Source organism: Achromobacter sp. ACRQX, from assembly GCF_022346505.1.
In the GTDB taxonomy this organism is placed as follows: domain Bacteria; phylum Pseudomonadota; class Gammaproteobacteria; order Burkholderiales; family Burkholderiaceae_B; genus Achromobacter; species Achromobacter animicus.
Genome location: NZ_JAKRML010000031.1, coordinates 1 through 57,469, shown reverse-complemented (window position 1 = coordinate 57,469; position 57,469 = coordinate 1). Strand labels below are relative to the sequence as shown.

The 57,469-nt window shown below is 63.0% G+C and carries 50 protein-coding genes and 3 tRNA genes (1 of these 53 cut by a window edge); 31 read left to right on the top strand and 22 right to left on the bottom strand.

Annotated elements, in window-relative coordinates; all coding sequences use genetic code 11:
- The 9 genes from MHZ91_RS23000 to dnaA all read right to left on the bottom strand — a co-directional run.
- Window positions 1-836 carry the start of a WG repeat-containing protein gene (locus MHZ91_RS23000; RefSeq protein ID WP_239215864.1) on the bottom strand. Its footprint begins 1,123 nt before the window's first position, so the window shows 836 of its 1,959 coding nt (coding positions 1-836); the start codon lies at window positions 834-836; its stop codon lies beyond the left edge, outside the window.
- Between the two features lie 198 nt (window positions 837-1,034).
- Window positions 1,035-1,505 (bottom strand): hypothetical protein, encoded by a 471-nt coding sequence (locus tag MHZ91_RS22995; protein WP_239215863.1) that lies wholly within the window; start codon window positions 1,503-1,505, stop codon window positions 1,035-1,037.
- Window positions 1,506-1,628: 123 nt separating this feature from the next.
- The gene (locus tag MHZ91_RS22990) at window positions 1,629-2,048 is read right to left on the bottom strand and encodes a putative quinol monooxygenase (RefSeq protein WP_239215861.1); all 420 of its coding nucleotides are present in this window, start codon (window positions 2,046-2,048) and stop codon (window positions 1,629-1,631) included.
- Between the two features lie 30 nt (window positions 2,049-2,078).
- Window positions 2,079-2,666 carry a VOC family protein gene (locus tag MHZ91_RS22985; protein WP_239215859.1) on the bottom strand — a complete coding sequence of 196 codons (588 nt, stop codon included), beginning with the start codon at window positions 2,664-2,666 and terminating at the stop codon, window positions 2,079-2,081.
- Between the two features lie 14 nt (window positions 2,667-2,680).
- A complete protein-coding gene (locus tag MHZ91_RS22980) occupies window positions 2,681-3,136 on the bottom strand; it encodes a nuclear transport factor 2 family protein (RefSeq protein ID WP_239215857.1) in 456 nt (151 codons plus the stop codon).
- Between the two features lie 33 nt (window positions 3,137-3,169).
- The gene (locus MHZ91_RS22975; RefSeq protein WP_175124837.1) at window positions 3,170-3,919 is read right to left on the bottom strand and encodes an SDR family NAD(P)-dependent oxidoreductase; all 750 of its coding nucleotides are present in this window, start codon (window positions 3,917-3,919) and stop codon (window positions 3,170-3,172) included.
- 396 nt (window positions 3,920-4,315) lie between these two features.
- Window positions 4,316-6,763, bottom strand: a complete 2,448-nt coding sequence (gene gyrB / locus MHZ91_RS22970; protein WP_218342471.1) for a DNA topoisomerase (ATP-hydrolyzing) subunit B — start codon at window positions 6,761-6,763, stop codon at window positions 4,316-4,318.
- A gap of 95 nt (window positions 6,764-6,858) precedes the next feature.
- Window positions 6,859-7,968, bottom strand: coding sequence for a DNA polymerase III subunit beta (gene dnaN, locus MHZ91_RS22965; RefSeq protein ID WP_175124835.1), 1,110 nt, complete (start codon window positions 7,966-7,968; stop codon window positions 6,859-6,861).
- A 2-nt stretch (window positions 7,969-7,970) separates the two neighbouring features.
- On the bottom strand, window positions 7,971-9,431 hold the full coding sequence (gene dnaA / locus MHZ91_RS22960) for a chromosomal replication initiator protein DnaA (protein WP_175136956.1): 1,461 nt from the start codon (window positions 9,429-9,431) through the stop codon (window positions 7,971-7,973).
- Between the two features lie 437 nt (window positions 9,432-9,868).
- Between dnaA and rpmH the strand changes: the two genes are divergently transcribed.
- The 5 genes from rpmH to MHZ91_RS22935 all read left to right on the top strand — a co-directional run bounded on the left by rpmH (window position 9,869) and on the right by MHZ91_RS22935 (window position 14,205).
- Window positions 9,869-10,003, top strand: coding sequence for a 50S ribosomal protein L34 (gene rpmH, locus MHZ91_RS22955; protein WP_006228069.1), 135 nt, complete (start codon window positions 9,869-9,871; stop codon window positions 10,001-10,003).
- Window positions 10,004-10,110: 107 nt separating this feature from the next.
- Window positions 10,111-10,482: a ribonuclease P protein component gene (locus tag MHZ91_RS22950; protein WP_239215855.1), complete on the top strand. Its 372-nt coding sequence runs from the start codon at window positions 10,111-10,113 to the stop codon at window positions 10,480-10,482.
- On the top strand, window positions 10,479-10,751 hold the full coding sequence (gene yidD, locus MHZ91_RS22945; protein ID WP_175124832.1) for a membrane protein insertion efficiency factor YidD: 273 nt from the start codon (window positions 10,479-10,481) through the stop codon (window positions 10,749-10,751). Before MHZ91_RS22950 ends, yidD begins: the two co-directional genes overlap by 4 nt.
- A 48-nt stretch (window positions 10,752-10,799) precedes the next feature.
- Window positions 10,800-12,476 (top strand): membrane protein insertase YidC, encoded by a 1,677-nt coding sequence (gene yidC / locus MHZ91_RS22940; protein WP_239215853.1) that lies wholly within the window; start codon window positions 10,800-10,802, stop codon window positions 12,474-12,476.
- 283 nt (window positions 12,477-12,759) lie between these two features.
- Window positions 12,760-14,205, top strand: coding sequence for a catalase (locus tag MHZ91_RS22935; RefSeq protein ID WP_175124830.1), 1,446 nt, complete (start codon window positions 12,760-12,762; stop codon window positions 14,203-14,205).
- Window positions 14,206-14,343: 138 nt separating this feature from the next.
- On the opposite strand, the gene MHZ91_RS22930 is transcribed toward MHZ91_RS22935, so the two are convergent.
- The 10 genes from MHZ91_RS22930 to MHZ91_RS22885 all read right to left on the bottom strand — a co-directional run bounded on the left by MHZ91_RS22930 (window position 14,344) and on the right by MHZ91_RS22885 (window position 25,077).
- Entirely contained in the window at window positions 14,344-15,222 is an 879-nt protein-coding gene (locus MHZ91_RS22930; RefSeq protein WP_239215851.1) for an ABC transporter permease, read from the bottom strand.
- Between the two features lie 11 nt (window positions 15,223-15,233).
- Window positions 15,234-16,064 carry an ABC transporter ATP-binding protein gene (locus MHZ91_RS22925; RefSeq protein ID WP_239215849.1) on the bottom strand — a complete coding sequence of 277 codons (831 nt, stop codon included), beginning with the start codon at window positions 16,062-16,064 and terminating at the stop codon, window positions 15,234-15,236.
- Window position 16,065: 1 nt separating this feature from the next.
- The gene (locus tag MHZ91_RS22920) at window positions 16,066-17,109 is read right to left on the bottom strand and encodes an ABC transporter substrate-binding protein (protein WP_239215847.1); all 1,044 of its coding nucleotides are present in this window, start codon (window positions 17,107-17,109) and stop codon (window positions 16,066-16,068) included.
- 43 nt (window positions 17,110-17,152) lie between these two features.
- A complete protein-coding gene (locus tag MHZ91_RS22915) occupies window positions 17,153-18,055 on the bottom strand; it encodes a TauD/TfdA family dioxygenase (RefSeq protein ID WP_175136953.1) in 903 nt (300 codons plus the stop codon).
- Between the two features lie 178 nt (window positions 18,056-18,233).
- Window positions 18,234-19,433, bottom strand: a complete 1,200-nt coding sequence (locus MHZ91_RS22910) for a M20 aminoacylase family protein (protein ID WP_218342476.1) — start codon at window positions 19,431-19,433, stop codon at window positions 18,234-18,236.
- A gap of 111 nt (window positions 19,434-19,544) precedes the next feature.
- Window positions 19,545-20,561: an ABC transporter ATP-binding protein gene (locus MHZ91_RS22905; protein WP_175136951.1), complete on the bottom strand. Its 1,017-nt coding sequence runs from the start codon at window positions 20,559-20,561 to the stop codon at window positions 19,545-19,547.
- Window positions 20,558-21,568: an ABC transporter ATP-binding protein gene (locus MHZ91_RS22900; protein WP_239215845.1), complete on the bottom strand. Its 1,011-nt coding sequence runs from the start codon at window positions 21,566-21,568 to the stop codon at window positions 20,558-20,560. The genes MHZ91_RS22905 and MHZ91_RS22900 overlap by 4 nt, the downstream gene beginning before the upstream one ends.
- Before the next feature lie 11 nt (window positions 21,569-21,579).
- Window positions 21,580-22,500 (bottom strand): ABC transporter permease, encoded by a 921-nt coding sequence (locus MHZ91_RS22895; protein ID WP_218342479.1) that lies wholly within the window; start codon window positions 22,498-22,500, stop codon window positions 21,580-21,582.
- Window positions 22,497-23,471: an ABC transporter permease gene (locus MHZ91_RS22890; RefSeq protein ID WP_076518271.1), complete on the bottom strand. Its 975-nt coding sequence runs from the start codon at window positions 23,469-23,471 to the stop codon at window positions 22,497-22,499. Before MHZ91_RS22890 ends, MHZ91_RS22895 begins: the two co-directional genes overlap by 4 nt.
- Window positions 23,472-23,490: 19 nt before the next feature.
- Window positions 23,491-25,077: an ABC transporter substrate-binding protein gene (locus tag MHZ91_RS22885; protein WP_218342480.1), complete on the bottom strand. Its 1,587-nt coding sequence runs from the start codon at window positions 25,075-25,077 to the stop codon at window positions 23,491-23,493.
- A 116-nt stretch (window positions 25,078-25,193) separates the two neighbouring features.
- Here MHZ91_RS22885 and mnmE point away from each other — a divergent pair, with 116 nt between their 5' ends.
- Together mnmE and MHZ91_RS22875 are read left to right on the top strand one after the other, a co-directional pair.
- Window positions 25,194-26,546 carry a tRNA uridine-5-carboxymethylaminomethyl(34) synthesis GTPase MnmE gene (gene mnmE / locus MHZ91_RS22880; protein ID WP_239215843.1) on the top strand — a complete coding sequence of 451 codons (1,353 nt, stop codon included), beginning with the start codon at window positions 25,194-25,196 and terminating at the stop codon, window positions 26,544-26,546.
- 16 nt (window positions 26,547-26,562) lie between these two features.
- Window positions 26,563-27,036, top strand: a complete 474-nt coding sequence (locus tag MHZ91_RS22875; protein WP_239215841.1) for a GNAT family N-acetyltransferase — start codon at window positions 26,563-26,565, stop codon at window positions 27,034-27,036.
- A 55-nt stretch (window positions 27,037-27,091) separates the two neighbouring features.
- Here MHZ91_RS22875 and MHZ91_RS22870 read toward each other — a convergent pair whose 3' ends face one another.
- Window positions 27,092-28,471 (bottom strand): ClcB-like voltage-gated chloride channel protein, encoded by a 1,380-nt coding sequence (locus MHZ91_RS22870; protein WP_239215839.1) that lies wholly within the window; start codon window positions 28,469-28,471, stop codon window positions 27,092-27,094.
- A 488-nt stretch (window positions 28,472-28,959) separates the two neighbouring features.
- Between MHZ91_RS22870 and MHZ91_RS22865 the strand changes: the two genes are divergently transcribed.
- From MHZ91_RS22865 to MHZ91_RS22845, 5 genes are all read left to right on the top strand, one after another.
- A complete protein-coding gene (locus MHZ91_RS22865; protein WP_175124813.1) occupies window positions 28,960-29,637 on the top strand; it encodes a response regulator in 678 nt (225 codons plus the stop codon).
- Window positions 29,627-31,111, top strand: a complete 1,485-nt coding sequence (locus MHZ91_RS22860; protein WP_370647861.1) for a sensor histidine kinase — start codon at window positions 29,627-29,629, stop codon at window positions 31,109-31,111. The genes MHZ91_RS22865 and MHZ91_RS22860 overlap by 11 nt, the downstream gene beginning before the upstream one ends.
- Before the next feature lie 152 nt (window positions 31,112-31,263).
- Window positions 31,264-32,229: a tripartite tricarboxylate transporter substrate binding protein gene (locus tag MHZ91_RS22855; protein WP_239215877.1), complete on the top strand. Its 966-nt coding sequence runs from the start codon at window positions 31,264-31,266 to the stop codon at window positions 32,227-32,229.
- A gap of 114 nt (window positions 32,230-32,343) precedes the next feature.
- The gene (locus MHZ91_RS22850; RefSeq protein WP_175124811.1) at window positions 32,344-32,781 is read left to right on the top strand and encodes a tripartite tricarboxylate transporter TctB family protein; all 438 of its coding nucleotides are present in this window, start codon (window positions 32,344-32,346) and stop codon (window positions 32,779-32,781) included.
- Window positions 32,778-34,304, top strand: coding sequence for a tripartite tricarboxylate transporter permease (locus MHZ91_RS22845; protein ID WP_239215837.1), 1,527 nt, complete (start codon window positions 32,778-32,780; stop codon window positions 34,302-34,304). The genes MHZ91_RS22850 and MHZ91_RS22845 overlap by 4 nt, the downstream gene beginning before the upstream one ends.
- Window positions 34,305-34,457: 153 nt before the next feature.
- Here the strand turns inward: MHZ91_RS22845 and MHZ91_RS22840 are convergent, their stop codons facing one another.
- A complete protein-coding gene (locus MHZ91_RS22840) occupies window positions 34,458-35,624 on the bottom strand; it encodes a pyridoxal phosphate-dependent aminotransferase (RefSeq protein ID WP_175124809.1) in 1,167 nt (388 codons plus the stop codon).
- Window positions 35,625-35,735: 111 nt separating this feature from the next.
- Between MHZ91_RS22840 and MHZ91_RS22835 the strand changes: the two genes are divergently transcribed.
- The 8 genes from MHZ91_RS22835 (at window position 35,736) to MHZ91_RS22800 (ending at window position 46,744) form a co-directional block, all read left to right on the top strand.
- Window positions 35,736-36,761, top strand: coding sequence for an AbrB family transcriptional regulator (locus MHZ91_RS22835; protein WP_239215876.1), 1,026 nt, complete (start codon window positions 35,736-35,738; stop codon window positions 36,759-36,761).
- A gap of 233 nt (window positions 36,762-36,994) precedes the next feature.
- Window positions 36,995-37,201, top strand: coding sequence for a cold-shock protein (locus MHZ91_RS22830; protein WP_056566091.1), 207 nt, complete (start codon window positions 36,995-36,997; stop codon window positions 37,199-37,201).
- A gap of 3,349 nt (window positions 37,202-40,550) precedes the next feature.
- Complete coding sequence (mnmG, locus tag MHZ91_RS22825) at window positions 40,551-42,470, top strand: tRNA uridine-5-carboxymethylaminomethyl(34) synthesis enzyme MnmG (protein ID WP_175124864.1); 1,920 nt, start codon at window positions 40,551-40,553, stop codon at window positions 42,468-42,470.
- Window positions 42,467-43,156 (top strand): 16S rRNA (guanine(527)-N(7))-methyltransferase RsmG, encoded by a 690-nt coding sequence (gene rsmG, locus MHZ91_RS22820; RefSeq protein ID WP_175124808.1) that lies wholly within the window; start codon window positions 42,467-42,469, stop codon window positions 43,154-43,156. The genes mnmG and rsmG overlap by 4 nt, the downstream gene beginning before the upstream one ends.
- Window positions 43,153-43,953 carry a ParA family protein gene (locus MHZ91_RS22815; protein ID WP_105241282.1) on the top strand — a complete coding sequence of 267 codons (801 nt, stop codon included), beginning with the start codon at window positions 43,153-43,155 and terminating at the stop codon, window positions 43,951-43,953. Before rsmG ends, MHZ91_RS22815 begins: the two co-directional genes overlap by 4 nt.
- Before the next feature lie 9 nt (window positions 43,954-43,962).
- Window positions 43,963-44,784, top strand: coding sequence for an N-acetyltransferase (locus MHZ91_RS22810; protein ID WP_239215835.1), 822 nt, complete (start codon window positions 43,963-43,965; stop codon window positions 44,782-44,784).
- Window positions 44,785-44,829: 45 nt separating this feature from the next.
- On the top strand, window positions 44,830-45,747 hold the full coding sequence (locus MHZ91_RS22805) for a ParB/RepB/Spo0J family partition protein (RefSeq protein WP_062839279.1): 918 nt from the start codon (window positions 44,830-44,832) through the stop codon (window positions 45,745-45,747).
- The gene (locus MHZ91_RS22800; protein ID WP_175124806.1) at window positions 45,740-46,744 is read left to right on the top strand and encodes an asparaginase; all 1,005 of its coding nucleotides are present in this window, start codon (window positions 45,740-45,742) and stop codon (window positions 46,742-46,744) included. Before MHZ91_RS22805 ends, MHZ91_RS22800 begins: the two co-directional genes overlap by 8 nt.
- 17 nt (window positions 46,745-46,761) lie before the next feature.
- On the opposite strand, the gene MHZ91_RS22795 is transcribed toward MHZ91_RS22800, so the two are convergent.
- Entirely contained in the window at window positions 46,762-47,637 is an 876-nt protein-coding gene (locus MHZ91_RS22795) for a LysR substrate-binding domain-containing protein (protein ID WP_175124805.1), read from the bottom strand.
- A gap of 139 nt (window positions 47,638-47,776) precedes the next feature.
- On the opposite strand from MHZ91_RS22795, the gene MHZ91_RS22790 reads away from it, so the two are divergent.
- The 11 genes from MHZ91_RS22790 to MHZ91_RS22740 form a co-directional block, all read left to right on the top strand.
- Entirely contained in the window at window positions 47,777-48,364 is a 588-nt protein-coding gene (locus MHZ91_RS22790; RefSeq protein WP_239215833.1) for a cysteine dioxygenase family protein, read from the top strand.
- Window positions 48,365-48,366: 2 nt separating this feature from the next.
- Window positions 48,367-49,560 carry a cystathionine beta-lyase gene (gene metC / locus MHZ91_RS22785; protein WP_239215831.1) on the top strand — a complete coding sequence of 398 codons (1,194 nt, stop codon included), beginning with the start codon at window positions 48,367-48,369 and terminating at the stop codon, window positions 49,558-49,560.
- Window positions 49,560-51,164 carry a rhodanese-like domain-containing protein gene (locus tag MHZ91_RS22780; RefSeq protein WP_239215874.1) on the top strand — a complete coding sequence of 535 codons (1,605 nt, stop codon included), beginning with the start codon at window positions 49,560-49,562 and terminating at the stop codon, window positions 51,162-51,164. Before metC ends, MHZ91_RS22780 begins: the two co-directional genes overlap by 1 nt.
- Before the next feature lie 155 nt (window positions 51,165-51,319).
- Window positions 51,320-52,321, top strand: coding sequence for a tripartite tricarboxylate transporter substrate binding protein (locus tag MHZ91_RS22775; protein ID WP_175124802.1), 1,002 nt, complete (start codon window positions 51,320-51,322; stop codon window positions 52,319-52,321).
- A 171-nt stretch (window positions 52,322-52,492) separates the two neighbouring features.
- Complete coding sequence (locus tag MHZ91_RS22770; RefSeq protein WP_239215829.1) at window positions 52,493-53,878, top strand: glutamine synthetase family protein; 1,386 nt, start codon at window positions 52,493-52,495, stop codon at window positions 53,876-53,878.
- A gap of 25 nt (window positions 53,879-53,903) precedes the next feature.
- Entirely contained in the window at window positions 53,904-55,310 is a 1,407-nt protein-coding gene (locus MHZ91_RS22765) for an aldehyde dehydrogenase family protein (RefSeq protein ID WP_239215828.1), read from the top strand.
- A gap of 24 nt (window positions 55,311-55,334) precedes the next feature.
- Window positions 55,335-56,498, top strand: coding sequence for an iron-containing alcohol dehydrogenase (locus tag MHZ91_RS22760; RefSeq protein WP_239215827.1), 1,164 nt, complete (start codon window positions 55,335-55,337; stop codon window positions 56,496-56,498).
- A 113-nt stretch (window positions 56,499-56,611) separates the two neighbouring features.
- Window positions 56,612-56,698 (top strand) — tRNA-Tyr (locus MHZ91_RS22755).
- Window positions 56,699-56,844: 146 nt separating this feature from the next.
- A tRNA-Gly gene (locus tag MHZ91_RS22750) sits at window positions 56,845-56,918 on the top strand.
- A gap of 12 nt (window positions 56,919-56,930) precedes the next feature.
- A tRNA-Thr gene (locus tag MHZ91_RS22745) sits at window positions 56,931-57,005 on the top strand.
- A gap of 55 nt (window positions 57,006-57,060) precedes the next feature.
- Window positions 57,061-57,469 (top strand): GTP-binding protein (locus MHZ91_RS22740; RefSeq protein ID WP_239215826.1); only part of this gene is annotated, 409 nt, incomplete at its 3' end.

The following is a 57,469-nucleotide window of genomic DNA, read 5'->3' as shown; positions in this document are numbered from 1 at the left end:
CTTATCCACAGCACGCCCACATCGGACGCGCCGCTGCGCCAGATCGCATCCCACTGCGGCGCCATCACCGGCAGCCAGCAATCGCCGTCGTTGTCGCCGTCGTTGTCGTCGTCGGACTCGGCCTCCGGATCGACCGCCCGCAGCCCCCACAACTTGTCCACACGGTAGCGGTACAGCGCGCTGCCAAGCCACGCGTCTTCATCGTCGCCCCCCTCGGCAACGTAGTCTTCGAAGCTGACCGTGCGGGCCGGATCCTGTTCGTGGAAATAGGAATGCGACAGTCCGCCAAAACCAAAGCGCCACGCCCAGCCGGAGGCGTCACCGGCATCTTGCACGTCCAGCAATCGGCACACAGCGGCCAGGTCACCGGCCTGCATGCCTTGCCGCACGGCTAGCCAGCGTTCTTCGCACAGGGTGCGCGTTTGGTGAACATAAGCCGCCGCGCCGTCCGCGTGCAGCCACGACAACTCATTGAGATTTGCGCTTATCCACAAGTCGCCGTCGTCGTCGTGTTCATCGATCAGCTCGCCCAGATACTGCACGGCGGCATCGAACTGCAGCACGGGCAGCGCATCGTCGCGATCCGAGTGCGCCCCCATGAATGCCGCCAGTTCGCCCAGCCGCTGATGGGCAACGCGCGCATCGGCGGCCATGCCCGCACCATTGCCATCGCCATCACCAAGGAGGTCCTGGTCATCGGGCGCCGCACGGGACTCGCCCTCCGCCAGCAGCACCTGCCACAACGTCGGCAGGTTGCCATTCGCGCTGGCGATCTCCGCGGGCGGCGCGCCTTCATCCTCGTCCGAGCACAGATACAGCCAGGCCCGATTTCCCATCTTCACTTCCTTTGATTGCAGAGGCGCCTGGAGCGCTTGATTGATGACATCCGATAGCCGGTCCGGAAAGCCGAAGGCCAGCCCGCATCGGGCTGGCCTTCAATGTGCAATCATTTTCAATCCGCACGGCCTTTCGTCAGGTCTTCCTGACCGAAGTGTATTCGCGAATCCCCCGCGGGCGGATCCGCTGGCGTCCATTCAACCCGCATTGCTGCCACCACTTTGAGACGCCGCCAGCGCAACCGCACTCTCAAAGTTCTTGCCGTTCTCATTGGCAATGGCCTCTGCCAGCTTCATCATCATGGACATCAAGGACGAGTTCAACACGGCCACTTTCACCTGCAGAGCGGCCGTCAACGCAGCCTTCTGCTTTTCATCCATGGTGGCTGACTGAACATCGCGCAACTCTTCCAGCGCTTGCGCAAGCTGCTTTTCCAATTGCGCGATCTGCTCCCTGAGCGACTCTAGCGATTCGCCCCCATTCTTGGCGGGATCCGACTCCTTGCTCTGCTGCGCCGCCGACGCGTCGGCCGACGACGCGTCAGCATTCGTCTGCGACTCCGGCTCCGTGGCGCTGACTTCATTCACTTGAGAAGCGGGAGGGGAGGAGGGAGGTTCGTACCGCGAAACGACTGGCGTCGAACTGGCACTGCCGATTTCTACAATCATGGTGGGGTCTCTGAAAAAGCGGCTCGGAAAACGGTTGGACCGAACGCGCGCGAATGCCGTCCTGCAAACATCGGCACGCAAATCGCACGGGCGATCCCGCGCATCGCGTGCCCGGTGGACGCCTTAAGCCGGCGCCACTTTGCTCCTGGGGTCATCGATGATCTGCCGCGCGACTTCATATCGGATCCCCTGCCGATCCAGAATTCGAACATGCTTGACGACATGCGCCAGCGCCGCAAGAAACGAAGGCGCTTGTTCGTGACGCTCGTAGGCCGCCTCATCCGCCCAGCCCTCCACCAGATGAAACAGATTGGCGTCAGTCAGATCCGCGGCAAAGGCGTAGTAGACGCATCCGGGCATCTTTCGGGCTGCCACCATGTGGGGAATGACGGCGTCAATGAATGACTGCCGGTCTTGCGGATGCACGCGGTAATAGGCCGCAACCACTACCGCTGTCGGCAGGTCTTTGTCATGGTCAGCGGCAGACCGGCCATGGTCGGGGAATTGGGCGCCGTACGCGCCGGGTTGATGAGGAAGGTTCATATCAATCCTGTCGATGGTTCGTTTGATGGTTCACTGACCGGGGTGCTTGGGATTCCACAGCCTGAGGCTGGTGCGGTGTTCATATCCCTTGCCATTCGGGTAGCTGACGAGTTCCATGTCTGAACCCCAAGGCGAGCGAAAGTGAACCCATGTCTCGCCTTCGGTATCGCCCGATGTCATCGTGATGGGTTTACCTAGAACCGTGATGCCTTGGGCCTTCAAATAAGACACCGCGCCCTCGATATCGTCGGTGTAGAACGCGATATGCGAGGCGCCGATATCCTCAGCACGAGGCATCGTATTGCTGCCCCGCGAATTCTTGTATTCGAACAGCTCTATGTTCGAACCTTCCCCGCAACGCAGCATGGCAATCGTGACGCTATCGGCGCGGGGCGCGAAACCCGCAGCATCGGGCGACGCCGTTGGGTCCAGCTGAAATGGCCCGATTCGTGTCACGGGTTCGCATCCGAAAGCACTCTTGAAGAATGCCTCCGCCTGCTTCAGATCGGGCACGTTGATACCCACGTGATCCACACCCGCGACATGGATGCCCGCCGCCTGCGACGCGCCAGCTGCCAGAACGCCAATTGCCATGAAGCAAGAAGCCAGTCGTTTCATGATGCGCATCCCCATTACTGACGATCGAGAAAGACGTGGGCGCTCGCAAGCTTGCCGTCTTTGATGGTGAAGATATCTTCGCCATGCACCTGGTCCGGATGGCTGGGCGGACCATAGTTCCAGACCACGCGGCCGACGCCATGATTCCAAGTGATCGGAGCGGGCGCGAACCGGAATCCCGCATGGGTGCCTTGCAACTGCTCAATCAGGCGGTTCACTTCCGCGTAACCTGCAGCGACGCCGCTTTGATCAGCCACGAAGAAATCTTGCGTGTACACCTGGTCAAACTTCGATTCGCGGGATTGGGAATCGGCGTCGTTCCATATCGAAAAATGGATGTCGATCAAGCGTTGTGCCAGATCGACCGTGTCTTGCATCGCGGGTTTCATGTGTGAAATTTCCTGTGCGTGCGCGTAAGGCGCGCTGCACATCGCAGCCAGCGCCAGTACGCAATGAATCAAGGATTTCATGATTGAGATGTCGCTATCGAAAGCGCAATGCGCTCAGACCTGCGCCATCCCGCCGTCGACGAACAGCTCGATGCCATTGACGAAGCTCGCCGCGTCGGAAGCCAGAAACGCCACGGCCTTGCCGATCTCTTGCGGCTCGCCCAGACGGCCCAGCGGCACCTGCGCGGCCAGATGATCGAACAACCCCTGGCGGGCTTCGTCGGGAACCAGACCGCCCAGGCCGGGCGTGCGGATCGGACCGGGGCTGACGACGTTCACGCGGATGCCGCGCGGCTTCAGATCCAGCGCCCACGAACGCGCGAAGTTGCGCACCGCCGCCTTGCTGGCGCTATACACGCTGAAGTTTTCCGTGCCCTGGATCGATACGGTCGACGCCGTCAGGATCACCGAGGCGCCATCGACCAGCAATGGCAAGGCCTTTTGCACGGTGAACAAGGTGCCGCGCACGTTGGTGCCGAAGATGCGATCGAAGTGCTCTTCCGTGATCGCGCCCAGCGGCATCATGTCGCCGCCGCCCGCGTTGGCGAACAGGATGTCGAGCTTGCCGGCGCTCTTGGCGATCTGGGCGTAGACGTTGTCCAGGTCGCTCAGCACCGACGCGTCGGCGCGGATGCCCGTTGCCGCGACGCCGATGCTGGCCACGGCGGCATCCAGTTCGGCCTGGCGGCGGCCGGTGATGAAGACGCGCGCGCCTTGCGCGGCCAATTCCTGAGCGGTCGCTAGGCCGATACCCGTGGTGCCGCCGGTGACGAGTGCAATCTTGCCGTTGAGTTGCTGATTCATGATGAGCTCCATGTATTCGATGAGGAAGTTGTCAGTCAGCGGGCTGGGGAGGAAGTCTCCTGAAACGCCGTGTTGACTGGGCATGGAGCTACTGTAGGCGTGCGGGGATAATGAATAAACCCTGCAAAATTGAAATAACCATCCATTTTTATGGATAATCAGCACGCCAGCGGTTGTCATGCATGAACTCTTCGATGGGGATTCAAGCGACGCCCGCGGGGCTAAGGGCAGGGCGGTTTTTCACCTGGTCGATGGCGAAAACCGGATCCGCCCGGCAGGAAGGGAATGTCGGCTTGAACTCCCGAGAACCAAAGAAAAAGGGGCTGCATAAGCAGCCCCTTGTACGAACGCCGGATACCCCGGCAAGAATCTAGCTAATCGCGGGATCCAATACGATCAAGCGTCGATGTTGCCCGCCGACAGCGCGTGCGTTTCGATGAAGTTGCGGCGCGGTTCGACGTCGTCGCCCATCAGCGTGGTGAAGACCTCGTCCGCCGCAATGGCGTCCTCGATCTGCACGCGCAACAGGCGGCGCACCTTCGGGTCCATCGTGGTTTCCCACAGCTGTTCGGGGTTCATTTCGCCCAGACCCTTGTAGCGCTGCTTGGAGATGCTGCGGTCGGCTTCGCTGCGCAGCCACTGCATGGCTTCGCGGAAGTCGGACACGGGCTGCTCCTTGCGCTTGTCGCCTTCGCCGCGGGCGGCCATCGAACGCGCGCCGACCTTGCCCAGGAAGCTCTTGGCGGCCTTGGACAGAATGGCGTAATCCGAGCCATTGATGAAGTCGGCGTCGATGATGCTGACGCGCACGTTGCCGTGGTGCATGCGCTGCACGGACAGGCGATGGCGTTCGGTGGCTTCGTCGAATTGCGGAACGACCTCGACGCCATTGCCGTTGATGGGATCGCGCATGGCATCGGCCAGCCGCTTGGCGGAGTCCGCGGTGGACTCGGCCGTGTCCAGGTTGATTTCCACGCCTTCGGCCATGGCCGACAGCGCGCCCACGTCGAACACGCGCGACAGGCGGGCGATGACGCCGTCGGCTGCCACGTATTGGCGGGCCAGGTCGTTCAGTTCTTCGCCGCGGATGATGTTGCCGCCCGAGATGATCTCGGCGTCCTTCAGGGCGAGCGTCAGCATGAACTGCGCTTCTTCCTGGTCATCCTTCAGATAGCGCTCTTCGCGGCCAACCTTGACCTTGTAGAGCGGCGGCTGCGCGATGTACACGTAGCCGCGCTGCACCAGCTCGGGCATCTGACGGTACAGCAGCGTGAGCAGCAGGGTGCGGATGTGTGCGCCGTCGACGTCCGCGTCAGTCATGATGATGAGGCGGTGGTAGCGCAGCTTGTCCACGTTGAAATCGGGACCGATGCTGGTGCCCAGCGCCGTGATCAGCGTGGCGATCTGCTCGCTGGCGATCAGGCGGTCAAAGCGCGCCTTCTCGACGTTCAGCACCTTGCCGCGCAGCGGCAGGATGGCCTGGAACTTGCGGTCGCGGCCCTGTTTGGCCGAGCCGCCTGCGGAGTCACCCTCGACGATGTACAGCTCGCACAGCGCGGGGTCCTTTTCCTGGCAGTCAGCCAGCTTGCCGGGCAGGCCGGCGCCTTCCAGCACGCTCTTGCGGCGCGTCATTTCGCGTGCCTTGCGCGCGGCTTCGCGTGCACGGGCGGCTTCGACGATCTTGTTGCACAGGGCCTTGGCGTCGTTCGGGTGCTCGAGCAGCCAGGTTTCAAGCGTGCGTGCCACGGCTTCTTCAACGGCCGGACGCACTTCGCTGGACACCAGCTTGTCCTTGGTCTGGCTGCTGAACTTGGGCTCGGGCACCTTCACGGACAGCACGCAGGCCAGGCCTTCGCGCATGTCGTCGCCGGACGTCTCGACCTTGGCCTTCTTGGCCAGTTCGTTGTCGGTGATGTACTTGTTGATGATGCGCGTCATCGCGGCGCGCAGGCCGGTCAGGTGCGAACCGCCGTCGCGCTGCGGGATGTTGTTGGTGAAGCACAGCACGCTTTCGCTGTAGCTGTCGTTCCACTGCATCGCCACTTCCACCCCGACCGGCACGCCGCCGGCCGACGATTCCGTGGTGACCGAAAACACGTTCGGGTGCAGCACGGTCTTGGCGCGGTTGATGTATTCAACAAAGCCCTTCACGCCGCCCGAGAACGCGAAGTTCTCTTCCTTGCCCTGGCGCTGGTCGATCAGGCGGATCTTGACGCCGTTGTTCAGGAACGAGAGCTCGCGCAGGCGCTTGGAGAGGATCTCGTAGTGGTATTCGATGTTGTTGAAGATGATCGGGTCGGCCAGGAAGCGCACTTCGGTGCCGCGCTTGTCGGTCGTGCCGGTCACGGCCAGGGGCGCAACGCGCTCGCCCTGGCGGAATTCCATCTGGTGCACCTGGCCGTTGCGGCGGATGGTGAGACGCAGCCATTCGGACAGCGCGTTCACGCAAGACACGCCCACGCCGTGCAGGCCGCCGGACACCTTGTACGAGTTCTGGTCGAACTTGCCGCCGGCGTGCAGTTCGGTCATGACGATTTCCGCCGCGCTGCGGTGGAATTCGTCGTCCTTGTGGATGTCGGTCGGGATGCCGCGGCCGTTGTCCGTGACGGAGATGGAGTTGTCGGTGTGGATCGTGACGACGATGTCGTCGCAATAGCCGGCCAGGGCTTCGTCGATGGCGTTATCGACGACCTCAAACACCATGTGGTGCAGGCCGGTGCCGTCGGACGTGTCGCCGATGTACATGCCGGGGCGCTTGCGCACGGCCTCCAGCCCCTTGAGCATCTTGATCGAGTCAGCGCCGTAGCCGCTGGTCTCGGGAGTGGTGTTCTGCTGATCTGACATGTCTGTATCGATAACGCTTTAAAGAACGGCCTGGCGGCCGGACCGCCCGCGGACCATCGGTCCGCAAGCGGCACAAACCCACGGGGGAATGCGGATCAGATCCGCATGGGCATGACGACGTACTTGAACTGGTCGTCTTCGGGCAGGGTGATGAGCGCCGACGCATTGGCATCGGGCATGACCGACCACTGGATGTTGTCGACCTTCACGTTGGACAGCACGTCGAGCAGATAGCCCACGTTAAAGCCCACGTCCAGCGCTTCATGGCTGTAGTCGATGTCGATTTCTTCCTGGGCCTCTTCCTGCTCGGCGTTCGAGGACGAGATCTTCATCTGGTTCTGCGCCAGTTGCAGGCGCACGCCCTTGAACTTGTCCGTGGTCAGGATGGCGGCGCGCTGCAGGCTGCCCTGGAGCGCTTCGCGGCCGACCAGGAAGTGGCGCGAGTAGTTCGTGGGAATCACGCGCGTGAAATCGGGGAACTTGCCTTCGACCAGCTTGGAGACCAGCTCGACGTCGCCAAAGCGGAAACGGATCTGGCCCGGCGCCACGTCGATGGAGACGGTCTCGTCGGAGTCTTCCAGCAGGCGCTGCATTTCCAGCACGGTCTTGCGCGGCACGATGACTTCGTGGCGCTCGGCGATGCCGTCGGCTTCGGTCGAGCAGTGCGCCAGGCGGTGGCCGTCGGTGGCAACCGCGCGCACACGGCCCGGTTCAAACACCAGCAGCATGCCGTTCAGGTAGTAGCGGATGTCCTGCTGGGCCATGGCGAAATGCACCATGTTGAACAGGTGGCGCAGGGTGCGCTGCGGCATGGTCAGCGACACGTCCCACTGCTCGGGCTGGGCCACGGTGGGGAACTCGCTGGCGGCCAGCGTCTGCAGCGCAAAGCGGCTCTTGGCAGATTGCACCGACAGCTTGTTGCTGGCCAGGGCCAGACGCACGTCGCCGGTATCGGGCAGGGCTTTCAGGATGTCCAGCAGCTTGCGCGCGGCCACCGTGGTGGACTCGTTGTCCTGGCCGACACCAAAGTCGGCGTGCGTCGTGATCTGCACTTCCAGGTCGGTCGCAATGAAGGCAACCTTGTTGCCTTCCTTGCGCATCAGGATGTTCGCAAGAATGGGCAGGGTATGGCGTCTTTCGACGATGCCCGCCACAGTCGACAGCGGTTTCAGCAATGCATCGCGTGTGGTTTGTACGAGTTGCATGTTCATCCTTTTAGAGTTTGTTCCAACACGTGCAGGGTATGGTTGAGCTCCGCTTGCTTGGCGCGGGCATCGGAAATCTTGCGAACGGCGTGCAGCACCGTGGTGTGATCACGGCCGCCGAATAAATCGCCGATTTCCGGCAGGCTTTTCTGGGTCAGCTCCTTGGCCAGGTACATCGCAACCTGGCGCGGCAACGCGATATTGGCCGGCCGGCGTTTCGAGTACATGTCGGCGACCTTGATCTTGTAGAAGTCCGCCACCGTCTTCTGGATGTTTTCCACGGTGATCTGGCCGTTGGACACCGACAGCAGGTCCTTGAGCGCTTCCTTGCAGACATCCACCGTCAGCACGTCGCGGCCGTGGAAGCGCGCGTAGGCCAGGACCTTGCGCAGCGCGCCTTCCAGTTCGCGCACGTTGCTGCGCAGGTGCTTGGCGATGAAGAAGGCCACTTCCTCGGGCATGGGCACGCCTTCGGACTCGGCCTTGCGCAGCAGGATCGCCACGCGCATTTCAAGTTCCGGCGGCTCGATGGCGACCGTGAGGCCCGAGTCAAAACGCGAGATCAGGCGGCTGTCGATGCCCGACAGTTCCTTGGGGTACGTATCGCTGGTGATGATGATCTGCTTGCGCTGCGCGACCATCGCCTCGAACGCGTAGAAGAATTCTTCCTGCGTGCGGTTCTTGCCGGAGAAGAACTGGATGTCGTCGATCAGCAGAAGATCGAGCGAATGGTAGTAACGCTTGAAATCGTCGAACGCCTTGCGCTGGTACGCCTTGACCACGTCGGACACGTATTGGTCGGCATGCACATAGCGCACGCGCACCCCGGTGCCCGCCGCCACCATGGCGTTGCCGATGGCGTGGATCAGGTGGGTCTTGCCCAGGCCGACGCCGCCATACAGGAACAACGGGTTGTACGAGGTGCCGGGATTTTCCGCGACCTGCAACGCCGCCGCGCGCGCGAGCTGGTTGGCCTTACCGGTCACGAAGTTCTCAAACGTGAGGTCGGTGTTCAGGCGCGATCGCTCGTACACGATGTTGGCGGCGTCCGCGTTCACGGCCTGCGCAGCGGCGGTCGTGGCCGGCGGGGGCGGGGCGGTCGTCACGGTGACCGTCACGGGCGGCGCGGCGCCGGAAGGGGGCGCAGCGGACGGGTGCGGTTGCTGGACTGGCTGCTGCGCACGCACGGGCGCGACCGGCATTCGCGGCGCGGTCCCTTGCGAAGGCAGCTCGAACAGCACCTGCACCGGTCGCTTGAACCACTCCGCGGCCAACGCTTCGATCTGGTGGGAAAAGTTTTTGCGCACCCAATCCAGCTTGAAGCGGTTGGGCGCGGCAACGCGCAGCACCGCCTGCGTTTCGTCGTACGCAAGCGGGACCAGCGGTCGTATCCACGCGCTGATTTGTTGGGGGGGGAGTTCCTGCTCAAGACGACTGACGCAGGTCTGCCAGAATTCTTTCATGTCGCTCTTATTCAAACCTCGATTCTACCTTGCCCGGGCGGGGGTTATCCACAGGGAGGGGCATAAGCGTCTATATGGCGCCCCCTTAACTGTTTGACAAGACAGGGAAAACTTGCTGAAATGGTGGGCTTTTCCGAATTCTGTCTGTCAGAAGGTTTCGCAGAAAGCTTGGCCGGACACGCTCCCGCAAGGGCAAATTGCCAAAAGCGCAATTGCCCCTACAAGAGCAATTTGTCCGGTTTTTAGCTTTGCTGAATAGGTCGCCCGAGATGAAATTCTCGGTACAGAGCCCCGTCTAAGAGTTGTTTTTTGCACTGGATGCAAAACCCATGCAAAACCCGTTGCAAAAACGCTCTCTGGATACCCGCTTCTGCTTAGCGCGACGTGGAACCCTCCGGGCAGGTCCCTTCTGACTTTGTTCTTTTTGTGGATCGTCCATGAAACGCACCTACCAACCTTCCGTTACCCGTCGCAAGCGCACCCATGGCTTTCGCGTGCGCATGAAAACCCGCGCTGGCCGCGCCATCCTGAGCGCCCGCCGCGCCAAGGGCCGCAAGCGTCTGGCCGTCTAAGTCCAGTTTTCCGGGTTTCCGGAAACTGACTTTCGCACGGACCGACCATATTGCAAGACCTCTCGCAATCCTGTTCCGGTTCCGCGCAACCGCCTGATCCGCAGTCCATGCCGCGCTCCACGCTTCCCCCGGAGGCGCGGCTGCATCGCCCCTCCGAGTTTGCCGCCGCCCTTAAAGGCCGGCGTCTTGCCCGAGGGGCATTCTTCATTGTGAGCGCCGCTCCCAATGATCTGCCTCCCGGCCAGGACGCCTGTGCTCGTTTGGGGCTCATCATCGCCAAGCGGTTTGCCGCCCACGCCTCCACGCGCAACGCCTTGAAGCGGGTCATCCGCGAAGCGTTCCGCCATCGGCGCCTGGCGCTGCCGGCAAAAGATTACGTCGTGCGCCTGCATAGCAAGGTTGCGCCCGCCACGCTCACTGCGCTGAAACGCGCCGCCCGAGCCGAAGTGGACGCTCACTTTGATCGGATCGCACGATGATCAAGGCACTACTCATTGCCCCGATCCGGTTCTACAGGTTCTTCCTGAGTCCCTGGATCGGCCGGCAGTGCCGTTTTACTCCGACCTGCTCGGCGTACGCGATCGAAGCGATCGAGCGCCACGGTGCATGGCGCGGCTTCTGGCTGGGCGTCCGGCGCATCGGCCGTTGCCATCCCTGGTCGCCCGGGGGCCTGGATCCGGTTCCGCCGGCCAAGGGAACCAACGACGCCCGTTGCTGCTCCCACAGCCACCGCATCGAGCACGATTGACGCTAAACTGGCGGGCTTTGCTGGCCCGTATTCACTTCAGTAGGCACCATGGATATCCGACGAACCGTCCTCTGGATGATTTTTTCCTTTTCGCTGTTGCTCCTTTGGAACAACTGGCAAATCCATAACGGCAAGCCGTCGCTGTTCGGGGCCCCGCCCGCGGCCAGCACGAGCGAAACGCCGGCTGCAGCCAACAACGCCACGCCGTCGGTGCCCAGCGCGCCGGCAGCCACCGCTGCCCCGGCTTCCACGGTGCCAGGCGCCGCCACGCCCGTTCCCACGCGCTCCGAAGAAGTCGTCATCACCACCGACGTGCTGCGCCTGACCTTCGACACGATGGGCGCCCAGCTGGTGCGCGCCGAACTGCTGAAGTACCCGGCCACCGGCCAGCCCGACAAGCCCACGGTTCTGCTGGACCGCTCGGCGGGCCTGAACTACGTGGTGCAGACCGGCGTGGTCGGCGCCCCCAGCGGCCAAAGCTTCCCCACGCATCAGACGCCTTTCCGCCTGGTCTCCCAGGAACGCGAACTGACCGGCGACAACCTGGTCGTCACGTTCGAAGGCGAATCCGGCGGCGTGAAGGTCACCAAGACGTTCACCCTGCACCGTGGCCGCTACGACATCGACGTGCGCCATGACCTGGCCAACGTCGGCACCGCCCCCGTCACGCCCTCGCTGTACCTGCAGATCGAGCGCGACGGCAACGACCCGGCCGACACGTCCAGCTTCTATCACACGTTCACGGGCTTTGCCGTCTACTCGGACCAGGACAAGTTCCAGAAGAGCACGTTCAGCGACATCCAGAAGAAGAAGGCCAGCTACATCAAGCAGGCGGACAACGGCTGGATCGCCGTCGTCCAGCACTACTTCGCCACGGCCTGGGTGCCCCCGCAAGGCAAGCCGCGCACCAACGAACTGCTTGAAGTCCAGCCGAACCTGTACGCCGGCCGCAGCATCGAAGCCGTTGGCGACATCGCCCCCGGCGCCGCCGCCCGCGTCGATTCGCACCTGTGGGTCGGTCCGCAAGACCAGAAGGCCATGGCCGCGCTGGCGCCGGGCCTGGAATTGGTGGTCGACTACGGCTGGCTGACCATCATCGCCAAGCCGCTGTTCACCCTGATGACCTGGCTGCATTCCATCCTGGGCAACTGGGGCTGGACGATCGTGGCGCTGACCGTGCTGATCAAGGCCGTGTTCTACCCCCTGGCCGCCGCCAGCTACCGCTCCATGGCCCGCATGAAGCAGGTGGCTCCGCGCCTGCAGGCCCTGAAGGAAAAGTACGGCGACGACAAGCAGAAGCTCAATGCGGCCATGATGGAGATGTACCGCACCGAGAAGATCAACCCGCTGGGCGGCTGCCTGCCGATGCTGGTTCAGATTCCGGTGTTCATCTCGCTGTACTGGGTGCTCCTGGCCAGCGTGGAAATGCGCGGCGCGCCGTGGATCCTGTGGGTGCACGACCTGTCGGTCCGCGATCCGTTCTTCATTCTGCCCGCCATCATGATGGCCACCATGTTCCTGCAGATCAAACTGAACCCGACGCCCCCGGATCCCATCCAGGCCAAGGTCATGATGATCATGCCGCTGGTGTTCGGCGGGATGATGTTCTTCTTCCCGGCCGGCCTGGTGCTGTACTGGTGCGTCAACAACATCCTGTCGATCGCGCAGCAGTGGTCCATTACCCGCGCCATCCAGAAAAAGTCGGAAGCGGCAGCCAATCGCTGATCGCCTTCCCGACACAAGAAACCGGCCTTTCGAGGCCGGTTTTTTTACGCCCGTTGCCAATGAAACGCGGAAGGCACACTCAGCATTTTCTATGCCCATGAGGCATATACATAGGTATTACTTATCGACAAAGCAGGATCAATCAACTTCACACAGTCAACCATGACACCTATGATGGCTCTGAATTTGCCCTCCGGCGTCCCGCCCGCCGGAGTTTTTGCTGCAACGCGCGCGGCCCGCCAAGCGGATCCGCGTCATCCAGAAATGATCTAGGGAGTGTGCCATGACCGACAAGAAGCCTCTGACTACCGCCTCGGGCGCCCCAGTACCGGACAACAACAACACCCTGACCGCCGGCCCCCGCGGCCCGGCCCTGCTGGAAGATTTCTGGCTGATTGAAAAACTTGCCCACTTCGACCGCGAACGCATTCCCGAGCGCGTCGTCCACGCCAAGGGCTCCGGCGCCTATGGCAAGTTCACCGTCACCCACGACATCACCCGCTACACCCGCGCCAACATCTTTTCCAAAGTCGGCAAAGAGACGCCGCTCTTCCTGCGCTTTTCGACCGTCGCCGGCGAACGCGGCGCGGCTGACGCCGAACGCGACGTGCGCGGCTTTGCCATCAAGTTCTACACCGACGAAGGCAACTGGGATCTGGTCGGCAACAACACGCCCGTCTTCTTCATCCGCGACCCGCTGAAGTTCCCCGACTTTATCCACACCCAGAAGCGCGATCCCAAGACCAACCTGCGCAACGCCACCGCGGCGTGGGATTTCTGGTCGCTCAACCCCGAATCGCTGCACCAGGTCACCACGCTGATGAGCGATCGCGGCATCCCCGCCAACCTGCGCCAGCAGCACGGCTTTGGCTCGCACACGTTCAGCTTCATCAACGCCAACAACGAACGCTTCTATGTGAAGTTCCACTTCAAGTCGCAGCAGGGCATCGCCTGTCTGACCGATGAAGAGGCCGCGCAGGTCGTCGCCCACGACCGCGAAAGCTCGCAGCGCGACCTGTTCCAGAACATCGAGGAGGGCAACTTCCCGAAGTGGACGTTGAAGGTGCAGATCATGCCCGAGGCCGAAGCGGCGACGTATCACATCAACCCGTTCGACCTGACCAAGGTCTGGCCGCATGGCGACTACCCCTTGATCGAAGTCGGCGTGCTGGAGCTGAACCGCAACCCCGAGAACTACTTCGCCGAGGTCGAGCAGGCCGCCTTCACGCCGGCCAACGTGGTCCCGGGCATCGGCTTCTCGCCGGACAAGATGCTGCAGGGCCGCCTGTTCTCGTATGGCGACACGCACCGCTATCGCCTGGGCATCAACCATCACCAGATCCCGGTGAATGCGCCCAAGTGCCCGTTCCACAGCTTCCATCGCGACGGGGCCGGCCGGGTGGACGGCAATGCCGGCGCCACGATCAACTACGAGCCCAACAGCGCGGGCGAGTGGAAGGAAACGCCCTCGGCGGCCGAACCGCCGCTGGCGCTGGACGGCCAGGCCGCGGCCCGCTGGAACCATCGCGTCGATGACGACTATTACTCGCAACCGGGCGCCTTGTTCCGCCTGATGACGCCGGCGCAGCAGGAATTGCTGTTCGGCAACATCGGCCGCCACATGGCCAGCGTGCCGGAAGTCATCCAGCGCCGCCAGCTGGATCACTTCCGGAAGGCCGATCCGGCCTATGCCGAAGGCGTCGCCAAGGCGTTGGGGCTGAAGCTGTAAGCGCTACGCACCATCCATGAGAAGGGGGGCGGCATCATGGCCGCCCCCCTTTTTCATTCTGATCGCACGATCGCTGCAACAATCGCCGCAACAATCACCGGAATCATCCCGCGCCATCCGCCGCAAACCGCACGCCAATCACCGCTGCATCCCCCACCGCCGCACCGTCAGACGCTCCAGCGTATCGAACGCCAGGTTTTCCACAAGCAGACCGATGATGACCACCGCGGCCAAGCCCGCGAACACCCGGTCTGTGTATAACTCATTGCGGTTCTGAAAGATGTACCAGCCCAGCCCGCCCTTGCCGCTGGACGCGCCAAACACCAGTTCGGCGGCAATCAGCGTGCGCCACACAAACGCCCAGCCGATCTTCAATCCGGCCAGGATGGCGGGCAGGGCAGCCGGCACCAGAATCTGCAGGACGTACCGCAACCCGGTCAGCCCGTAATTGCGCCCCGCCATCCGCAAGGTGTCAGACACCCCCAGAAAGCCCGCATACATGTTCAGCGCCAGCGCCCACAGTACGGAGTGGATCAGCACGAACACCAGGCTGCCTTCGCCCAGTCCGAACCACAGCAGCGCCAGCGGCAGCAGGGCTATCGCCGGCAGCGGGTTGAACATCGCCGTCAGGGTGGACAGCAGATCACGGCCGAACCGCGTGGACACCGCCAGCGTCGTCAGCACAAAGGCAAGCACGACACCCGCCAGGTAGCCCTGCACCAGCACGCGCATCGACTGTCCGGCGCGCGCCAGCAGCTCGCCGCTGGTCACGCCGTCGACAAAGGCCTGCGCGGTCTGCCATGCGCCGGGCAACAGCAGATCATTGTCGGTATAACGCGCCGCCAGCTCCCACACCGCCGCCAACAGGACAAGGATCACGCCCTTGCGCAGGGCGGCGTGCTGCCACAGCCGCTCGTGCCACGGCAGCGGCGCTTCGGCGGCCTGCGGGGGCAGGGGTGGCAGGTCGTATTCCACCTCGGGGCGAATGAACGCCGATCCGGCATGGCTGATGCTCATGCGCGCTCCTTTCAGGCCGCTTCGCGCTCGGCCTGAGCCAGCGGGGTGGTTTCGAACAACAGGTCGTGAATGCGGCGCGACGCCGCCTGAAACGCCGCCGAGCCTTGGCTGTGCAGATCAAAGCCGTGCGCATTCAGTTCGGCGCGCACGCGGCCCGGATGCGGGGACAGCAACAGGATGCGGCTGCCCAGCACCAACGCCTCTTCGATCGAGTGCGTGACGAACAGCAGCGTGAACCGCACGTCGTCCCACAGCGCCATCAGTTCTTCCTGCATGCGCCGCCGCGTCAGCGCATCCAGCGCCGCGAACGGCTCGTCCATCAGCAACACGCGCGGCTGCATGGCCAGCGCCCGCGCAATGGCCACGCGCTGCTTCATGCCGCCCGACAGCGTATGCGGATAGGCATCGGCAAAGGCCGCCAGCCCCACCTTGTCCAGGTAATGCATCGCCCGTTCATCGGCCTCGCGCCGGTTGAGCTTGCGCGAGGCCAGCAGCGGAAACGCCACGTTCTGGCGCAGCGTCTTCCAGGGCGGCAACTGGTCGAATTCCTGGAACACCACGATGCGGTCCGGGCCAGGCCCTTGCACGGTCTTGCCGTCGATCGCGATCCGTCCCTCAGTGGGTTCGATGAAGCCCGCAACCGCCTTGAGCAGCGTCGATTTCCCGCAGCCGGACGGCCCGAGCAGAATGAAACGCTCGGCGCCGTGCACGTCAAAACTGACCTGATGCGTCGCGCGCACACGCCGTTCGCGCGTCTTATATTCGATCGACACCTTATCCACAGCCAGCAAAGGCGTGGGCCGTTGAACGTTATCCACAGGGGCGGCGGGGCTCACAGCCATGTCAGCTGCCCTGCGCCGTGACGGGATCGTCGAAGAAATAGTCGCGCCAGCTTGCCGGTTCGTTCTTGATCGCGCCGACCTTGTGCATGAACTGCGCCAGCGCGAACGTGTTCTGCGGCTGCAGCTTGAACTGCACGTCGGGATTCTTGATGACCTTGATGAGGAAGTCGCGATCCTGCTTGGCGCCGGTGACGCGCAGATAGATGTCCGCGGCCTTCTCCGGATTGGCGGCGGCAAAACTGGCGGCTTCCTTCAGCGCTTCCTGGAAGGCCTTGTAGGTCTTGGGATTGTCGCGGCGGAATTTCTCGGTGGCGAACAGCACCGTCGACGAACTGGGACCGCCCAGCACGTCATACGAATTGAGCACGATCCGCGCCTTGGGGTTCTCGGCCAGCTCCTGCTCCTGGAAAGGGGGGTTGCCGAAGTGGCCGGTGATTTCCGTGCCGCCGGCAATGATGGCCGCCGCGGCGTCCGGGTGCGGCAGCGCCACCGAGATCTTGTCCAGCTTGTTGTACTGCGCGTCGCCCCACAGCTTGGCCGACGCCAGCTGCAGCACGCGCGATTGCACCGACACGCCCACGGCGGGCACGGCGATGCGGTCCTTGTCCGTGAAGTCGGCGATCGTCTTCACGTTCGGGTTGTTGGTGACCAGGTAGTACGGAAAGTTGCCCAGCGACGCCACGCCCTTCACGTTCTGCTTGCCGTGCGTGCGATCCCAGATCGTCAAGAGCGGTCCCACGCCCGCCCCCGCGATATCCACAGCCCCCGACAGCAGCGCGTCATTCACCGCCGAGCCCCCGGACAGCTTGGCCCACTCGACCGAGATATCCACACCTTCGGCCTTGCCGTGCTTTTCGATGAGCTGCTGGTCTCGCGCCACGTTCAGCAGCAGATAGACGATGCCGTACTGTTCGGCAATGCGGATGCGCCCTTCGGCCATGACCGGCGTCGGCGAAGCCAGCGCCAGCACGGCAAGTATCAGCGCGAGGCCCGCGCCCGTGGCGGTCTGGACCAATCGATCCCGTAGCGTGGAGGTCAAACGCATGGCGTTCCTTGTGGATAAGTGGTTTGAGGCCGACATGCGCGCGTCAGAACGGCACATCGCCTTCGATCGTGGTGCGGTAGAGCTTGCGGCGCAGGTGATCCGGCGTGCCGCCCGCCAGGTGGATCAGCGAGCGGTTGTCCCAGAACACCAGGTCATGCGGCTGCCATTTGTGGCGGTAGATGTGTTCCGGCCGCACGCTGTGGGCGAACAGCTCGGCGAGGAGCGCGCGGCTCTCGTCTTCGGGCAGTCCTTCGATGCGCGTCGTGAAGCCTTCGCTCACGAACAGCGCGCGACGGCCGTTCTCCGGATGCGTGCGCACCACCGGATGCACCACCTCCTGCACCTGCGCAATCTGTTGCGCGCTCAGATTCGGGCGCCAGTTGCCTTCCTTCTGCAGTTGCCCGTATTGGGCCAGGTAGGAATGCACGCCGCGCTTGCCGTCGATCGCGTCCTTCAGCGCCTGCGGCAAGGTGTCATAGGCCAGGTGCATGTTCGCGAACAGGGTGTCGCCGCCTTCGGCAGGCAATTCCTGCGCATGCAGCAGCGACCCCAGGCTGGGCAGTTCCTTGTACGAGATGTCCGAGTGCCAGTATTTGCCCGCGTCGCCCAGCCCGATAGGCTTGCCGTCTTCCAGAATGTTCGAGACTGTCAGGATCTCGGGATGGCCCGGCAGGTGGAATTGGTGCAGCACGTGGATCATCAGGCGGCCGAAGCGGCGGCTGAAATCGATGTGCTGCTGGGGCGTGATGCGCTGGTCGCGGAACACCAGCAGGTGATGGTCCAGATGCGCCTTGTGCACGCGCGCAAAATCGGCGGGCGCCAGTTCCTGCGACAGGTCCAGGCCGATGATTTCCGCGCCCAGGGGACCGGGCAGGGGGCGCACGTCAAAGGACTGCGGCTGGGGGGCGGCGTGCGCTTCGCGCCGCAAGGCATTGCTCTGGGACATCGATCGCTCCGAATTCGCCTTGCGGCATGGCTGGAACGACCGATTATGAAAACCGCGCCATGTATCTCAAACGAAGATATCGGCGTTTGATCAAAGCTTTACGTCATATAGCAAAAAGCCGCGGGGCGCCCCCGCGGCTTCATGGCCATCCGCATATAAGCAAATAGCGTATCGGTCCTTACTTGGCCGGCATGAAGGCCTCGACCAGCTTCACCCAGTACGTCGCACCCACGGGCAGCAGCGCGTCGTTGAAGTCGTAGTTGGGGTTGTGCAGCTGGCACGGACCCATGCCGTGATACGACTCCATGCGGTGATCGCCGTCACCGTTGCCCAGGAACAGATACGAGCCCGGCACGGATTCCAGGAAGAACGAAAAATCCTCCGCGCCCATGAAGGGCGGCATGTCGCGCAGCACGTTTTCCGCGCCAAAGGTGTCTTCGGCAACCTTGGCCGCAAACGCGGTTTCGTTTTCCCAGTTCACCAGCGGCGGATACGCGCGCACAAAATCCAGCTCGCCCGTGCCGCCATAGACCTGCGGCAGGGTGGTGGCGATGCGGCGCATGTCGGCTTCGATCTTGTCCAGCGTCTCCACGGAATACGTGCGCACCGTGCCGCGCAGCACGGCCTCGCCCGGAATCACGTTGTAGGCATCGCCCGCGTGAATCTGCGTGATCGACAGCACCGCCTGATCCAGCGGATTCTTGCTGCGCGAGATGACCGTCTGCAGCGCGTGCACCATGTCGGCGGCCACGATGATGGGGTCAACAGATGAATGCGGCTGGGCCGCGTGGCCACCGACGCCCTTGATCACGATGTCCCAGCGGTTGCTCGAGGCCATCGTCGGCCCCGACCGGAAGCCGAACTGATTGACCGGCATGCCCGGCATGTTGTGGATGCCGAACACCGCATCGCAGGGAAACTTGTCGAACAGCCCATCCTGCATCATGGCGCGCGCGCCGGCGTTGCCGCCTTCCTCGGCCGGCTGGAAGATGAACACGACCGTGCCGTCGAAATTGCGATGCGTGGACAGGTATTGCGCGGCGCCCAGCAGCATCGTCGTGTGCCCATCATGGCCGCAGCCGTGCATGCGCCCGCTGATCGTGGACTTGTGGGCAAACCGGTTGTGTTCCGGCATCGGCAAAGCATCCATATCGGCGCGCAGGCCGATGGTCTTGCCGCCGCTGCCGGCGCGCAAAATGCCCACCACACCGGTTTTCCCCAGCCCCGTGTGGACTTCGAGTCCCCAGCCGCGCAGGCGTTCGGCCACCAGGTTGGACGTGCGCGTTTCCTGGAACGCCAGTTCCGGATGCGCATGGATGTCGCGTCGCAGGGCCGTCAGGTCCCCGTGTACGCGTTCGATTTCGGCAATGGTTTTCATGGCTGTGGATAAGCTGTCTGGATTGAAGGAGGGCGCACGCGCAAATGGCCTGCTGGTCGGGGAATTCTCGCGCCGCCCCGCGTGCCGCGTCCAGCCCTTTTTCGGCGCAGGTCAGGCGGCATCGTTCAAATGGCAGGCGCTGAACTGCCCCGGCGCGATTTCGCGCAGGAGCGGGCGCTCGGCCTTGCAGCGCGGCATGGCATGGGGACACCGCGGGTGAAACGCGCACCCCGTGGGCGGATCCAGCGGCGAGGGCAGCTCGCCCCGGATGGGCTGATACGCACGCCGCCCGGGCACCAGCGTCGGCAGTTCCTTGAGCAGCGCCTGCGTGTACGGATGATTGGCGCGCGCGAACACCGTATCGGTATCGGCCAGCTCGACGATGCGTCCCAAATACATGATCGCCACGCGGTCCGAGATATGGCTGACCACGCTGAGGTTATGGCTGATGAACAGATACGTCAGGTCCAGCTCATCGCGCAGCCGTTCGAACAGATTCAGCACCTGCGCCTGGATCGACACGTCCAGCGCGGCCACGGCCTCGTCGCAGACGATGACCGAAGGCTTCAGCGCCAATGCCCGAGCAATGCCGATGCGCTGACGCTGGCCGCCCGAAAACTGATGGGGATAACGCTGTGCAAAGCTCGGATCAAGCCCCACCTGGCGCATCAAACCGGCCACGTACTCCTGCTTGTCCCGCGACCGGATCAGGCCATGTGCCGCGGGCGCCTCGCCGATGATCTCGCGCACGCGCATGCGCGGATTCAGGGACGCGTACGGATCCTGGAAGATCATCTGCACGCCCAGCTCGTACGCGCGCCGCTCCGGGCCCTTCATGGCTTGCACGGGCTTGCCCTGATAGTCCACCTGCCCAGCGGTCGGCGGCAGGATGCCCGACACGATGCGGCCCAGCGTGGATTTTCCACAGCCTGATTCACCGACGATGCCAATCACTTCGCCCGGTCTGACCGCCAAGTCCACGCCGGCCACGGCATGCACCACCTGCGTCTTCAGTCCCGCGCCCAGCAGGTTGGCGATGCGGCCGGCCAGATCCACCGGCTGCACGAAGCGTAGTTCGACGTCGCGCAGGGCGAGGATCGGCGTGGGATTGTTCAGGGCGTCGTTCATATCGCGTCCGGCGCTCCAGCATGCCAGCAGCGCACCCATTGCGCCGGGCGGACTTCGACAGGCGGCGGTTCGACCAGACAGGCGTCCGTCGCGCGCGGACACCGCCCTCGGAATGCACAGCCCTGCGGCAGGTTGAGCAGCGACGGCGTCATCCCGGGAATCGGCACCAGTGGCTTGCCGCGCGACTGCGGCGTCGGAATCGACGCGATCAACCCGTGCGTGTAGGGATGCATCGGGTGGCGGATGACCGCCTCGGTGCTGCCGGTTTCCACGACGCGCCCCGCATACATCACCGACACGCGATCGGCCAGACCCGCCACCACGGCCAGGTCATGCGTGATCCAGATGAGACCGGTCCCCGTTTCGCGGCAGAGTTTCTGCACCTCGAACAGGATCTGGCCTTGAATCGTGACATCCAGCGCCGTCGTAGGCTCGTCCGCAATGATGAGGCGCGGAGAATTCAACAGCGCAATGGCGATGGCCACGCGCTGGCGCATGCCGCCCGACAACTGATGCGGATACGTCCGCAGTCGCTCTTCGGGCGACGGAATGCCAACCATGGCAAGCGTCTGCAGCGCGCGCTGACGCGCCGCGTCGCGAGACACCTTGGCATGCGCCTGCACCGCTTCGATCATCTGCGTATCCACGCGCAGCACCGGGTTGAGCGTCATCATCGGGTCCTGGAAGATCATCGCGATCTCCTGTCCCCGCAACTGCCGCCACCGCGCGGGCGTGGCCGCGCGCAGGTCTTCACCGTTAAGCAATACCTGGCCTTCGACGATACGGCCGGGTTCGTCCAAGAGGCCCATCAAGGAAAAACCTGTGATGCTCTTGCCCGATCCTGACTCGCCGACTAGGCCCAGGATTTCGCCCTCGGCCAGCGTCAGGTCCACGCCGTCCACGGCCTTGACCACGCCGTTGCGCGTGAAGAAATGCGTCTTCAGCCCATGCACATCAAGCACTGGGGAACGGTCAGGCAGGGGGCGTTGCGCCGCAAGTGTCTGCATCGCTCCTGTCCTCAATTCGCATGCCGGGGGTTGAGCACATCGCGCAGGTGGTCGCCCACCAGATTGATGGCGATGATGGCCAGTGCCAGCGCAATGCCGGGAAAGAACGAAATCCAATACTGGCCCGACAGCAGGTATTCAAAGCCGTTGTAGATGAGCATGCCCAGCGACGGTTCCGTCACCGGCACGCCGACACCCAGAAACGACAGCGTGGCTTCCAGCGCGATCGCGTGCGCCAGATCGATCGTGGCGATCACGATGAGCGGCGGCATGCAGTTCGGCAGCACGTGCCGGAACAGCACGCGTGACCACGACAGCGACATGCAGCGCGCCGCCTCCACATATTCCTTGCCGCGCTCGACCAGCGCAGCGCCGCGTGCCGCCCGCGCAAAATACGCCCACTGCACGACGATGAGCGCGATGATCACCTTATCCACACCCTTGCCCAGAATCGCCAGAAGCATCAGCGCGACCAGGATCGCCGGGAACGACAACTGGATATCCACAACCCGCATCAGCAGGGCATCGATGCGTCCGCCAAAATAGGCGGCAATCAGCCCAACCGTTGCGCCAATGCCGAAGGCGGCCAGCACCGACACCGTGGCCACCATCAAACTGGTGCGCATGCCGTACAGAATGGCGGAAAAGAGATCGCGCGCCTGGCCGTCGGTGCCTAGCAAGTAGCGCATCGAACCATCCCCGCTTTCGCTGCCAGGCTTGAGCTTTGAATCCATGATGTCCAGGCTGGCCAGATCGTACGGATTCTGCGGCGCGATCCAGGGCGCCAGCAACGCCGCCCCCACGATCACGATCAACATCACCAGCCCCAGCGTGGCGAGCTTGCTGGCGAAGAAATCCGACACGAAGCGGCGCCAGGGCGTCTGCTCTTTCGTCGGGGCCGGGGGCGAGGCGACGGTGGCGGGCGAGTTCATCGGCGGCTATCCAAACGTACGCGGGGGTCCAGCACCGTGTAGATGATGTCCACCACCAGATTCAACATGACCAGGAAGAACACGATCAGCAGCAGATACGCCACCACCACCGGACGATCCAGGTTGATGATGGAATCGATCAGCAGCTTGCCCATGCCCGGCCACGAAAACACGGTCTCGGTCACGACAGCAAACGCCATCACCTGGCCGAACTCCAGGCCCGCCACCGTCACCACCGGAATCAGGATGTTCTTGAGCAGATGCACGCCCAGCACGCGCTTTTCGGACAGGCCCTTGGCGCGCGCGAACTTGATGTAATCCATGGGCAGCGCTTCGCGTGTGGCGGCCCGCGTTACGCGAATGATCATCGCGCACTTGGCGAAGGCAATGGTCGCTGCAGGCAACGCCAAGCTAAGCCAGCCATCGAACGTCAGCACGCTCAACTGCAGCGAACCGATGCTGACCGTGTCGCCACGGCCGCCGGCCGGCACCCAGCCCAGCATCACCGCGAACACCATGATGAGCATCAGGCCCACCCAGAAGTTCGGCAACGAGAACCCCAGCACCGAGCCCGTCATGATCGCGCGCGATCCCACTGCTGCAGGCTTCAGACCCGCCAGAATGCCGAGCGGCACGCCGATCAGCACCGACAGCAGCATCGCCACACAGGCCAGCTCCACCGTTGCGGGCATGCGTTCCAGGATCAGGTGCATGGCCGGCTCGCCGGTCAGGAAACTGTTCCCGAAATCGCCGCGCACGGCCTGGCTCATGAAGATCAGGTACTGCCGCCACAACGGCTGGTCCAATCCCAGCGACGCGCTGATCGCGGCGCGTTGCGCCTCGGTCGCTTCGGGACTGGCCAGCATCGAGACGGGATCGCCGACCATGTAAATGCCGGCAAAGACCAACGCCGACATGACGAGCATGACGACGATGGTCTGCAGCAGCCTTCTGACAATGGTTGCAAGCACGAGAGATCGCCCGGCGCGCTTACTTCTTCAGCGTTGCGTTCTGCGCCAGCGTGACCTGGTCCGGACGGCCCTGGTAGCGGATGTCGTTCTTCATGGCCCAGACCGACAGTTCGAAATGCACGGGCAGCATGGCGAAGTCATCCATCGCGATATTGCTGGCCGTCGACAGCAGTTCCGCCCGCTTGGCGTCGTCCATCGTGGACGACGCCTGCTTCACCAGCTCGTCCATCTTGGGATTGGAATAGCGGCTGCGGTTCGTCGTGCCCTGGCCGGCTTCCGGATTGCGCGTCATCAGTAGCGACGTCAGCGCGTTGGACATTTCACCGCTCGTCACCGACCATCCCGCGAGGTACGCCGAGAACGAATAGCTGTCACGGTTCTTGAAGAACACCGGGGGCGCCATCGCGTCCACGCTGGTCTTCACGCCAATGCGCGTCCACATCGATGCAATGGCCTGCGCCACCTTCGAATCGTTGACATACCGGCCGGACGGCGAACCCAGCGTGATCGAAAAGCCGTTCGGATAGCCCGCTTCCTTGAGCAGCGCCTTGGCCTTTTCCACATCGGCCTTGGGCGCCTTCGAGTGTTCCTTGCTGGCGCCAAACATCGGATACGGCAGCAGGTTGCCCGCGGGCAGGGCGACACCGCCCATCACGCGTTCGACCAGCGCATCGCGGTTGATCGCCAGCGACAAGGCTTCGCGCACGCGCTTGTCCTTCATCGGATTCTTGTCGGTGCCCTGCACGCCGGGCGACGGCTCCGCGTACTGGTCCAGCGCCACGTACACCACGCGCACCGACGGCGTTTCCTCGACAAAGAGCTTCTTGTCGGACTTGAGCTTGGGCAGGTCATCGGTGGGAGGATCTTCGATCATGTCGACGTCTCCCGCCAACAGCGCGGCCACGCGCGCGGCCGCGTTGCTGATCGGACGGTAGACCACGCGATCCCATTCGGGCTTCTTGCCCCAGTAGTTGTCGTTGCGCGCCAGCACGAATTCCGCGCCGCGCTTCCAGGACACGAACTTGTAGGGTCCGGTTCCGATCAGGCCATCGCCGCTGTTCAATTCGGTCGTCGTCTTGCCTTCCGCAGCCGGGCCCGACGCGGCCTTTTTCGACAGGATGGGCAACTGCGCCAGATTGACCAGCAGGTTCGGCGCGACTTCCTTGGTGGTGATGCGGATGGTCATCGGATCCACCGCTTCGGTCTTGGCGACGGACCCCAGATACAGCGTGAACGGCGACGGGCTGTTCGGCACCTTCGGGACGCGGTCATACGTAAAGACGACGTCCTCGGCGGTAAACGGCGTGCCATCCGAGAATTTCACGTTCGGCCGCAGCTTGAAAGTCCAGACCTTGCCATCCACGGTCCACGATTCCGCCAGCGAAGGCTGCGGCTTGAGTTGCGCGTCCGTGGCAACGAGCGTATCGAAAATGGTTTGGGAGATCTGCGTGTTCGGGGTCAACGCGTGGTATTGCGGATCCATCGACGAGGGCTCGGTCTTCAACCCGATCACCAGATCGCGAGCCATGGCCGAACTGTATGTGCCACAGGCCATCACCACCGCGGCAGCGCCGCAGGCCAATACACGCGAAAACCGAGATGCCATCGTGATCTCCCAGAGTTGTTTCGGGTTTTGAACCTCGGGGCCACAGTAACCAGCAAACAACGCGCCGCGCAACAGTTATATTCCCCTATTGTTTAGCCCTGCCTTCTGCCCCTGATATGTCCGCCTACGCCCCCATCGCCGCCATCGCCACCGCCCCCGGAAGAGGCGGCATCGGCGTCGTGCGCATTTCTGGTGCGGACCTGTCCGGATTGGTGCGGCGCCTGTTCCAGCGCGATCTCACACCGCGCCATGCGCACTATCTTCCCTTTAAGACGGTGGAGGGCGAACTGCTGGATGAAGGCATCGCCATCTACTTTCGTGCGCCGCATTCCTACACCGGCGAAGACGTGCTGGAACTGCAGGGCCACGGCGGCCCGGCCGTGCTGCGACGTGTGCTGGATAGCTGTCTGGTCGCCGGCCGAGATCTGGGCGTGCGATTGGCCGAACCCGGCGAATTCACGCGCCGTGCGTTTCTGAACGACCGCATGGATCTGGCGCAGGCCGAGGCGGTTGCCGACCTGATCGAAGCCTCGTCCGTGGCGGCCGCGCGCGGCGCCATGGCGTCGCTGTCAGGCGAATTCTCGGCGCGTGTGAACGACCTGTCCGATCGCATCATTCATCTGCGCATGTTGGTCGAGGCGACCCTGGATTTCCCCGAAGAAGAAATCGACTTCCTGGAAAAGTATCAAGCCCGTCCGACGTTGGACGCGCTGGCGGGCGATCTTTCCGCATTGATTGCCCAGGCGCGGCAGGGCGTCATCCTGCGCGAAGGCCTGCATGTGGTGCTGGCCGGCCAGCCCAACGTAGGCAAGTCCAGCCTGCTCAACGCGCTGGCCGGCGACGACATCGCCATCGTCACGCCCATCGCCGGCACCACGCGCGACAAAGTGGTGCAGGAAATCCATATTGATGGCGTGCCGCTGCACATTGTCGACACGGCCGGCCTGCGCGAAACCGAAGACACGGTGGAAAGCATCGGGATTGCTCGCACTTGGCAAGAGATCGAGCGCGCCGACGTCATCCTCCATTTGCAGGATGCCACCCAGCCAGGCGACGAGCTGGACGCGCAGATCACAGCGCGGCTGCCGCCGCGCACGCCGGTGCTGAAGGTGTTCAACAAGGTGGATCTGTTACCCGAGCCTTTCGTCGCCGGCCCCGGCGAACTGGGCATCTCGGCCAAACGCGGCGCCGGCCTGGATGCGCTTCGCGCGGAGCTGCTGCAAATTGCGGGCTGGAATCCGGGTGCGGAATCGCCTTGGTTGGCGCGCGAACGTCATTTGCATGCGTTGCAGGAGGCGGCGGAGCATCTGGAACTGGCTGCCGCGCATGCCAGCCAGGATGACCGGGTGTTGGACTTGTTTGCCGAGGAACTGCGGTTGGCGCATGACAGCTTGTCGAGCATCACTGGCAAGTTCACCAGCGATGATCTGCTTGGCGAAATATTTTCCAGTTTCTGCATCGGTAAATGATCGGAGACCCGCCGCCGTGGATGCGAAACTCGACGCCTTTCGTATTCGCAGCGCGACGCCGGCCGACATCGCAGAGATAGAGCGCATCGTCCGCGACGCGTACTCCCCTTACATCGCACGCAACGGCGCAACGCCCGGTCCCATGCTGGACGACTATCCGGCACGCGTCGCACAAGGCGTGGTTCACGTCCTGGAATCGGAAGACGGCATCGAAGGCCTCATCGTGCTGATTCCAGAACCCGACGACAGTTGCATGCTGCTGGACAACATCGCCGTGTCGCCAACCGCGCAAGGCAAGGGCCACGGCCGGACGCTGCTGCAGTGGGCCGAAGACACCGCGCGCCGCGCCGGATTTTCATGCATCCGTCTTTACACGCAGGAAGTGATGACCGAGAACATCGCCATCTACACGCGGCGCGGCTATGTGGAAACGCATCGCGCCACGGAGATTGGACTGAAGCGCGTCTTCATGCAAAAGCCCCTTGATTAATGGGCTCTTGCAAAACTCTCAAATATCCAAAGCGCCGATTCGAAAATATGAGCTTTTACTCATAATTTATCGGCCTGCCTTTTCTTGCCATCAAGTGAGCGACGACCCTGTTTTTCGCCAGCGATTTCGCATAGACGGAATCCGGCCGGATGCGCTGCGCAATGACGTACCCCGTCATGCACGCCAGCATCAACGGCAACATGACTTCATAGCTCAGCGTCATCTCGAAGATCATCAAGATCGACATCAGCGGCGCATGCGTGGTGGCCGCCAGCAGCGCGCCCATTCCCACGACGGCATAACTGGATACCGCCGACAAACTGCCGACCGGAAACAGGCCCTGCAGCGCAGTCCCGTACAAGGCGCCCAGCGCAGCCCCCACGAACAAGGTCGGCGTGAAGACTCCACCTAGAGCGCCGGACCCGACACTGGCCGCCGTAGCCAATGTCTTGAGCAACAGCAGTGCGGCCACCGCCTGCCACGCCCAATCCGTATGCAACACGCTGTTGACCACGCTGTAGCCGTTGCCCCACACCGCGGGATCGATCACGGACAGCGCGCCGACAACCAGCCCACCTACCGCCATCCTCGCCCAGATCGGAAACGGCAACCGGCGAAACGCCGCGCGGGACAAATCCAGGAATTGCAGGAATTGGGGCGCGGCCAGACCTGCAATCAGGCCAAGTCCCAGGTAATTGATCACTTCCCACCCCGACACGAACTCGAAATGCGGCATCTGGAAGACCGCGTCATAGTGCAACACCTGCCGCGTCACGATGTTGGCGACCACGGAGGCGACGGCCAGCGGCACCAGCGTCGCTGTTGAAATCACGCCGTACACAATCTCTGAAATGAACACCGCGCCGGCAATCGGCGCGTTGTACGCCGCGGTGATGCCCGCCGTGGCGCCGCAGGCCACCAGCAGCCGCAGATGGCGGGGCGGCAAGACCAGATAGCGGCCCGTCAATGATGCACACATTGCCGCCAGTTGCACCATCGGTCCCTCGCGGCCGATCGATGCGCCGGATCCGATCGAAAAAATCGAGGACAGGCTGCGCGCGACCGTCTGGCGAAAGCCGATGACGCCACGGCCGATCGAGATGGCTTCCATATAGTCGGCTGCCCCCCGCCGGGGCAGCCATCGGGTGGCAGCCTGCAGGATCAGGCCGGCGATCGCGCCCCCGGCCGCCGGCATCAGAAACCGCTGCCAGGGGGCCAGCCCACGCGCCAGCGACACCATGCCGTGGGGAACCTCGCCGCCCCCTACCAACAATTGCATCCAGCCAAGCAGTTCGCGAAACACCATCGTTGCCAGCGCACCCAGGGCGCCAATCAACGCGGCCGCACACAACGTCAAGGCTAAATTTTCCGCCAAAAGTCCGCGTTTCAACCGCCTGGCCCAGGCCGGTCGGCGCAGTTTCAAGTCGCTATCCATGGCCGGATTCTACGGCGGATCCTGCTCACTTTTTGTTCAGCGCACCGTCAACAAACCGCCCAGGTCACCCCTCGAATACCCGATTCCGATCACCGCGTAGCGGCCCGTTTTGGGGCGCTGCAAGGGCAAAAATCCGGGTAGGCGTAGGGCGGTTTTCCGGGGTAAAAGGGCGCTTCTCGGGACCCAGTTGCCAGAAACGCCCTGTGGATAACTGCTAAGTAGCGCGCTTGTGCACATGTTGTGGAGGCAAGTTGAACAAGCAGGGGTTTCGGACGCGGTCCAAAATCTTGTCCAACTTCAGCTTTTTTCCCACACAGAGTTCTTGCACAAGCAAAAACGGACGCAAGGCAATGAAAAGAAAGAGATTTTCAAGGTTAAGGTAGTTATCCACAGCCCTTATTAATCATTAGTCTTTATATAAAGAAAAAAAAGGAAAAGCCAAACATGCTTTCCCATTCCGCCCATCCACCGCCCCCCGGACTGCGTCCATGCGTATCCTCCTGATCGAAGATGAAGCTGAACTTGCCCGCTGGCTGTCCAGAAGCCTGGCCAGACATGCCGGCTTTGTCGTGGAATGGGCTGATGACGGACTTGTCGCCGAAAGAAGGCTGGCCGTCGAAGATTTCGATGCGGTCATCCTGGATCTCGGACTTCCCGGCATGGATGGCCATACTTTGCTGGCGAAGATTCGCGCGCGGGACGACCGTACGCCGGTGCTGGTCTTGACCGCGCGCGATTCACTGGCCGAGAGAATCGGAACACTTCACGAGGGAGCGGACGATTTCCTGCCGAAACCCTTTGTTGTGGAAGAGTTGGAAGCGCGATTGATTGCGCTGATTCGCCGCAGCCGCGGGCGCGAACATCCGCGCCTATCGCTGGGAAACCTGGTTTTTGAAACTTCCGCGCAGAAATTCACGGTCAATGGACAGCCTTTGCAGTTATCCCCACGTGAACATGCGGTCCTTCGGGTGCTGATCCAGAAAAGCGGCGAACCCATCAACAAGCAGCAGATTCTGGACCGCATCCTCACGGACGATGCCGACATCAACCTGGAAGCCATCGAGGTCCTGGTTCACCGATTGCGCAAAAAATTGGCGGAAACCGGTGTGCAGATCGTGACCATGCGCGGCATGGGCTACTGCCTGGAGAACCTTGTTGACAACTAGAAGTCCGCAAAACAGCGTTGATTTTTTGGCGAAAAAACGCGCCCGAACGCTGAAAACGCAGTTGCTCTGGTGGCTGATTCCAACCCTCGTCTTGGTGATGATGGGTGCGCTCTGGCTGTCCAACCACCAGCTGCGCAACCAGGTCGACAATGCCTACGACCGGTCTCTTGCCGGCGCGCTTCGCGCGATCGACCACAACATATCCACAGCCAGCGGTGGATTAGCCATGGAGCAGCCCTACCTGATGCTTGAATTTTTCGAGCTGACGGCCAATGGCAGCGTGTTCTACCGGGTGGCAACCGAAGACGGGCTGGCCGAAATCGGCCATCCCGGGCTGCCCCTGCCTGAGCAGCCCCTCGTGTCCGGCGAGCCGCGGTTTTTCTACGCGACCTACCAGGGCCAGCCCGTCCGGGTGGCGGCATTGGCCCGGCCCATGGATCCGCCGCTGTATGCGAACCAGGGCGGCCGGGTGATCGTGCAGGTCGCGGAGGGCCTGGAAAGCCGTCAGGCGTTCCTCCACAAGGTTTTGGTGCGGTCGGTGGAGCGGGACCTTGCCGTGATCCTCATCAGCGTCCTGGTGATCATCCTGGGCGTTTTCATGGCCCTGCGCCCCCTGGAGCGGCTCCGTCAGGAAGTCAAAGGCCGATCTGCGGACGATTTAAGCCCCGTCAGCGCGTCCGACATGCCGGGGGAGGTCCTACCCCTGGTGGCGGCCGTAAACCTCCATATGGCCCGTTTTGCGGCCTTGGGGAGGGTGCAGGCGCAGTTCCTGGACGACGCGTCGCACCAATTGCGCACGCCCTTGTCCGTTTTGCGGACCCAGACCGCCTATGCCCTGCGCGAAACAGACCCCCAGGAGGTCCGTACAGCCCTTCTGGCGATGCAAGAGGGGTTGGACAGGGCCGTACGCACCACCAACCAGATGCTCGCGCTGGCGCGCGCTAAAGACGCTTCTCTGGCCGAAGGCGGTTTGGCACCCGAATCGGTGGACCTGGTGGACCTCGCGGACGGGGTGATCCGTACCCAATTACCCAATGCCCGAGGCCGGCAGTTGGACATCGGCCTGGAGGCGGACTGCAGGCCGGTTGTCGTCGGCGGGGCGGAGTGGCTGTTGCGGGAAGCGGTCAGCAACCTGGTCGACAACGCCATCCGCTATGCGTCCGCCGGTGGTGTGGTCACCGTCCGGATCGAGACCGACACAGACCAGGCCCGGCTACTGGTGGAAGACGACGGACCGGGCATGTCGGACGAGGACATTGCCCGGGCGTGCGTCCGCTTCCGGCGAGGCGCGGCAGGCAAGAACACCACCGGGGCCGGACTGGGCCTGGCGATCGTGGGCACCATCGCCGAAATCCTGGGCGCCCGGCTCGTGCTCGAGAACCGGGTCGGGCAGCCGGGCCTGCGCGCGGCGTTGGTGTTTACCCTGCAAACGGGACCGGATGCTGCGCCGCGTCACGAAATCGGCCGAAATTGAAAGCTTATGGAAAGCTTCGGTTTTGTACGGTTGCGTCCACTGGGAGCCGCTGGACGCGATCGATCGCCGTAGCGCCGCTGCCAGCGATACCTAGACCTATAAATCCTGGAGACGCAAGAATGCAGACGACCCTGAAGCTGCGCATCGCAGCCATGGCGGCGCTTGGCGCCATCACCCTGTCCCTCGGCGCGGCCCATGCGGCCGATGAACCCCGCCGCCCGGAGTGCATTGCGCCGGCGCAGCCTGGTGGCGGATTCGACCTGACGTGCCGCCTGGCCACCGAAGGCCTGAAGCAGAGTGGGGCGCTCAAGAGCGCCATGCGCATCGTCTACATGCCGGGCGGCATTGGCGCGGTGGCATACAACAACATCGTGGCCCAGCATCCGAATGAACCGGGCACCATCGTTGCGTTCTCCGGCGGCTCGCTGCTCAACCTGGCGCAGGGCAAGTTCGGCAAGTACAACGTCAACGACGTGCGCTGGCTGGCCGCGATCGGCACCGATTACGGCGTGGCCGTGGTGCGCAACGACTCGCCGTACACCGACCTGAAGAGCTTGATGGACGCCTTCAAGCAGGATCCGACCAAGATCGTGCTGGGCGCGGGTGGCACCGTGGGCAGCCAGGACTGGATGAAGGCGGCGCTGACGGCCAAGGCGGCCGGCGTGGACTTCAAGAAGATGCGCTTTGTCGCCTTCGAAGGCGGCGGCGAGGCCGTAACGGCGCTGCGCGGCGGCCATATCCAGGCCTACATGGGCGATGCGGCCGAAGCATTCACGATGCTGGAAGGCGGCGCCCCGATTCGCGTGCTGGCGGTCTTCAACGACCAGCGCCTGCCGGGCAAGCTGGGTTCCGTGCCCACCGCCAAGGAACAGGGCTACGACATCGTCTGGCCGATCATCCGTGGCTTCTACGTGGGTCCCAAGGTGTCTGACGCCGACTACCAGTTCTGGGTGGACGCGTTCAACAAGACGACGGCCGCACCCGAGTTCGAGAAGCTGCGCCAGCAGCAGGGCCTGTTCCCCTTCAACAAGACCGGCCCCGAACTGGACGCCTACGTCAAAAACCAGGTCAAGCAGTACGGCGAACTGGCCGACACCTTCGGCCTGATCAAAAAGTAAGCCGGCCGTAAGGCCCGACCCCCGATCGCGCCCGCCAGGGCACACCTGCCGCCATTTCAGGCCGGCGGCAGATCCCGCTGCGCCGCGCGATCGGATTTGAACGGAACCTGGACCATGAACGATCGAATTCTGGGCATTGCCGCCCTGGCGCTGGCCGTCTTCATGACGGCCGCCGGCTGGAGCATCGAGGCGCCTTTCGCCTACGAACCCGTCGGGCCACGCGCCTTCCCGCTGCTGCTGGCGCTGATCATCGGCCTGTGCGGGCTGTGGCTCGTCTACAAAGGCGGCCATGCTGTCGAGCGCAACCCTGCCGGCGCCAACGGGCGCATCGCGCTGATGGTGGTGTTCGTGACCGCCTATGCGTTTCTCTTCCAGTGGCTGGGCTTCATTGTCGCCACGTCGCTCATGACGATCTTCGTGGGCCGCCTGTTTGGCGGCAGTTGGCTCAAGTGCGCGATCGGCGGCGTCGTCATGAGCATTTTCTTTTTCGTGCTGTTCGATAAGGTGCTGGACGTCGTCCTGCCCGGCGGACTGTTGGAGAACCTGATATGAGCGGCATTCTCGATCATCTGTCGATAGGCTTTGGCGTCGCGTTTTCGCTGACGAACCTGCTGGTGGCTGCCATCGGCTCCTTCATCGGAACCATGGTGGGCGTGTTGCCGGGGCTGGGGCCCGTCAATGGCGTGGCGATGTTGATCCCCATCGCCTTCGCCATGAATCTTCCGCCCGAAACGGCGCTGATCCTGCTTGCCGCGGTATATGTGGGCGCGGAGTACGGCGGCCGCATCACCGCGATCCTGCTGAACGTGCCGGGCGAAGCGAGTGCCATCATGACGACGCTGGACGGCTATCCGCTGGCGCGGCAGGGCCTGGCCAACGTGGCGTTGTCCTTGTCTGCATGGTCCGCATTCTTTGGCGCCATCGTGTCGGTGGTGGGCATCATCCTGCTCGCGCCGCTGCTGGCGAAATGGGCGCTCGCATTTGGCCCCGCCGAATACTTCGTGCTCATGATCTTTGCGTTCTGCTGCCTGACCAGCCTGCTCGGCAAGCAGCCGGTCAAGGGCGTGCTGGCGGCGATGATCGGCCTGTCCATTTCGGTGGTGGGCGTGGATTCGAATTCGGGCGTTTACCGCTATACCTTCGAGTCCGTGCATCTGGCCGACGGCATCGATTTTGTCGTGGTCGTCATCGCGTTGTTCGCGGTCAGCGAGATGCTGGAGATGCTTGAGAAGGTGATGGCCGGCCACAGCGTCGAGGTCAAGCCCAGCGGCCGCAAGCTCTTCAACCTGAAGGAGATGGCTTATACGTGGTGGAGCGTGGTGCGCAGTGCGTTCGTAGGCTTCGGCGTGGGGGTGCTGCCCGGCGCAGGCGCCAGCGTGGCTGCGGCGGTCGCGTACTCGCAGGAAAAGCGCATCATCGAAGCCAAGGATCCCGAGGCCAAGTTCGGCAAGGGCGACATGCGTGGACTCGTCGCGCCGGAAGCCGCCGCCACGGCGTCGGCGATCGGTTCCTTCGTTCCGATGCTGACGCTGGGCGTGCCCGGTTCCGGCACCACCGCGGTGATGATGGGTGCGCTGACGCTCTACAACATCACGCCGGGACCGGTCCTGTTCGACACCAAGCCGGAGCTGGTGTGGGGCCTGATCGCATCGTTGTTCGTCGCAAACGTGCTGCTCTTCGTGATGAACGTGCCGCTGGTGCGGTTCTTCTCCAAAGTGCTCTCCGTGCCGGGTTGGCTGATGGTGCCGGGCATCCTGTGCATCAGCTACATCGGCGTCTATGCGATCAACGCGGGCACCTTCGATCTGCTGCTGGTTGCGGGCATTGGCACGCTGGGCTACTTCCTGCGCAAGTTCGGTGTGCCGATGGCGCCGCTCGTGCTGGGTGTCGTGCTGGGCAACATGATGGAGCAGAACCTGCGCCGTGCGCTGTCGATGACGGATGGCGACGTGGGCGTGCTGTTCGCAAGCCCCGTGTCGATCGCCCTGTGGGTGGGCGCGGCGGCAGTGGTGATCGTGCCGCAGATTTTGCGCCGTGTGCGCGCCGCAAGAAAGGTTGCCGCTGGGCCGGTCTGATGAAGCGGGTCCGCGCACCAGCCGGTGCGCGGGCTCACGAAATGCGAGGCCGGCAAATGCTTAGGGGCGCCTTTTGGCGCCCCTTTTTTTAAGCATGTTGAGGTCAATTAGACCGCATTTTCATATATGAGCTTTTACTCAGATATTGAATCGTCAGACCTGCTTCAGACGCTCCAGCGCCGCGTCCAGCGTTGCGTCCTTCTTGGCAAAGCAGAAGCGCACGATCCGATGGTTGGATTCGGGCGCGTCGGGCTGGCGATAGAACGCGGACACCGGAATCACGGTCACGCCATGGTTGACGGTCAGGTCGCGCGCGAAGTCGGCTTCGTTCTGTTTGGAGATCTGGCTGTAGTCAGCCAGCAGGAAGAACGTGCCGGGACTGGGCAGCGGCCGGAATCGCGTCTGCGCCAGGCCTTGCGACAAGCGGTCCCGCTTGGCCTGATAGAACGCCGGCAGATCCAGGTAAGGCTTGGGATCGCGCATGAATTCCGCCAGTGCAAACTGCATCGGCGACGGCACCGTGAACACCATGAACTGGTGCACCTTGCGCAGCTCGGCGCTCAGTTGGCGCGGTGCGCAGCAATAGCCGATCTTCCATCCGGTGGTGTGATAGGTCTTGCCGAACGACGAGATCACGAACGCATGTTCGGCAAGCAGCGGGCGGCGCGCCACACTGGCATGCGGTTTGCCGTCGAACACGATGTGCTCGTAGACCTCGTCCGAGACCAGCAGCACGCCCGTGTCGCGGACGATGGCTTCAAGCGCGTCCAGGTCGCTCTCGTCAAGCACCGCGCCGGTGGGGTTGTGCGGAAAGTTCAGCATCAACAGACGGGTCTTGGACGTGATGGCGTCGCGCACACGCTGCCAGTCGATGCGGTAGTACGGATCGGCTTCTGTGGGCGCGCGCAGCGGCACCGGGACGGCGGTGCCGCCGGCCAGGCGAATCGCAGGGAGGTACGAGTCATAGCAAGGCTCGATCACCACCACTTCGTCGCCGCTGCCTACCGCCGCCAATACCGTGGCCATCAACGCCTCGGTGGCGCCACTGGTCACCGTGATTTCGGTTTCGGGATCGTAGGCATGGCCGTAGAGTTCGCGCGTCTTGGCCGCGATGGCTTCGCGTAGCGGCGCGACGCCCGGCATGTACGGATATTGGTTGTGGCCGTCGGCCATCGCCTTGGTGACCAGCGCACACAGCGCGGGGTCCGGATCGAAGTCAGGAAAGCCCTGGCCCAGGTTGATGGCCTTGTGCTCGATGGCCAGGCGGCTCATCACGGTGAATATGGTGGTGCCGACGTCGGGGAGTTTGGAGCGGATCATGTTGGACGCGAAGTGAACACGGGTAGCCTAGGAAAGTTTTCGTAAGTATCCCACTAACTCATAATTCATTTTTCATGAGCTTCTAACGCGGATCGGATTGTGGTTCAGAACATGCGGGTGCGAGTGCTGGGCGGGTTTGGTATTGCGCTGGCCGGCGCGTTGCTTGCGGTGTGGGCCCACCTGCCGCTGCCATGGATGTTGGGCGCGCTGCTGTTGACTGCGGCCACGCGGATTGCCGGCGTGCGCACTGCGTGTCCGCGGCCGGCGCGCAATGCGGGCCAATGGGTCATCGGCGCATCGCTGGGGCTGTATTTCACGCCACAGGTCATTGGACACTTTGGCAGCAACGCGGGCCCCATTGTCGTGGGGATGCTGTTCGCGCTGGCGCTCGCATTTCTGGGCACCGCCATTCTGCGGCGTTTTACGGATGTGGACTTCAAGACGGCGTGGTTCTCATCAGCCATCGGCGGCGCAAGTGAAATGGCCAATCTGGCCGAACGCCATGGCGCGCGGATCGATCGCGTTGCCACCGCGCACAGCGTGCGCGTATTGCTGGTGGTGGTGACGGTGCCCTTCATATTCCAGTGGTGGGGCGTGGCTGGCCTGGATCCTACCGTGCCGGGACCGCGCGACGTGCATGCGCTTGGCCTGGCCGGGTTGGTGGCCCTGACCATTGTGGGCGGCGCCACGTTTACGAAGCTGCGGTTGCCCAATCCCTGGGTGCTTGGGCCCATGCTCGTCGCAATGGTGCTGACCGCGTCCAGCATCGAGCTTTCCGCATTGCCGGACTATGTGCCGAAAGCAGGGCAACTGCTTATCGGCTGGTCACTTGGCGATCGGTACCGGCCAGACTTTTTCCGCGCAGCGCCGCGTTTCATGGCGGCAGTGGCGGGCTTTACGGTGCTGGCATTGGCGCTGGCCTTCGGCGTGGGCGCCTTGCTGTCGTTGTGGTCTGCTGCGCCCATTCCAACCTTGATTCTGGGCACGACGCCGGGCGGTATTGCCGAGATGGCGATCACCGCCAAGGTGCTGCAGCTGGGCGTTCCGGTGGTGACGGCATTTCACGTCACGCGCATGGTTTTTGTGGTGATCGTGATGGGTCCCATTTATACGGTTTTGGCGCGTCGGCATCGCTAATTCCGCCTGGCGGTACTGCCGTTTCAGTGAAAAAAAAGCGACATTGGGGTAAACAACTATATGACTCGGTAATGCCGGATGAGTATGCTGATTCCGCAGTTGATTCAAGCGCGAGCAGACTCGTTTCTGCCGCTCTGGCGACAAGCGGGAACACTGGTTTTGCACCGATCGTTCAGTTCGCACGGCGTCCTTGATTCATTGCATTTCGATTTAATTACAGGACGCTAGAGAAAATGGCTCAGAAGGGCAAAGTCAAGTGGTTCAACGCTGACAAGGGTTTCGGTTTCATCACGCCGGACGTGGGCGGCACCGATGTGTTCGCACACTTTTCCGCCATCCAGGGTCGCGGCTATCGCAGCCTGAACGAAGGCCAGGAAGTCGAATACGAAGTTAAAGATGGTCCGAAAGGACCTCAAGCGGCCGAAATTCGCCCGCTCTAAATCGGGAAATCCCAATTTCCCGTCAGCCAGGCTAGGCCTGGCTACAACGCCCCAAGACCCTCCGGTCTGGGGCGTTGTTTCATTTGGGCAGCCATTTCGGTGTGAAGTGATTTCGCTGCGTCTCTGCAGCGCTCGTTTCTATTTGCTCAGTAACGCTGAACCTCTCGCGTCGCGACCTGCGCTGCAGCCCTCAACCTTGGCGTGTATCTTCACACTGTTAGTGTTCACTAACATATTCTCGAGCACTGGATAACTCTGTGGATAATTATTTCCGGACATGAGCTCGCGCGTGGTCAGTTATGAAGCAATCGAGCTTCAGTGAACCGGGTTTTGCACAGATTTCTGCATTAATGCAGGCGATGTCTTTTTGCTCCCCGTGAATAGATTCCCTGCTTGCGTCAGGCGTGCTTAGAAGCCGTTTAATCAACGTCTTCATAGGGAAACTCGACTTTTGTCCGGGTGTTCGCGAGGTTTGTTTACCCGAATCCCAGCGTCTGACATGCAAGTTTGGCGTCGGTCATTGCGCGTAAATTCGTGGTTTGGCGCTTGTTGTTCACAAAGATATCCCCATGCCGGTTATGCACAGAATTACGCCACTCACTATCCAAATTGACGGCCTGCGCCTGTGGATAGAAATGGGGATATCGCCGAAAGGGTGAGGTCGCGGGAACAGGAATTGCGGATGATTAGGCGGCTCGGGTTGACCGGTTGGGCGGGTTGCGCGCTGCGGTGGGCCGTCTAATTTTCGCGTCGGATTTCTCCTTGCGACCTGTCCACAGGTTTCACATGAAGCCATAGGCGCCTCGCCCATATGGATGATGGCGGCGCAGCGGGAGTGCGAGCAAGATTAGCTTCGGGTCAGTGACCATGCCCGATGGCCGCGAGCCGATCATTCAATATTGGGGTGGGGATAATTTTGTGAATAAATCACCCCGATGTTCAGGCCGCGCGATTTGACCGTGCACCGGTGGAAGAGTTCAGCGGTTATTGAACTCCGCTTCCGCAGTGGCCTCAGGTTTCGGTTTTCGGCTTTGTCTTTGATTTCTAACGCGGAATTGCTCTCGTGATTTTGGGTCCGCCGGCAACCAGTTGCCGTCGTGCATCGGTGTGCACCGCATTGCCGTCTTGAGTTCGTTGCCTTCGACGCTGTGGATAAGAGATATCTCTCTGAATAGAGGAATGGGCGAGTTAGGGAAGATACTCGGGTGCCCAGCTTCTCGGGGCTGACAGGTCCGGCTGTGTGATCTTGTGGTGATTCGGTCGCTGCGTCCTGGTCGTTTCGCGGGCTTGCCTGTTGATAAGAATGTGCGTAACCCTGGCTTTGCGCTGCGCTATCCGATTCTTTTCATAGAGTCTTGTCGTTGATAGGCGTCTGTGGATAAACCCGATGTCTGATTGGGAGCATCACAGCCGGATCTGGCCGATGTCCCGAATTTTAGTCGCGTCGCCGAACTCAATGGACGAAGGACTGTTGGCAGCTTGATCTGGTTTGTGGACAACGCTGTGGTTGACACTTCTTCGAAGCACGCGCCGACATGCGAATTTAGAAGCGACCTACCGCCGTTGGTTTGGGCTATCGCTTACAGTTCAGCGAGCCATGAACAAAAAAATATGAATTTTCGGGTAGGGGGTAGGTAAGGGGGAATAAATCGATATTTTTCATCTTTCTTACCTTTTCGCCGCGGTGACGTCAGGTATCGACGATCAGTCGCGACTCAGGTTGGGGGGCCGTCAGGGCAGCTATCCGCATGCGGGCCGGCACCTGCGGCAACTTAGATCCCGACCCAGGCGTTTAAAGCCCAGAACGCTCTGAGGGGTGTTTCACGTGAAACATCGACGCTACTTTTCCTCATGCCCGTCAATGTGTTTCACGTGGAACATCCTCTACGAAGCGAGGACGCGTAAGGGAATCGGCTTTTTGGGGTTTTTTGTTGGAGCGCAGCGCGGCCTTCGTGGCTCTCAATATCGGCGTTCATTTTTGAAAAGGCCAGAAGCCTTGATACGGCCGTCGCTCCAATGAAGCTGTATCGGCTTGCGTGGCCTACCGCCAGACTCGACGTATCAGGGTAGTGATATGCCTTCTCAATGTTGCAGGCCGGGCAGTGTTCCACGTGAAACAGCCTTTCTCCCCCAGACTTTGCCACGCGCTATCGCACCCATGTCCAGCGCGTTCGCACGATTTAGCGAGTTTATGCAGCGTACATCCCGTCGCGAAACGCTGTCTTCAGCTCTCAGCGGACGGCGGGCTGCAGAGAATGGCACGTTTGAGGTTCCGGTGAACTGTTGAACGACGTAGAGTCGACCTAAGTCGTTGTTTCACGTGAAACATCGAGCGGCCGTCGGCTGCGAGAGCAGGGAACCACAGCCGATGAATGAAGGCAGGGGGCTAACAGTATTTCTCCGCGCGCGCTGAGACGTTCTCCTCAGTCTAGCCAGGTGAAGTGTTGCTGCCCGGGGTTCTGTGCATAAGCGGACATCTTGCGCTCGGCTTAGCAGGATACGGACTAGGGCAGCCAAATGGACTTGGGATGCCCCGAACAGAACCTACTCGCGGGACCAGGGGTGTGATGTGAGTGTTGCGCCTAGAGCCGGACGCAGTTGGCAACGGCCTCTCTAATGCTCCAGAGTCAGCGATCTCCGATTTCCGCAGCGGGGGGCGGCGGCGTGTAGCGGGGGCTAACCGGGGATGGGATGTTCCACGTGAAACTTCGCAGCGACCCGAATTCGGGTACGTGCAAAACTAGCGACGTGTGGTCGAGCGCGTTTGCCAGACAGGGCGCACGGTGGAACAGCAGGATTGCTTGGACTAGAGGGTCGGGCGTCCGACTATTGGACGGTCAATTGTCATCGATCATTCAGGTCAGTGGCCGCGGGGAAGGGCGGGCCGAGTCATTCCTCTGGTGCCCCGGGATGTTTCACGTGAAACATCGGCCAGGTCATTCCCATTGGCCTTCGAAGCTCGCGCTTGGGCGACACCTGCTGCAGCCGAGCTTGCTGAGACCACTCCCCACGCCGCCGACATCATAAGAGAGACCACACTCGACTCGCTCCTAATTCAGAGCGCCTCGGTCGAGCTACTCTCGATAGCCGTCCCTGTTCCACGTGAAACGTGTTATCGACTGGAACCTCGTACTCAGTCGACAAACGACTCAGGTGTTTCACGTGGAACACGCCGATAATCACCGGCAGATGCCGATATCCTGGGCTACCCAACGCTACGGACCACAGCTACCCCGAGCCACCACGCTCCACATCACATAAAACAACCAGCCCGCATGTTTCACGTGAAACATGCAACCCCTGCCTCTATAATGAGCGCCGATCGCTCTCTTCTTTACCTCCCCCCATCATGGACTATCCCCGCGAATTCGATGTCATCGTCGTCGGTGGCGGCCACGCCGGCACCGAGGCGGCACTGGCTGCTGCCCGTACCGGTGCGCAGACGCTGCTGCTCACGCACAACATCGAGACCCTTGGCCAAATGTCTTGCAATCCGTCCATCGGCGGAATCGGCAAGGGTCACCTCGTCAAAGAGGTGGACGCGCTGGGCGGGGCAATGGCTCTGGCAACCGACGAGGCCGGCATCCAGTTCCGCATCTTGAACGGATCGAAAGGTCCGGCCGTTCGCGCAACGCGGGCGCAGGCTGATCGTGTCCTGTACCGCAAAGCCATCCGCGGACGCCTCGAGAATCAACCGAACCTCTGGTTGTTCCAGCAGGCTGTCGAAGACCTGATGGTGGAGGGTGATCGTGTCGTCGGCGCCGTCACGCAAGTTGGGCTGAAGTTCCGTGCCAAGACGGTAGTGCTGACCGCCGGTACGTTTTTGAATGGTCTGATCCACGTGGGCCTGCAGAACTACTCGGGTGGTCGCGCTGGTGATCCACCCGCGATTTCGTTGGGCCAGCGCTTGAAGGAACTGCAGCTTCCCCAAGGCCGCCTCAAAACCGGCACGCCGCCGCGCATCGATGGACGCACGATCAACTACGCCATCCTGGAAGAACAGCCCGGCGACTTGGACCCGGTCCCCGTGTTCTCGTACATGGGCAACGTGGCCATGCACCCGCGCCAGCTGCCGTGCTGGATCACCCATACCAACGCGCGCACCCACGACATCATCCGTGGCGGCCTCGATCGGTCGCCGATGTATAGCGGCGTCATCGAAGGCGTGGGTCCTCGCTATTGCCCGTCCATCGAAGACAAGATCCATCGGTTTGCCGACAAGCAGTCGCACCAGGTCTTCCTGGAACCGGAAGGACTGGACACGCACGAGGTCTATCCCAACGGCGTGTCGACCAGCCTGCCGTTCGATGTGCAGCTGGATCTGATCCATTCGCTGCCCGGTCTTGAGAATGCCCACATCATGCGGCCCGGCTACGCCATCGAATACGACTACTTTGATCCACGTGGACTTAAGAGCACACTGGAAACCAAGGCCATTGAAGGGCTTTACTTCGCCGGGCAGATCAACGGCACCACCGGCTACGAAGAAGCCGCGGCCCAGGGGCTGCTGGCTGGCGTCAATGCCGCACTGAAATCTCAGGACCGCGAGCAGTGGACCCCGCGCCGCGACGAAGCGTACCTTGGTGTGCTCGTCGATGATCTGGTCACGCGCGGCGTGACCGAGCCGTACCGCATGTTCACGTCTCGCGCCGAATACCGCCTCAGCCTGCGCGAAGATAATGCCGATCTGCGCCTGACCGAAATCGGCCGCCAGCTCGGTATTGTCGACAATGCGCGGTGGGATGCGTTCAACCGTAAGCGCGACGCAGTCGCTGCCGAAGTCGAACGCCTGAAGTCTTCGTGGGTCAATCCGCGTCTGCTGCCGGCCGAGGTGGCTGAACCGCTGCTTGGCAAGGCGATTGAACGTGAGTACTCACTAGCAGATCTGTTGAAACGGCCGAACGTGACCTACGAAGCCTTGATGGCCGCCCAGAACGCGGACGGCACGTTGCTGGCCGGCCCGGGCGTTGTCGACGACGACGTGCTCTCGGAGCAGGTCGAGATCCAGGTCAAGTACGCCGGCTATATCGCGCGCCAGCAGGACGAAGTGCAAAAGCACATCGCCCATGAACAGCAGCCGATCCCGGCGGACGTCGACTACGACGCCGTGACCAGCCTGTCCTTCGAAGTGCGCCAGAAACTCAAGACGCATCGTCCGGAAACGATCGGCCAGGCCGCGCGCATTTCCGGCGTCACGCCGGCTGCCATTTCGCTCCTGCTCATTCACCTGAAGCGCCTGCATTACGGCTCGCGCAAGCAAGCGGCATGAGCGCGCCCGCCAATCAGGCCGGCATCGACATGGCCGGCCGACTCACTCGCGCATGCGAGCAGCTGGGCGTGACCGCCGATGACGGCGCCATCGCCAAGCTGCTCAATTACCTGGCGCAGATGCAGCGCTGGAATCGCACGTACAACCTGACAGCCATCCGCGATCCGCAGCAGATGCTTGTGCAGCATCTGTTCGATAGCCTTGCGGCCGTAAAGCCCTTTAGCGAGGCGCTGGCTGCACCCGATGCGCCGGCCAAGGTCTACGACGTCGGCTCGGGCGGCGGGCTGCCTGGCGTCGTTCTGGCCATTATGCGGCCCCAGTGGTCCGTGACCTGCGTTGACGCCGTTGAAAAGAAGACCGCGTTCGTGCGTCAGATGAGCGGCGCGTTGGGTCTGCCCAACCTGCAATCGCAGCATGCGCGCATCGAAACGATCGATCCTGCCGGGTGCAACATCGTGACGTCGCGAGCGTTTGCATCATTGGATGATTTTGCGCAACTCGCGGGTCGCCACGTAGCCAAGAATGGTACCCTCGTCGCCATGAAGGGCAAGCTCCCCGAAGAAGAAATCCAGGCGCTGCACGCGCGCGGGGAATGGCAAGTCGACCATATTCAGCCGCTCCAGGTCCCGGAGCTGCAAGCAGAACGCTGCCTGATCTGGATGCGCCGCAGTCAAGGAACCCTATGAAGAACATACCCCCCAGCACATCCGCCCGCGTCTTCTGCATTGCCAATCAAAAGGGCGGAGTGGGCAAGACGACGACCGCCATCAATCTGGCGGCGGGCCTTGCCACGCACAATCAGCGCGTGCTGCTGGTGGACCTGGACCCGCAGGGCAATGCCACGATGGGTAGCGGCATCGACAAGAATTCGCTGGAATCCAACCTGTACCAGGTGTTGATCGGCGAATCCTCCATTGAACAGTCACGCGTGAAGTCGGAGTCCGGCGGTTACGACGTGCTGCCCGCTAACCGTGAACTATCCGGCGCCGAGATCGATCTGGTGCAGATGGAACAGCGCGAGCGCCAACTGAAGGCCGCCATCGACACCGTCGCGACCCAGTACGACTTCGTGCTCATCGACTGCCCGCCCACGTTGTCCCTGCTTACCCTCAACGGTCTGGCTGCCGCGCACGGCGTCATCATTCCGATGCAGTGCGAATACTTCGCGCTCGAAGGCTTGTCAGATCTGGTCAACACCATCAAGCGCGTGCATCGAAACATCAACGACGACCTGCGCGTCATCGGCTTGCTGCGCGTGATGTTCGACCCGCGCATGACGCTGCAACAGCAGGTGTCCGCGCAACTCGAATCGCACTTCGGCGACAAGGTTTTCAAGACCGTCGTGCCGCGCAACGTGCGTCTGGCCGAAGCACCCAGTTACGGGATGCCGGGCGTTGTGTATGACCGTGCGTCACGCGGCGCGCAGGCCTACATTTCATTCGGCGCCGAAATGATAGAGCGCGTCAGGAAGGACCTGAACTAGCCGTCCCCCATGTCCGACGCCGCGCTCTTTTTTCCGCCCCAGACAGCCCTCTCCACGCCGCCCGCCGACGTGCGCGATGCGCTGCGCGTGCGGCTGGAAGACGCGGCGCTCAATGCCACCGCCGTCGGCGCGCAGGTGATCTATGATGGCTGGCTGGTGCGTTTCGCCCAATCGCCGGCCAAGCGGGTACGCAGCGTCAATGTGCTGGGGTTATCCACACGTCCTTTGGATGAGCGGCTGGCGTATTGTTCATCGTTGTATGCGCGCCAGGGTTTGCCCATGGTGCTGCGCATCACCTCCATCGGCCCCGATTTTTCGCTCGACGCCGACCTGGAGGCCCGCGGCTATATCTATACCGGTGAGACTCGCGTCATGAGCACGCCGCTCGCTCCGCGCGCAAGCGTCAGGAGCGATCTGCATTTCAGCATGGTCGATGCCGAGCGCTTCGCGGCGGCGGTCGGGGCGCTGCGCGGCTCGTCAGCCGCGCACATCGAAGAACATCAGACTCGCCTGCAAGGCCTGGCTGTGGATAAGCAGCCGGTGCTTGCCACCGACGCGGCAGGGCAGGTGGTTGTCGCGGGCATGGCCGTGCGCGAAGGCGACCTGCTCGGCCTGTTCGACATCGTTACCCATCCTGGACATCGGCGCAAAGGCTACGCCGCCGTCCTGATGGAGCATTTGCTGGCCGAAGGGGCCGCCGGCGGCGCCAGGACGGCCTACCTGCAGGTCGAGCCGGAAAACACCGCGGCGCGGACGCTGTACGCCCGCTACGGATTCAAAGACTGTTACGCGTATTGGTACCGCCTGCCCGCCGAGCAGGCGGACACCTGAGCCTGGCGCTCAGGATACAAAGACAGAAGGAAAGAGGATTTAATTATGGCCACCAAGAAACCCAAGGGATTGGGTCGCGGACTGGACGCCTTGCTGGGCGCCGATGCGCCCGCCATCGACAACATCGGCAAGGCTGTCGCCAAGCCCGAGGGTCCGCCGTCCACCCTGCCCATCTCGAAGATGCGCGCCGGCAAGTATCAGCCGCGCACGCGCATGGACGAGGGGGCCCTGGGCGAGCTGGCCGAATCGATTCGCACGCAGGGCATCATGCAGCCGATTCTCGTGCGTGCGTTGGGCGACGCGCCCGGGCATTACGAGATCATCGCGGGTGAACGGCGCTTTCGCGCGGCGCAGCTTGCCGGCCTGAAGGAAGTGCCGGTGCTGGTGCGCGAGGTCGCCGACGAAAACGCGGCCGTCATGGCGCTGATCGAAAACATCCAGCGCGAAGACCTGAACCCGCTGGAAGAAGCGCACGGCGTGCGCCGTCTGCTCGACGAGTTCGGCCTGACGCACGAGCAGGCCGCGCAGGCCATCGGCCGGTCGCGCTCCGCCACCAGCAATCTGCTGCGTCTATTGAACCTGGCCGCGCCCGTGCAGACCATGCTGCTGGCCGGCGACGTCGATATGGGCCATGCCCGCGCGCTGCTCGCCGTCGACGCGGCTACGCAGATCCAGCTTGCCAACCTCATCATCGCGCGCCGCCTGTCGGTGCGCGAAGCTGAAAAGCTCGTCGCCAAGACCGCCAAGGAGGCCGAAGCGTCGGCCTCGCCCAAGAAGAAAACCAACGGCGTGTCGCGCGACCTGACGCGTCTCGAAGAAGCACTTTCCGACCACCTGGGCACGCGCGTCGCGCTGAAAGTGGGCGCCAAGGAAAAGGGGCAGATCGTCATTGATTTCCACGGCTGGGAGCACCTGAACTCGCTCCTCGAACGCCAAGGCCTTTCCGGAGCCGTGGATGCCTGAACGCGCATTGCCCGTCATTGCGGTGCTCGCAACGGGCGGCACGATCGCAGGGGCCCAGGCCGACGCCACGTCCGCGGGCTACAAAGCCGGCACGTTTTCCGTGAACGATCTGCTTGGTGCGGTGCCGCAGCTTGCCGGCATCGCCGAAATCCGCGCCGAACAAGTGGCCAACGTCGGCAGCCAGAACATGACGCACGACGTCTGGCGCACACTGGCGCAGCGCGTGGACACGCTTTGCCAGGACCCCTCGGTGGCAGGCATCGTCATCACCCACGGCACGGACACGCTCGAGGAAACCGCGTATTTCCTCAGCCTGGTCAACCGCCATGACAAGACTGTCGTGCTGGTCGGCGCGATGCGTCCGGCCACGGCGCTTGGCGCCGAAGGCCCGGCCAACCTGTACAACGCGGTGGCGCTGGCGCGTCACCCCGACGCGCGCGGCCGCGGGCCGCTCGTCGTCATGAACGAAGACATCCACTACGCCCGCGAAATCCAGAAGATCGCCAGCGCGGGTCTGTGCGCCTTCTCGTCGCCCAATCGCGGCCGCGCCGGCGTCATGCACGGCGGCGTGCCCAACTTCTATTCGCGCAACGCCACCACGTTCGGCGAGCAAAGCGAGTTTTCACTCGCATTGCTGGAAAAGACCGGCTGGCCGCGTGTCGACATCGTCTACGCGTACGCCAACCTGCAGGCCGATCTGATCGATTTTCTAGCCAGCGCGGCTGACGGCATCGTGCTGGCGGGCGTGGGCGATGGCAACGCCACCGACCTGGCCATCGAAGGCCTGCGCCGGGCGGCGGACGATGGCGTGGCGGTCGTGCGATCCAGCCGCACCGGCAGCGGGTTCGTGGCGCGCGATGTCGAAGTCGACGACGCCGCCTTGGGTTTTGTCGCGGCGCGCGACCTGAACCCCCAGAAGGCGCGCATCCTGCTGATGCTCGCCCTGACGGTCACGCGCGATCCGGCTGCCCTGCAGCAGATCTTCGACCGTTACTGAACCATGGACCGCGGCGGCTAGGCCGTCGCGGCGCCTTGCTGCGCAAGCCCCAGGTTGGTCCGCAGCATGTCGTACACCTGCCGCGTCAGCGGATTGATGAGATCACGCCTTATCCACAGGAAGTACGTCACATCCGGCAGCGGTGGCAGTCCTTCCTTCTCTCCCAGCACCCGCATCTCCGGCCCCAGCAGTTCCACGCTGCGCGCCGTCACCCCCAGGCCCGCGCGTAGCGCCGCCTTGATCCCCACCAGATTCGGCGCCACGTAGTTCGTGTGCCAGCGCACCTGCGCCTGCTCCAGTGCATTGAGCGCCAGCCGGCGGAAGATGCTGGGCTCGTCCGCCAGCACCAGGGGTACGGGTGAGTGGGCATCGTGCACGTAATCTGCGGACGCCAACCATACCGTCGGCGACGTGCGCAACGCCACGCCCTCGAAGTCCTGGTCAAAGCGCGTCGAAATAGTCAGATCGATTTCACCGGCGCGCAGCGCATCCATCAGAAACGGACTGCGATCCACCCGGATCTCCAGTTTCACGCGGGGTGCGACGCGTGCGATGTGCGTCAGCAGCGTCGGCAGGATCGTGTCCGCCACGTCCAGCGGTGCACCCAATCGTAGATCGCCTTCCAACGGCCCGGCCTGCAACGCCCGCAACGCTTCGTCATTGATGGCCAGCATGTGCCGCGCGTATTCGACCAGCCGCCGGCCGTGGGAAGACAGCACCTTGTTGCGGCCCTGCTTTTCAAATAGGGGCAGGCCGATCATGGACTCGAGCCGCTGCATCTGCTGCGTGATGGCCGACTGCGTCTTGTGCAGCCGGTTGGCGGCTTCCGAGAATGTTTCATGCTGGGCGATTGCCGTCAGCGTGCGCAGCAGGTCAAGGTCAAGGTTCCGCATCAGGGCGTTGAAAACGGGTTCAGGGATAACCCGACACATTAGCAGCCCTAATGGAATGTTCAAGCAATTTAAATTGTTGACGCGTGAACCGGGCGATACAGTGAGTGCAATAACTCATGAAACAAGAGGGAACGTCGACGTGAGCACTGCACATCCTCAACAGGCCGGCATCGATAGCGCGGTCGAAAATATTAAAAAAACTGTAGGAAATAAGGGCCTGAACCGCGACAGCCTGCAATCTGTCCTGGACGAGCTGGTTGCCCTGGCCGGCAACACCGCCTGGTGGGGCGCCGACCGCTATCCGCCGCCTGAAGGCGACGAACGCCAGGCCCGTTACCTCATCGCCGAGGACGCCGACAAGAGCTACGCGCTTTATCTGAACGTGATGCGCCCCGGCAAGAAGATCGTGCCGCACAACCACACCACCTGGGCGTGTATCGCCGCGGTCGAGGGCGTGGAATACAACTACGTGTACGACCGCATCGACGACGGCTCGCAACCCGGCGTCGGCAAGCTGGAAAAGGTCGACACCGTCGTCGTCGGCCCCGGCAGCGGCATCGCCTTGATGCCCGACGACATCCACGCCGTGGAGATCCAGGGCGACAGCGTCATCCGCCACCTGCACATGTACGGGCGCGCGCTGGAAACTTTGGACCAACGCCTGGGCTTCGATCTGGAGACCGGCACCTGCAAGATCATGCCCATCGGCGTGCAGACGCGGCGCTGATCATGAGCAAACCCTTCCGGTCTGCAACGCGCCTGCTGCGCGCGGGACGTCCTCATCAAGGCTGGGTCAATACCCCGGTCACGCGCGCCAGCACATATGTCTTTGACAGTGTGCAGGCGTGGCGCGAGACGCGGGCGCGCCGCGAACAGGAGCGCCTGCCATCCTACGGCGCGCGCGGCACCGACAGCACGCACGCATTGGAAGATGCGCTGATCGAACTGGAAGAGGGCTATCGCGCCAAGCTGTACCCCACGGGGCAGGCCGCGATCGCCACTGTGCTGCTCGCCTATCTTCGCGCGGGCGATCACGTGCTGCTGACCGATGCCGTGTACGAGCCGGTGCGCCGGTTCTGCGCCGAACACCTGACGCGCCTGGGCATCGAATTCACGTACTACCGCCCCGACGGCCAGGGCATCGAGCCGCTGATCCGGCCCAATACCCGCATGATCTACGCCGAGTCGCCGGGGTCCCTGACGTACGAGATGCCGGACCTCACCGAGTTATCCACAACTGCAAAAAAACACGGCTGCTGGCTGGCTGTGGATAACACGTGGGCGTCCGGTTTGCTGCAAAAACCGCTCGCATTGGGCGCCGACATTTCCATCCTGGCCGCCACCAAATACCTCGGCGGCCACGCCGACGTGATGATGGGCGCGGTCATCACCAACGATCGTGCCTGGCGTGCACTGGAACGCGCAACGATCGACTTTGGCCAGACGGTTGGGGCCGACGACGCTTACCTGGTGCTGCGCGGCATGCGCACGCTGCCGTTGCGCATGGCGCAGCACGCGCGCAGCGCGCTGCAGATCTCGCAGTGGTTGCAGGCGCGGCCCGAAGTCTCGCGCGTCTTGAATCCCGCCTTGCCGGGCGATCCCTCGCACGCTATCTGGCGGCGCGATTGCATTGGCGCCAATGGCCTCCTGACGATCGAACTTTCCGACGCCTACACCGAGGCCGACGCCGAAAGGCTTATCGACAGCCTTCAGCTCTTTGGCATCGGCGCATCGTGGGGCGGCTTCGAAAGCCTGGTGATTCCGGTCTTTCTGCAGAACTCGCGATCGCTTCCCGGCTATCAGGCCAGCGGTCCCATGCTGCGCCTGCATATCGGCCTGGAAGATCCTGACGACCTCATCGCCGACCTGGAACGCGGTCTTGCCGCGCTGACCCAACCCCTTCGCTCCCTCCGAATCTCATGATGCAGTCCTCTCACGACCAACAAGCCGCCAGCGTCGATTCGCATACGCTCAAGCAGTGGCTGCACGATGGCGGCGAGATCGCGCTGCTGGACGTGCGCGAACATGGCCAGTATGGCGAGTCCCATCTCTTCTACGCCGCGCCGGTGCCGTACAGCAGGCTCGAAATCGACATCGTGCGTCTTGCGCCGCGTCGTGGCGTGCGCGTTGTCGTCTACGACAACGGCGGCGATGACGACACCGCGGCGCGTGCTGCGCGCGCACTGGCCGCGTTGGGCTACACCAACGTGCACCGATTGGCGGGCGGGCTGGCGCAGTGGCAGCGTGATGGCTACGCGGCATTCGCGGGCGTCAACGTGCCCAGCAAGACCTTCGGCGAACTGGCCGAAGAGGTTTTCCACACCCCCCGCATCGGCGCCCGCGAACTGGCCGAACGTCAACGCCGCGGCGACGACCTGATCGTGCTGGACGGCCGTCCGTTTGCGGAATACCAGAAGATGAGCATTCCGGGCGGCATCTGCTGCCCCAACGGCGAACTGGCGCTGCGCGCTCATACGCTCGCGACGCGCCCGGACACCACTATCGTGATCAACTGCGCCGGCCGCACCCGCAGCATCATCGGCGCGCAGACGCTGATCAACCTTGGCGTTCCCAATCCCGTCTACGCGCTCGAAAACGGCACGCAGGGCTGGTATCTGGAGGACTTGCAGCTCGAGCACGGCGCGCGCCGCCGTTATGCCGACGACATTTCGCAAGACGACGTTCCGGCGCTGGCGCAGCGCTCCGCGCAGCTTGCCCGGCGTCATGGCGTGCCGTCGGCAAACGCGGCGCAGGTACAGACCTGGCTAGGCGATTCGGCGCGCACGACGTTTCTGTGCGATGTGCGCAGCGCCGAGGAATTCGCCCAGGGTTCGCTGCCGGGTGCGCAGCACGCACCGGGCGGCCAGCTTATCCAGGCGACGGACCAATACATCGCCGTGCGCGGCGCACGCATCGTCGTGTTCGATGCGGAAGGCGTGCGCGCCCCTGTTGTCGCGAGCTGGTTGCGGCAGATGGGCTGGGACGCTTGCACGCTCGACGAAGGAAGCGGCGCGACGCTGCCGAACGACGTGGCCGCGGCGCCGATGCCGGCGATCACGGTATTGTCCGATGCGCAACTTGCGGATGCGCTGGCGCAGGGCGCGCAGGCGATCGATATCCGCCCCAGCATGCGGCACCGGGCGCGCCACGTCGCCGGCGCGCGCTGGTCGATCCGGCCGCGTCTGGAACGGCTGACTCTCGATCCCGCACGTCCCGTCATCCTGCTGGCCGAGGACGCCGCACTGGCGGCCTGGGCGGCGAACGATCTTCGCGTATTGGGCGTTTCAGACGTCAAGGCGAACACGGGCACGCCCGAAAGCTGGACCGCGCAAGGGATTGCGCTGGAGTCCACGCCCGCCGACCCACCCGACAGCGACTGCATCGACTACCTCTTTTTCGTGCATGACCGCCACGACGGCAACAAAGCGGCGGCGCGCCAGTACCTGGCCTGGGAAACCAACCTCGTCAAGCAGATCGACGAGCGGGAACGTGCCACCTACCGGTTCCCCGGGGCTCCGGCCGGCTGACGCCCGCCGCCGCGCCGACACGCGCGGCGATACCCACGCTTCAACCTGATCAGTACGCCCCGGCGGCCTTTGCCGGCGGGGTGCGGACGGTTCATGGCGAACCGGAATGCAAAGGACGGCCGAGTATCCGGCCGCCAACTCAAGGGGAAATCCAGATGAAGCAACACGCATTGCACGCTTGCAAGACCGCCGCCGCCGCGATGGCCGGCCTGTTGTGGGGCGTCACGGCGCACGCGCAGGCGCCAGCGCCGTTGGCGGACTATCCGAAGCAGGCCATCACCGTGGTCTCGCCGTTTCCTCCCGGCGGCGGCAACGACGGCGTTGCGCGTCTGATCGCGCAGGAACTGGGCGCCATCACGGGCCAGAGCGTGGTGGTCGAGAACCGTTCTGGGGCGGGCGGCAACGTCGGCACCGCGCAGGTCTCGCGCGCCAAGCCCGACGGCTACACCCTCGTGATGTCGCAGACCAGCGTCATGGCCGTCAATCCGCGCTTGTACAAGAATGTGGGCTTCGATCCGCTCAAGGACTTCGTGCCGATCTCGCAGATCACCTCGGCGCCGCTCGTGCTCGTGTCGCGCGCGGACGGGCCGTACAAGACGCTGGACGCCTATCTGGCAGCGGCACGCAAGCAGCCGGGTGTCATTACGTATGCCACGCCCGGCAACGGCACGATGAGCCACCTGATGGGCGCGCTGGTGTCCAAGAAGGCCGACGTCAAGCTGGTGCACGTGCCGTACCGCGGCGCCGCGCCCGCCGTGACGGATCTCCTGGGCGGTACCGTCGACATGCTGATCACGTCACCTGCATCGGCCGAGCCTATGGTGGCCGCCGGAAAACTGCAGATCCTCGCCATGAGCCATGGCGACGGCGTCGGCGTGTTCAAGCGCGCACCCACGTTGAAGCAGGCCGGACTTGAAGGCATCACCGCCGACGACTGGTACGGCCTCTTCGCACCCGCCGGCACGCCGCCCGAGCGCGTTGCGTACCTGGCGCAGGCCGTGGACCGCGCCATGAAGTCGCCCGCCGTGATCGCCAAGATCAACAGCGGCGGAAGCCAACCCGTCGGCAGCGCGCCGGACGCCTTCAAGAGCCGGCTGCAGCAGGACACCGCGTACTGGGCCGAAATGGTGAAGACGGCGGGCGTGTCGCTGGACTGAACGCGTTTGCGCACCCTAGGGAAACCACGGGGAGCGGCGTGTGTGTGCAGGGCGAGCCAGCGGGATGCCGTTCAATCACAGGGCAGGGCACGTTTGCCAACATGTGGCATCGTGACTAGACTGGAAAAACGTGCAGTCCCGCGCAACGCTTCAGCCACAAGGTGAACAAGCATGCACGCACTAGGGGTAGCAACGCTGGAAGACGCAGAGCGGCTGGTCCAATCCAGCCCGCTCTCGCATATCAAGGTGGGCCTGTCCGACGTCGACGGCGTCATGCTGGGCAAGTACCTGCGGCGCGACAAGTTTCTGGGCGCCTTGCGATCCGGCCTCGCGTTTTGCGACGTGGTCCTTGGATGGGACCTCGACGACCAGCTCTACGACAACACCCGCTACACCGGCTGGCACACGGCATACCCCGATGCAAAAATGCGGATCGTGCCGCAGAGCGCGCGCCGGCTTCCTTTGGAGCAAGGCCCCGGCGGCGAGGACATGCTGCTGTTCCTGGCCGAATTCGAAGGCGATGCCGCCGCCATCTGTCCGCGCCGTCTGCTGCACCGCGTGATCGATCGCGCCGCGGACATGGGCTATGACGTCTACGCCGCACTGGAGTACGAGTTCTTCATGTTCCGCGAGACGCCGCACTCGGTCCGCGCCAAGCACTACCGCAACATGGAGAATTGGACGCCGGGCAATTTCGGATACTCGGTGCTGCGCAGCACGGTCGAGGGAGACTTCTACCGCAAGCTGCTCGACCTGTGCGAACGCATGGACATGCCCATCGAAGGCCTGCACACCGAAACCGGCCCGGGCGTGCTGGAAGCGGCGCTTGCTGTGGACCGGGCGGCGGCCGCGGCCGACAAGGCATTTCTGTTCAAGACCTTCACCAAGGCGCTCGCGCAGCAGAACGGCCTGATGGCCACCTTCATGGCGAAGTGGTCGCACGAGCATCCCGGACAGAGCGGCCACATCCATCTGTCGCTGCGCCACCACGACACGGATCGATCGGCCTTCTTCGACGAGTCGCAGCCGCATGGCGTCAGCAGCACGCAGGCCGCCTTCATGGCGGGTGTGCAGCACTATCTGCCCGAGTTCACCGCGTTGTACGCGCAGACCATCAACAGCTATTCGCGCCTGGTGCCCGGCTACTGGGCCCCGCTGGACGCCACCTGGGGCATGGAAAACAGGACGACGGCGCTGCGGCTCATTCCGGGCAGCGACAAATCGCAGCGCGTCGAAGTGCGCATCGGCTCGGCCGACGCCAATCCCTATCTGGCCCTGGCCGCGGCGCTGGCGTCCGGGTTGCACGGCATCGAACAGGGACTGACGCCCGAGCCGATGGTGCAGGGCAACGCCTACACGCAGGAGTTTCCGGCGCATCTGCATCTGCCCACCACCTTGTGGGAGGCCGCGCAGCGTCTACGTGGATCCGAGGCGGCGCGCCTGCTGTTCGGCGACGCGTTCGTCGAGCACTATGCCGCGACGCGCGAGTGGGAAGAGCGGCAGTTCCGGCGCCATGTGACCGATTGGGAGTTGGCGCGCTACTTCGAAATCATCTGAACTGTTCATCGCCACCAGGGCCGCCATGACCGACGAACTGATCACCATCAGCCCAATAGACGGACGCGAGGTCGTCCGCCGCGCATATGCCAGCGATGCGCAGATCGCGCAGGCGCTGGCCAACGCACAGGGCGCGCAGCCGGAATGGCACGCGCTCGGCATCACCGCGCGGGGGCGCATCGTCGAGGCCGCCGTGGCGCATTTCGTGGCGGCCAAGGATGAGATCGCGCGCGCCATCACCATCCAGATGGGCCGCCCGTTGCGCCACGCGCCCGGCGAGGTGGACGGCTTTGCGGCCCGGGCGCGCCACATGATCGGCATCGCGGAAACAGCGCTCGCACCCATCGCCGCGCCCGCGCAAGCCGGCTTCACACGTTTCATCAGCCGCGAGCCCATCGGCGTGGCGCTCACCATCGCGCCGTGGAACTATCCCTTGCTGACCGCGGTGAACAGCATCGTGCCCGCGTTGATGGCGGGCAACACCGTCATCCTCAAGCATTCGGACCAGACGCCGCTGTGCGCGGAACTCATCGATCGCGCGTTTCGAGACGCGGGGGCGCCGAGAGGCGTCTTTCAATACCTGCACGCCAGCCACGACATCACCCAGCGGCTGATCCGCGCTCCCGAGATCGGCCATGTGTCCTTTACCGGCTCGGTGCGGGGAGGGCGCGTCGTCGAGGAAAGCGCGGCGGGCCGCTTCATCGGCGTCGGGCTGGAGCTGGGCGGAAACGATCCGGCCTATGTGCGAGAAGACGCCGACCTTGACGCGGCGGCAGAGTCTTTGGTCGACGGCGCTTTCTTCAATGCCGGCCAGTCCTGTTGCGGCATCCAGCGCATTTACGTGGCGCGCGGCGTACATGACGCGTTTGTCGAGCGCGCTGTTGCCTTGACGCACCGCTACGTGCTGGGCAATCCGCTGCAGCCGGACACGACGCTTGGTCCCGTTGTGCGTGCCCGCGCGGCGGCAGAGATTCTCGACGTCATCGAACAGGCGGTCAGTTCAGGTGCGGTAAATCTGATTGATCACTCGCATTTCAAAAATGCGAGTGAAGGCTCATCTATGAGCAAAAGCTCGTGTTATGTGGCGCCCGCTTTACTGACTCAGGTTGACCACCGGATGCGCATCATGAGCGACGAGTGCTTTGGTCCGGTGGTTGGCATCATGCCGGTCGACAGCGACGATCAAGCCATCGCGCTGATGAACGACAGTCCGTATGGATTGACCGCCGCGGCCTATACGCAGGACGAAGCCGCCGCGCTGCGTATCGGCAGGCAGCTGCGCACCGGCACGTTCTTCATGAACCGCTGCGACTACCTCGATCCGGCGCTGGCGTGGACGGGCGTCAAACAATCGGGACGGGGCGTGTCCTTGTCGGCCGTCGGATACGAACAGCTCACGCAGCCCAAGTCTTTTCATCTGCGCAGCCTCTGACGCCGCGCCATCAGGATTCGCATCATGACCGTCCCCGCCGTCAACTGGAACTATCCCACCAACATCAAGTCAGGCCCCGGGCGCATCAAGGAGCTTGCGGGCTATTGCCGCGAGCTCGGCATGACACGCCCATTGCTCGTGACGGATCCGGGGCTCGCTGCGTTGCCCATGGTTCGCGACGCGGTAAGCGCGTGCCGCGATGCGGGGCTGAATTGCGCGGTGTTCCACGACATCAAGGGCAATCCGACCGGTCGCAACGTCGATGACGGCGTGGCTGCGTTCAGGCGAGGGCAACATGATGGTGTGATCGCATTCGGCGGCGGCTCCGCGCTTGATGCGGCAAAGGCCATTGCATTGATGGCCGTGCAGGACCGGCCCCTATGGGACTTCGAAGACATCGGCGACAACTACCTGCGCGTCAATGCCGCTGCCATGGCGCCCGTCGTGGCCGTGCCCACCACCGCGGGCACGGGCTCCGAAGTCGGGCGCGCCTCCGTCATCACCGATGAGGTCGCGCAAGTAAAGCGCATCATCTTCCACGCCCGCATGCTGCCGTCCATCGTGATCCTGGACGCCGAACTCACGGTCGGCCTGCCGCCGAAAATCACGGCTGCCACGGGCATGGATGCGCTATCGCACAATCTCGAGGCCTATTGTTCGCCGGTCTTTCATCCCATGGCGGCCGGCATCGCACTCGAAGGCATGCGCCTCATCAAGGAGTATCTGCCGCAGGCCGTCGCCGATGGCGCCGACCTGCAGGCGCGTCAGCAGATGCTTACCGCCTCATGTATGGGCGCCACCGCGTTTCAGCGCGGCCTGGGCGCGATGCACGCGCTCGCACATCCGCTCGGCGCGCTGTATGACGCACACCACGGGATGCTCAACGCCATCCTCATGCCTTATGTCTTGAAAGCCAACGAGCATGCGGTCGCGCCGCGTCTTGAAGCGCTCGCTCGCTACCTCGGCCTGCCGCAGCAGGGACCCGGGGCGGTGCTTGAGTGGGTGCTGGGGCTGCGCCAGGCAGTCGGCATCCCCCACACGCTGGCGGAAATCGGCTTGGACGATGCCCAGGCGGAGCGGGTAGGGCGCATGGCGAGCCAGGATCCGTCCGCCGGAACCAACCCGGTAAATTTCTCCGCAGAAAAATATTCTCAGCTTTTCCGTGCAGCAATTCGCGGAAACCTGTAAGCTTCGCCCCCTCTGCGCGGAAACGCGGCGGAGGTGGAACTGAAATTTTGAATTTTTCGTCCGAATGGTTTGACAGCGGATTTGAAAGTGTTCATAATCTCAAGTTCTCCGCTGGAGGGGTGCCCGAGTGGTTAAAGGGGGCAGACTGTAAATCTGTTGGCCTTGCGCCTACGTTGGTTCGAATCCAACCTCCTCCACCAGAGACCCATACCTAAATCCAGGCGCGGTTTGCCTGGATTTGCAATGTAAGGCCCGAAAAAATGGGCGGCCTTCGCAAAGAAGGCGGCAAAGTTTTAAGGGCCTACGTTTCGAAGGGTTGGGAAGCGAGAAGGTGAAAGGGTTTGCCGCGGGTGTAGCTCAATGGTAGAGCAGAAGCCTTCCAAGCTTACGACGAGGGTTCGATTCCCTTCACCCGCTCCAAGATTTTTAAATGCCCATGTGGCTCAGTGGTAGAGCACTCCCTTGGTAAGGGAGAGGTCGCGCGTTCGATCCGCGCCATGGGCACCACAAATTCCAAATTCTTTTCTTCAGTCAGAAGCGCAATCCAGGTCAGGAGTCAGCCATGGCAAAAGGCAAGTTTGAACGTACCAAGCCGCACGTGAACGTGGGTACGATTGGTCACGTTGACCACGGCAAAACGACGTTGACGGCGGCGATCACGACCGTTCTGTCGACCAAGTTCGGCGGCGAAGCCAAGGGCTACGACCAGATCGATGCAGCTCCTGAAGAAAAGGCCCGCGGCATCACGATCAACACGGCCCACGTCGAGTACGAAACGGAAACGCGTCACTACGCGCACGTTGACTGCCCGGGCCACGCTGACTACGTCAAGAACATGATCACGGGCGCCGCCCAGATGGACGGCGCGATCCTGGTCGTGTCGGCCGCTGACGGCCCCATGCCGCAAACGCGTGAGCACATCCTGCTGAGCCGCCAGGTTGGCGTGCCGTACATCATCGTCTTCCTGAACA

Bases quoted from the DNA above. Each gene is read 5' to 3' on its own strand.
- MHZ91_RS22995 (WP_239215863.1), bottom strand. From the start codon at position 1,505: ATGATTGTAGAAATCGGCAGTGCCAGTTCGACGCCAGTCGTTTCGCGG.
- MHZ91_RS22990 (WP_239215861.1), bottom strand. From the start codon at position 2,048: ATGAACCTTCCTCATCAACCCGGCGCGTACGGCGCCCAATTCCCCGAC.
- MHZ91_RS22985 (WP_239215859.1), bottom strand. From the start codon at position 2,666: ATGAAACGACTGGCTTCTTGCTTCATGGCAATTGGCGTTCTGGCAGCT.
- MHZ91_RS22980 (WP_239215857.1), bottom strand. From the start codon at position 3,136: ATGAAATCCTTGATTCATTGCGTACTGGCGCTGGCTGCGATGTGCAGC.
- MHZ91_RS22975 (WP_175124837.1), bottom strand. From the start codon at position 3,919: ATGAATCAGCAACTCAACGGCAAGATTGCACTCGTCACCGGCGGCACC.
- gyrB (WP_218342471.1), bottom strand. From the start codon at position 6,763: ATGTCAGATCAGCAGAACACCACTCCCGAGACCAGCGGCTACGGCGCT.
- dnaN (WP_175124835.1), bottom strand. From the start codon at position 7,968: ATGCAACTCGTACAAACCACACGCGATGCATTGCTGAAACCGCTGTCG.
- dnaA (WP_175136956.1), bottom strand. From the start codon at position 9,431: ATGAAAGAATTCTGGCAGACCTGCGTCAGTCGTCTTGAGCAGGAACTC.
- rpmH (WP_006228069.1), top strand. From the start codon at position 9,869: ATGAAACGCACCTACCAACCTTCCGTTACCCGTCGCAAGCGCACCCAT.
- MHZ91_RS22950 (WP_239215855.1), top strand. From the start codon at position 10,111: ATGCCGCGCTCCACGCTTCCCCCGGAGGCGCGGCTGCATCGCCCCTCC.
- yidD (WP_175124832.1), top strand. From the start codon at position 10,479: ATGATCAAGGCACTACTCATTGCCCCGATCCGGTTCTACAGGTTCTTC.
- yidC (WP_239215853.1), top strand. From the start codon at position 10,800: ATGGATATCCGACGAACCGTCCTCTGGATGATTTTTTCCTTTTCGCTG.
- MHZ91_RS22935 (WP_175124830.1), top strand. From the start codon at position 12,760: ATGACCGACAAGAAGCCTCTGACTACCGCCTCGGGCGCCCCAGTACCG.
- MHZ91_RS22930 (WP_239215851.1), bottom strand. From the start codon at position 15,222: ATGAGCATCAGCCATGCCGGATCGGCGTTCATTCGCCCCGAGGTGGAA.
- MHZ91_RS22925 (WP_239215849.1), bottom strand. From the start codon at position 16,064: ATGGCTGTGAGCCCCGCCGCCCCTGTGGATAACGTTCAACGGCCCACG.
- MHZ91_RS22920 (WP_239215847.1), bottom strand. From the start codon at position 17,109: ATGCGTTTGACCTCCACGCTACGGGATCGATTGGTCCAGACCGCCACG.
- MHZ91_RS22915 (WP_175136953.1), bottom strand. From the start codon at position 18,055: ATGTCCCAGAGCAATGCCTTGCGGCGCGAAGCGCACGCCGCCCCCCAG.
- MHZ91_RS22910 (WP_218342476.1), bottom strand. From the start codon at position 19,433: ATGAAAACCATTGCCGAAATCGAACGCGTACACGGGGACCTGACGGCC.
- MHZ91_RS22905 (WP_175136951.1), bottom strand. From the start codon at position 20,561: ATGAACGACGCCCTGAACAATCCCACGCCGATCCTCGCCCTGCGCGAC.
- MHZ91_RS22900 (WP_239215845.1), bottom strand. From the start codon at position 21,568: ATGCAGACACTTGCGGCGCAACGCCCCCTGCCTGACCGTTCCCCAGTG.
- MHZ91_RS22895 (WP_218342479.1), bottom strand. From the start codon at position 22,500: ATGAACTCGCCCGCCACCGTCGCCTCGCCCCCGGCCCCGACGAAAGAG.
- MHZ91_RS22885 (WP_218342480.1), bottom strand. From the start codon at position 25,077: ATGGCATCTCGGTTTTCGCGTGTATTGGCCTGCGGCGCTGCCGCGGTG.
- mnmE (WP_239215843.1), top strand. From the start codon at position 25,194: ATGTCCGCCTACGCCCCCATCGCCGCCATCGCCACCGCCCCCGGAAGA.
- MHZ91_RS22870 (WP_239215839.1), bottom strand. From the start codon at position 28,471: ATGGATAGCGACTTGAAACTGCGCCGACCGGCCTGGGCCAGGCGGTTG.
- MHZ91_RS22865 (WP_175124813.1), top strand. From the start codon at position 28,960: ATGCGTATCCTCCTGATCGAAGATGAAGCTGAACTTGCCCGCTGGCTG.
- MHZ91_RS22855 (WP_239215877.1), top strand. From the start codon at position 31,264: ATGGCGGCGCTTGGCGCCATCACCCTGTCCCTCGGCGCGGCCCATGCG.
- MHZ91_RS22850 (WP_175124811.1), top strand. From the start codon at position 32,344: ATGAACGATCGAATTCTGGGCATTGCCGCCCTGGCGCTGGCCGTCTTC.
- MHZ91_RS22845 (WP_239215837.1), top strand. From the start codon at position 32,778: ATGAGCGGCATTCTCGATCATCTGTCGATAGGCTTTGGCGTCGCGTTT.
- MHZ91_RS22840 (WP_175124809.1), bottom strand. From the start codon at position 35,624: ATGATCCGCTCCAAACTCCCCGACGTCGGCACCACCATATTCACCGTG.
- MHZ91_RS22835 (WP_239215876.1), top strand. From the start codon at position 35,736: ATGCGGGTGCGAGTGCTGGGCGGGTTTGGTATTGCGCTGGCCGGCGCG.
- MHZ91_RS22830 (WP_056566091.1), top strand. From the start codon at position 36,995: ATGGCTCAGAAGGGCAAAGTCAAGTGGTTCAACGCTGACAAGGGTTTC.
- mnmG (WP_175124864.1), top strand. From the start codon at position 40,551: ATGGACTATCCCCGCGAATTCGATGTCATCGTCGTCGGTGGCGGCCAC.
- rsmG (WP_175124808.1), top strand. From the start codon at position 42,467: ATGAGCGCGCCCGCCAATCAGGCCGGCATCGACATGGCCGGCCGACTC.
- MHZ91_RS22815 (WP_105241282.1), top strand. From the start codon at position 43,153: ATGAAGAACATACCCCCCAGCACATCCGCCCGCGTCTTCTGCATTGCC.
- MHZ91_RS22810 (WP_239215835.1), top strand. From the start codon at position 43,963: ATGTCCGACGCCGCGCTCTTTTTTCCGCCCCAGACAGCCCTCTCCACG.
- MHZ91_RS22805 (WP_062839279.1), top strand. From the start codon at position 44,830: ATGGCCACCAAGAAACCCAAGGGATTGGGTCGCGGACTGGACGCCTTG.
- MHZ91_RS22800 (WP_175124806.1), top strand. From the start codon at position 45,740: ATGCCTGAACGCGCATTGCCCGTCATTGCGGTGCTCGCAACGGGCGGC.
- MHZ91_RS22795 (WP_175124805.1), bottom strand. From the start codon at position 47,637: ATGCGGAACCTTGACCTTGACCTGCTGCGCACGCTGACGGCAATCGCC.
- metC (WP_239215831.1), top strand. From the start codon at position 48,367: ATGAGCAAACCCTTCCGGTCTGCAACGCGCCTGCTGCGCGCGGGACGT.
- MHZ91_RS22780 (WP_239215874.1), top strand. From the start codon at position 49,560: ATGCAGTCCTCTCACGACCAACAAGCCGCCAGCGTCGATTCGCATACG.
- MHZ91_RS22775 (WP_175124802.1), top strand. From the start codon at position 51,320: ATGAAGCAACACGCATTGCACGCTTGCAAGACCGCCGCCGCCGCGATG.
- MHZ91_RS22770 (WP_239215829.1), top strand. From the start codon at position 52,493: ATGCACGCACTAGGGGTAGCAACGCTGGAAGACGCAGAGCGGCTGGTC.
- MHZ91_RS22765 (WP_239215828.1), top strand. From the start codon at position 53,904: ATGACCGACGAACTGATCACCATCAGCCCAATAGACGGACGCGAGGTC.
- MHZ91_RS22760 (WP_239215827.1), top strand. From the start codon at position 55,335: ATGACCGTCCCCGCCGTCAACTGGAACTATCCCACCAACATCAAGTCA.